We start from the raw sequence: 57,671 nt of genomic DNA on the forward strand, positions 1-57,671 counted from the left end.
GAAGGCCCCTGCTCGAGTTGGTGGAAGAGGAGGACCTAGAGGAGCCCTCCCCCCTTCCCCCCCCGCGCCCCCCCGCCGCCTTCGCGGGGGGGCCGCCCTCCGCCAACCACCGGGGCCCCCCCCCCGGCCCTGTGCCGTCACTCACCGGGCAGGAGCCTGCGAGGGAGAGTGGTGGCAACACCGCGGGGCAGCACTCCCCGGTGTGCGGGCGGGGCCCCGCGCCAGTGACATCCCGGCGACGACCGGTGTCACAGGCGCGGGGCCCCGCCCGTCGGTGGTTCCTATTCCACGAAGTACGAGTCGTGCTTGTCGAAGAACGCGGCGCGCTCCTCCTCCGAAGCGTGTGCCAGCTGTGACACCTGCTCGAAGTACTCCTCGCGCGGGGCGCCCGGGGTGAACAGGAGCAGCATGTCGGCCGGGGCGTCGGAGTCGTTCCGGAAGGCGTGCAGCCCGCCCTGGGGCACGTGCAGGAAGTCCCCCTTGCGCGCGTCGACCCACCGCACGCCGTCGAACACGCGCACTGTGCCGTCCAGGATGTAGAACGACTCCGAGATCCGCTTGTGGAAATGCGTCTTGGGCCCGCCCGCCCTGGGCCGCATCTCCACCCGGTACAGCCCGAACTCACCCCGTGTGGTGCCGGTGGTCGCCAGATAGTGGGTGGCGTCCTTCCCGGTGCCGCTCTCGCCGATGGCCGGGGGTGTGGTGGCGGGCCGGAAGACGGCGCTGACCTCACCGTCCTCACCCCAGTACTTCTGCTCCGGATACGGGTACGACATGTCTGCATCCTTTCCTGCGGTCGGCGCGTTGTGCGCCGACGCGGACCACAGGACAGCGGTCCTCTCGACAACGAGACCGGTGGACTCCCACCGGTGTGACAGCCGGGGGTCCCCGGCCGGGTGTCATTCGACGGCCTGGTGTCGGCTGAAGCGGGACACCAGGGGCGGCTCCATCAGCCACCCGTGTGTCCGCCCGTGCGGCGGATGAGCAGCCGCCGCGGTCTGCCGCAGCGTGCCGAAGGCGACCGACGCACCGACGGCCAGCAGGCCCGCGCACAGCGGCATGGCCCGGCCGAACGACGCGTCGAAGGCCGTGGCCGACCGGTAGGCGTCCGGTCCCATCCCGACCAGCAGCGGCAGCGCCGCCACGGACACCAGCCCGGCCGCCCGCGCCGCGGCGTTGTTGATACCGCTGGCCAGCCCGGCGTTCGAGGCGTCCACCGAGGACAGCAGGGTCACGGTCAGCGGAGCGACCATGATGACCATGCCGGCACCCATCACCAGCTGGGCGGGGAGGACGTCCTGCACGTAGGAGGCGCCCGGACCGACCCGCAGCATCATGAGCATGCCCGCTCCGCACACCAGCGGGCCGACGGTGAGCGGAGTCCGCGGCCCCAGCCGCTGCGCGAGCATCCCGGAGTGGGATGAGAACAGCAGCATCAGCACGGTGTTGGGCAGCATGGCCGCACCGGCCGCCAGCGCTGAGTATCCGACGACGATCTGCAGTTGCAGAGCGGTCAGGAAGAAGTACCCGCCCGTGCCCGCGTAGACGCACAGGGTGATCAGGTTGACGGCGGTGAACTGCCGGGACGAGAAGATCGCCGGCGGCATCATCGGGTCACCGCTGCGCCGCTCCACGCGGAGGAACGCGGCACCCGCCACGACGGCGCCCACGGCCGCGGCCATGGCCACCGGGCCGTTGTCGCGTGCCTCCGTCAGCGCGTACGTGCCCAGGGCGAGCGCCAGAGCGCCCAGAACGGCGCCGGGTATGTCGAAGCCGAACCCTCGTCGGGCCCCCGCGCCGGCCGTGCCGACCGCATCCTCCGGGGGCGTGCCCACGGACTCCGGGACATGGCGCAGGGCGACGGGAACGCACAGCAGCGCCGGGAGGATGCTCAGCAGGAAGGTCCAACGCCAGCCGGGGCCGTCCACCAGCCACCCGCCGAGGAACGGTCCGAGGGCGGCGCCGATACCGCCGAAGCCCGACCACAGGCCGATCGCGCGCGGCCGGTCGTCCGGGTGGAAGGAGGCCTCGATGATCGCCAGTGAGCCGGGGGTGAGCAGAGCACCGCCGACACCCTGCAGTGCCCGGGCGGCGATCAGTGTGCCGGTGTCCGGGGCCAGCCCGCACAGGAGGGAGGCCAGCGCGAACCACACGGTGCCCAGGACGAAGACGCGGCGGCGCCCGAAACGGTCGCCCAGGGAGCCGCCCACCAGGATCAGGCCGGCCAGGGTCAGCATGTAGCCGTTCACCGTCCACTGGAGGACGGCGAGGTCGGCGTCGAAGTCGTCGCCGATCTGCGGCAGCGCGACGTTGGTGACGGTTGAGCCGAGCAGCACGACGCTGGATCCCAGGACGGTGGCCAGCAGGGTCCACCGTCCACGGGCACTGGCGAGGCGGAGGGAGGCGGGGCCCTCCGGAGCGGGGGAGAGATTCATGTCGTGTCCTGGCGTCGTCCGGCGAGGCGGTCGTGGTTCGCGTTCTCCTGCCGCAGGACGCGCACGTCGCGTACGGCCGCCGCGAACGCCTCGGGGCGCTCCTGCGGGAGGTTGTGGCCGGCGCCCGCCACCTTGCGGTGGAGCCGGGGACCGGTGAAGTGACGGGCGGTCGAGGAGCCGTCCGTGGCAGGGAAGTTGCCGTCGGCCGTGCCGTCGAGGGTGACGGCGGGAACCATGATCGCGGGCAGCTCGGCGAGTCGTGCCTCAAGGCCCGCGTACTCTTCGGCGCCCGGCGTGAAACCGAGCCGGTGCCGGTACGAATGGAGCACGACGTCGGTGTAGTCGGGATTGGCGAAGGCCTGCGCGGCCCGCTCCAGATCGTGCTCGCGGAACTGCCACTCGGGGGAGTTCCGCCGCCAGATCACCCGCGCGATCCCCTCGGGATCGTCGGCCAGACCGGCCCGGCCCCGCTCGGTGAGGAAGTAGAAGAAGTACCAGAAGCCCGCCTCCAGTTCGGGCGCGAGGGGCTGCGCCGCCGCACCGATGTCCTGGATGAGGTAGCTGTTGACCGAGACCAGGCCGAGGACGCGCTCGGGCCACAGGGCCGCGGCGACGTTGGCGGCGCGTCCGCCCCAGTCGTATCCAGCGAGATAGGCCCGTTCCACGCCCAGGGCGTCCATGAAGGCGACGGTGTCGGCGCCCAGGGCGGCCTGTTGACCCGAGCGCGGAGTCGATCCGGAAAGGAACCTGGTGGGCCCATGGCCGCGCAGATAGGGGACGACGACCCGGAACCCGCTGTCCGCGAGCAGCGGGGCCACGTCCACGTAGCTGTGGATGTCGTAGGGGAAACCGTGCAGGAGCAGCACGGTGTCGTTCTCCGCGGAGCCCGTCTCGTGGTAGGCGACTTCCAGTACGTCGGTGCTGACTCGTCGGAGAGGGGCGAGTACGTGGCGTTCTGACATGAGCGTCCTCTGGAATCCGTTGCCCGTGGGGGTGGCCACGCTTCGCCGGGACGTGGGGTCGCCCGGATGACGACGGCCGTCGTTTCGCGTGCGATGCGGCCGGGCGACACCGATCGACAGGCCGGGTTCGTCCGCCGCCCGGTCGAGGATCGGGGCGACCGGGCGACGGACGGCTCAGGTCCGGCCGGGCCGGACCGGCCGGCTCAGCCGAACATGCCCGGCTGGTAGTCGCCGGCGGGCTGCCGGTTGATGACGTTGATGCGGTTGTAGGCGTTGATGACGGCGATCAGGGAGATCAGCGCGGCGAGCTGGTCGTCGTCGTAGTGCTTCGCGGCGTTCGCCCATGCCTCGTCCGACACGCCGCCCGAGCCGTCCGCGATGCGGGTGCCCTGCTCGGTCAGCTCCAGCGCCGCGCGCTCCTGGTCGGTGAAGACCGTGGCCTCGCGCCACACGGCCACCAGGTTCAGACGCTGCTGTTCCTCACCCGCGGCGAGAGCGTCCTTGGTGTGCATGTCGGTGCAGAAACCGCAGCCGTTGATCTGGCTGGCACGGATCTTCACCAGCTCCTGAGTGGCGACCGGCAAGGCCCCGTGCACCGCCGCGCCGGCCGAGTTCAGGTGCTTCATGACCTTGCCGGCAAGGGCGTTGCCGAAGTAGTTGATACGCGCGTCCATGATGGATCTCCTCAGGGCGGAACAGTTACAGCCCACTGACCGGGAGCACCCTGGATCTGTGACATCGTGGGTCGCCGACGCCCCTCCGGTCGGACCGGGGCCGCCCTCTGGACCGGCGCGACGCGCCGAACCTGGAACACGGTGTGACGACAACTTGTGGTCACACCTCGCTTTCCGGGCCACCCCCGGAGACAGTCGATAACATCGAGCGAACGGGTGAGGGCCGTCGGCCCGAGCAAGCGCGGTCTTGCCGGGGTCCGAGGACACCGGACACGGCGAGCGCACCATCAGCGAACCCAAGGTGATCACCATGGCAACCGAAAGTGTTTTGCACCCAAGCCTCATCGTCCCGGTCGGGCACGTCGAACCCGTTCCCCGCCGCATCCGGGGAACGATCGGCGGACGAGTCGTCTTCGACACCCGCCGCGCTCTGTATGTGTGGGAGTGGCAGGCCTATCCCCAGTTCAGCATTCCGGTCGAGGACCTGGTGGACGGTGTGCTCCACGACGACAAGCACACGGAGCAACTCGGTGCCGGCCCCGCGCACCGTCACACCCTGCGGGTCGGGCCGGAGGTGCGCGCGGGCTCGGCGTGGGTCTGGGGGGACGGCGCCCCGAGGGCCCTGCAGGACACCGTGCGATTCGATTGGGAGGCGCTGGACTCCTGGTTCGAGGAGGACGAGCCGGTGTTCGTTCACCCCCGGAGCCCCTACTCCCGCGTGGACGCCCTGCGTTCCGGCAGCAGCGTCCGAGTCGAGCTGGACGGTGTCGTGCTGGCGGAGGCCCCCGATTGCGTGAAGCTGTTCGAGACCGGCCTGCCGACCCGTTACTACCTCGACCGCACGACCGTCGACTGGACCCGGTTGCGGCACTCGGACACGGTGACCCGATGCCCGTACAAGGGGACGACGAGCAGTTACTGGTCGTTCGACAGCGGCACCGCCTCCCACGAGGACATCGCCTGGACGTACGACTTCCCGACCATCCACGCCAACCGCATCGCCGGGCTGACCGCGTTCTACAACGAGCACGTCGACCTGTACGTCGACGGCTTCCTGTTGCCGAAGCCCGCCGACCCCGTCCAGGTGGTCTCTGACTGACGACGCCGGATCGGCGGCCCGGGCCGACGCGGACTCTGTTCGAGAAGGCCCTGCCGGTGAGCGATCACCGTGCCGTTTTCCCCGGCGCGTCACACATTCACTCCCGGCCCGGTCTCATGAGGTGGAAAGCCTTCCAAAACCCACCACCTCACAAGGAGCATCCCGTGAGCGAGATCATTCTCGAGCCCGCCGCACAGGAATTCGCCGACGCGACCGCCAAGCCGCCGCTGCTGTACGAACTCGGTGTCGAGGGTGCGCGCAAGCTGCTCGACGACGTTCAGTCCGGGCCCGTCGAGAAGCTCGACGTGGACGAGAAGTGGATCACTGTCCCGGCCCGGGTCGGCGACGTGCGGGTGCGCATCATCAAGCCCGTCGGCAGCACCGGTGTCCTGCCTGTGATCCTCTACGTACACGGCGGCGGCTGGATCCTCGGCAACGCCGGCACCCACGACCGTCTGGTGCGTGAACTGGCCGTGGGCGCGGAGGCGGCCCTGGTGTTCGTCGAGTACGACCGCTCCCCGGAGGCGAAGTACCCGGTCGCCATCGAGCAGGCGTACGCCACTGCCCAGTGGGTCACCACCAAGGGCGCCGAAGAAGGCCTGGACGGCTCCCGTATGGTCGTCGCCGGTGACTCCGTCGGCGGCAACATGAGCGCCGCCCTGACGCACCTGGCCAAGCAGCGCGGCGACGTGACCTTCCTGCACCAGTCGCTGTACTACCCCGTCACCGACGCGGGCCAGGACACCGAGAGTTACCGGACCTTCGCCCACGGGCCGCACCTGACCGCGAAGGCCATGGAGTGGTTCTGGAACGCCTACACCGCCGACCCGGCGGAGCGGAACCAGATCACGGCCTCCCCGCTGCGCGCCACCCTGGAAGAACTCCAGGGGCTGCCGCCGGCGTTCGTCGCGGTCGACGAGAACGACGTCCTGCGCGACGAGGGCGAAGCGTACGCCCGCAAGTTGGTCCAGGCCGGCGTGCCGACCACCAGCGTCCGCTACAACGCCAGCCTGCACGACTTCATGATGCTGAATCCGGTTCGCGGAACTCAGGCCTCCACCGCGGCGATCGAACAGGCCGTCCACGTCCTGCGCAAGGCTCTCGGCACCGACTGATCCCGCGCTCGGTGCAATTCCGCGAAGAATACAGGGTTTACCGGCGCTGATAACCGGCGGACGCGAAGCCGTGGGATCCGGTGGAATTCGGGACGCCGAATTCGGATCCGGAATCCGGTCTGTCCGCCGGTGCCGAGAGCCGGAACACCCCGCGATTTACAACGAAAGGCATCGTTCAGAACCCGGCGGCACAACAGCCGTTCACCAGCTGAGTTGATCACCACGCCGTGGTGATGTTCTGTGCCGATGTCCGCTCCGGCCCGTGTCCGGGGCGCGGTCGGCTCCGGGCGGCCAGGCCTCACCAGACGTCCCACGGTGCAGCCATGACAGCCGTACCCAGAGCCCCTGGGCCGGCTGATCTCAGGAACGACCACTTCGAACCCAACGAACGAGAAAGCAGGGCCACTCCCATGAGTGCGCAGAAGCCGACCATCGTCCTCGTCCACGGCGCGTTCGCGGACTCCTCCAGCTGGAACGGCGTCGTCGACGAGCTCCAGTCCCACGGCTACCCGGTGGTGGCCGCGAGCAATCCGCTGCGCGGACTGGCCGGAGACAGCGAGTACGTCAGACAACTCGTGGCCTCCGTCGACGGCCCCGTCGTCCTGGCCGGCCACTCCTACGGCGGCTCGGTCATCAGCAACGCCGCGAAGGGACTCGACCACGTCAAGGCACTCGTCTTCGTCGCGGGCTTCCTGCCGGACGAAGGCGAGAGCGCGGTCACCCTGTCCGGCAAGTTCCCGGGCAGCACCCTCGGCGAGACGCTCCACCCGGTGCCGATCACACTGCCCGACGGGAGCCAGGTCGCGGATCTCTACATCGAGAAGAGCAGGTTCCACCAGCAGTTCGCCGCCGACGTCCCCGAGGAGACCGCGGCGGTCATGGCCGCCACCCAGCGGCCCGTGGCCGATGCCGCCCTGGCGGAGGGCGCCTCCGCCCCGGCGTGGAAGGACGTCCCCTCCTGGGTTCTCGTGGCCACCGAGGACCGGAACATCCCCGCGCAGGCGCAGATCTTCATGGCCGAGCGCGCGAAGGCCACGGTGGTGACCGTGTCCGCCTCCCACGCGGTCAGCGTCTCGCGTCCCGGTGAGGTGGCGCGTGTGATCAACGATGCGGCGCAGGCGACCGGCTGAGCGACCCGTGCTCAGCGCGCCGGCCGTCGGCTCGCCGATCGGATGAGCGGCCGGCGACCCGACGGCGCGTCCGGGGAGAACACACCGAAAGCCGTTCTCCTCCGGGTGCCTGAGCGAGTGACATGCGGTCAGGTCCCGCTCTCCGTGGAGGGGACCGTACGCGTCGCCGCGACCGGGGGGTCGCGGCGACCCACCCGCGCGGCGACGCACGAGTCGTCGCGGGACCCACGCAATCGGTCCGGGTTCCGAGCGCCGGGCCGCCGACTCCGGGAGCACATCATGAACACGAACGAACAGGCCGCTCGTGGGCTGGTCGACATAGAGGCCTATCTGTACCGGGCGGCTCATCTCGGTGCCGCTCGCCAGCGCGTGGCCGCCTTCACCGCGCGGACGGACGGGCTGACCCATGAGCAGCGGAGGGCCATCGAGATGTGGTACCTCGACGAGCAGCAGTGGGTGGCCCGCATGGTGACGAACCACATCGCCGACAGCGTCGGCGCGGCAGAGGCGGCGAACCGAGTCCGGTTCAGGCGATGGTTGCGCGGGACACTGATCGCCATGGTCGTGATCACGATGGTGACGTTCGTGTGCACGGCAGTGGTCATGGGATCGGTGACCTGATCCACCGACGCCGCGCCGGTCGCCGCGCCGGTCTCCGGCAGAGACTTTCGGCCACGGGTGCCCGAGTCCGGCCACGGGTGCCCAACGGAGTCACCATGGCTCGTCCCACGCGGTCGCCGCGCCGCTCGGCGAGCGCTGCCGAGGTCAGGACGAGGAGGCGGGTGATACGGATGGCGGCGGGCCGGAGGAAACGCGACCGGATCACGTGGTCCCGGACGGCGTCGTGGAACGGGGAGCCACGAGTTCAGGACAACCCCGCGGACGTCGAACGCCGGGGTATCGTGGCGGCGGGGAGGCTGCCATGACGAGTGACGGAGCACGGACCGGGCTCATCGGTCGGCGGCATGAGTGCCTGGTTCTCGATGACCTCCTCGCGCAGGCCAGGGCCGGGCGGAGCGGCGTCCTGGTGGTGCGCGGCGAGGCGGGGATCGGGAAGACCGAGCTGCTGGGATACCTTCTCGACCGGGCTGCCGGCTGCCGCGTCGTCAGGGCGGCCGGCGTGCAGTCCGAGATGGAGCTCTCCTACGCAGGGCTGCACCAGCTCTGCGCTCCGCTGCTCTCCCATCTCGATGATCTTCCCGTGCCGCAGCGGAACGCACTGCGCACAGCGTTCGGGATGCAGGTCGGTGATGCGCCGGACCGGTTTCTGGTCAGCCTGGCCACCCTGAGTCTGCTCGCCGGAGCCGTCGGCGACGAGCCGTTGCTCTGCCTGGTCGACGACGCGCAGTGGCTGGACCGGGTGTCGGCCCAGACCTTGGAATTCGTCGCCCGCCGACTGCTCGCCGAATCCGTTCTGCTCGTCCTGGCCGTCCGCGAGTCGGGCTCCCGCGAGATCCTCGCCGACCTGCCGGAGCTTCCCGTTCGTGGATTGAACGAGCGCGAGTCCCGGGAACTCCTCGACTCCGTCGTCACCGGCCCGCTCGACCAGCGTGTGCGGGACCGCGTCGTCGCCGAGACGCGCGGCAATCCGCTGGCCCTGCTGGAGCTGCCGCGCAGCCTGACCGCAGTCGAGATGGCCGGAGGTCCCGGAGGACACGAGGAGCGGCCCCTGTCCAGCCAGATCGAAGCGGGCTTCCTCCGCCGGATCCGGTCGCTTCCGGTGGAGACGCGACACCTGCTGCTCATCGCCGCCGTCGAGCCGGTCGGTGACGTGGCCCTGCTGCGGCACGCCGCCGAGCGCCTGGGAATCTCCGTGGACACCGCCGTGACCCACGCCGAGGCATCGGGTCTGATGACGCTCGGCACGTGGGTGCGCTTCCGCCACCCGCTGGTGCGCTCCGCGGTGTACCGCGCCATGGGCTTCGAGGAACGTCGGCGCGTGCACAGGGCTCTGGCCGAATCGATCGACGCCGGACTCCATCCCGAACGCCGCGTATGGCACCTGGCGAGCGCGACGGTGGGACCGGACGAGGCTGTCGCGGCCGAACTGGTGGGGTCCGCCGGGCGGGCGCACGCGCGCGGCGGAATCGCGGCGGCGGCGGCCTTCCTGCATCGAGCCACCGAACTGACCGCGGATCCCGGACTCCGCGGAGCCCGGGCATTGGCCGCGGCGCGGGCCGAGTACCAGTCGGGCGCCTTCGACGCTGCCCGGGAACTGGTCGACGCGGCGGAACTGAGCCACCTCGACGAGGTCGGAGCCGGACAGGCGACCCTGCTCCGGGGACAGATCATGTCCGCGGCCAAGAGCGCCAGCGCCGGACTGCCGCTGTTGCTGGAAGCGGCCAAGCGGCTCCAGCCGTACGACCCCGCACTCGCCGGCCAGACCTACCGGGACGCGATCTACGCAGCCCTGACCGCGGGCCGGCTGGCCACCGGCGGCGTCCGCGACGTCGCCGAGGCGGTGCTGAGTGGCCCGGGGCCCCTCGACACAGCGAGCCGCGAGAGTCTCCTGCTGACCGGCCTCGCGCGGGTGGTCACCGAGGATTACACGGTGGGTGTGCCGCTCCTGCTGAAGGCCGTGGCGGCGTTCCGGACGGAGGAGCTCTCGCGGGAGGACGGTCTGGGGTGGCTTCCGCTCGTGTGCCGCATGGCTCACAGCATTTGGGACTTCGCCGCCTGGTCCGAGCTCTCGGCGCGGCTGGTCGACCTCGCCCGCGGCAACGGAGCGCTCGCTGTGCTGCCCTCGGCCCTCCTGCTGCGTCTGTCGAACCGGGTGTTCGCCGGCGACCTCCGCGGCGCCGACTCCCTCGCCGTGGAAGCGAACGCGATAGGCGAAGCCACGGGCAGCAGCTTCTTCGCGCATTACGGAGCGCTCGTCGTGGAGCCCTTCAAGGGACGGGAGTCCACGACCCGGCAGGCGATCGAAGCCGTCACGCACGACCACGTGCTGCAGGGCGAGGGCAAGGTGACGACGGCCACCCAGTGGGCGGCGGCGGTCCTCTACAACGGCCTCGGCCGGTATGAGGAGGCCTATGCCTCCGCCCGACGTGGATGTGAGAATCCGCAGGAACTCGGACTGTCCATCCAGTCTCGGGTGGAACTCGTCGAAGCGGCCGTACGACTGGGGCGGACCGCGCATGCGACCGAGGCCGCGCGGGCGATCGAGGAGATGGCCCAGGTCAGCGGGACCGCTTGGGCGCTCGGCATCTCCGCCGCCACTCGTGCCCTGGTGAGCGAGGGGCAGGCCGCCGACAGCCTGCACCAGGAAGCGATCGGGCAGCTCGACACGACGGAGGCCCGCATGGACAGCGCCCGAGCACGGCTTCGCTACGGTGAGTGGCTGCGCCTGGAACAGCGACGGGCGGAGGCCCGCGCTCAACTGAGCGCGGCACACGAGATGCTGGGCGAAGCCGGGGCCGAGGCGTTCGCGGAGCGCGCGCGACGGGAGCTGCAGGCCGCGGGGGTGAAGCTGCGTAAGCGCGCCTCGGCCTCGCCGGCGGTTCTCACCGCGAAAGAGGCCGAGATCGCGCGACTCGCCCAGGGCGGCTTCACGAACCCGGAGATCGCCGCCCGACTGTTTCTCAGCCCCCACACGGTCGAATGGCATCTGCGCAAGGTCTTCGCGAAGCTGGGGATCTCCTCCCGCAAGGAAATCGGCTCGATGCCACTCGAAGGCGTGGTGTCGACGACCTGACCCGCTCGAGTCACGGACGGGCCGGGCACCGGTGGGGCACCTAGGCGCCGGACCCGTCCGGTTCCGCCAGCAACGTGGGTACGGTGACGATCGTGACCTCCCTGGTCAGCAGGCGGTGCACGGGACAGCGCCCGGCGGCTGCCAGCAGCTGCTCCCGCTGATCCGGCTCCAGGCCACCGGTCAGCCCGACGTTCTTGACGATGTGTCCTCGGTCCCCGAACCGCACGGCCACGTCGATGCGTTCGAGCGGCCATTGGTGCCGGTCCGCGAAGGCCCGCACGGCCATGGAGGTGCAGGACCCCAGCGCGGCCAGCAGCAGCTCTCCCGGGGTGGGACCCGCATCGGCGCCGATGGGTTCGGGTTCGTCGGCCGTCAGTGTGTGCGTGCCGATCGCGATCGAGCGGGTGAGCCGTCTGCCTTCGGCGATGGACACGAGGCGCGTGGTCATGGGTCTTCCTCTCGGCCAAGGGGCGGGGACCGTGGTGTCGCTCATCCCTCTTCTGCAGAGACCGAGCGGCCTACGCGCGTGTGACAGTTCGGCTCGGGAAAGTGCGGCCGTCGGGGCCTCGTCACAGTCGGAGCAGCTGTCCTGTCTGTAGCACGGAGCCGGAAACCACGTCGGAAGGAGAGGAGCATCACATGCAGGTGGCCGTGGCCGGAGGAACCGGTCTGGTGGGGAAGTACGTCGTCGCGGAGCTGCAGGACATCGGTTCGTGATCCGCCGGACGTTCGACGAGCACCTCGCGTCCCTGGAGCGGCCTACGCCGACCAGCCGGTGACGGCCGTCCCAGGGCGCGCTCCCGTGCTCCGGAGGCGGTGCTCTGCCACGTGGCTGACGCGCGGGGGAAAACCGCCCGGCCACGATGAGGAGCCGGTCACAGCGCTGTGCGCAGGAGCCGCCGGGAGGCGATGCCGAGCTTGGCGTACACCTTGCGCAGGTGCCATTCGACGGTGTGCGGGCTGAGGAACAACTGGGCACCGATCTCGGAGTTGGTGAGCCCGTCCCGGGCCAGATGCGCGATCTGGGTCTCCTGGGCGGTGAGCGTCACCGCGGCGGCACCGTCGCGCCGGGCCACCGTCTCGCCGTTGGCGCGCAACTCGCGGACGGCGCGCTCGGCGAACGCACTGGCGCCGAACCGTGTGAACAGGGCGTGCGCCTCGCGCAACTGGTCCCGGGCGTCATTGCGACGGTTCTCCCGCCGCAACCACTCTCCGTACAGCAGATGCGCCCGTGCCAGTTCCGCCGCGACCCGGGTACGTCCGAGTCGCTCGATCGCCTCGCGGTACAGCTCCTCGGCCGCGTCCCCCCGGCTCAGCAGCGCCCGGGAGCGGGCCTGGACGCCCAACGCCCAGTCCGTCGCCGCCGCCTGCGTGGTCCGGGTCAGCCGGGCCAGAGCGGCCTCGGCCGCGTCGGGGCGACCGCTGCGCACCGCGGCCTCCACCAGCTCGACCAGTCCCCAGTTGGCCGCGACCAGGTCCTGCGGATGCTCGCTCGCCGGACGGGCCGCGTCGAACGCCTTCTCATATCTGGCCAGACCGTTGTGGAGCACGGCCTCGGCCCGTCGTGCGACGGCCACACCGATGCCCTCACCGCTTTCGAGGGCATCTTCCATGCCGGCCTCGATCAGCGGAGCGGCTTCGTGTGCGTGTCCCTGCCAGGCGGCGAGGGTCATCGTGCCGTACGGCGCGAAGCCGCTGCCGGTCGCCTCCTGGAGCCGGTCGATCTCCGCGATGAGCAGCGCCGCCGCGTCCAGTTCGCCGGCGCAGGTGTGGACGACGACCCGCGAGTTGAGCGCGAGCGGCAACTCGGCCAGCGCGCCGACGGCGCGGGCGGTCCGCACATGGCGCGTCACCAGCTCCGTCCAGCCCTCGTCGTCCCACGTCTCGGCCGCCAGCGCCGAGGCCAGCCACGACCAGCGCAGGATCTCCTCCGGGGCGGTCTCCCGGCGGAAGGCGCGTACCGCGTCGCGCGACGCGGCGACCGCATCGCGGTAGCCGCCGGTGAACCGGGTGGCCAAAGCGTGCAGGAGCAGATCGACGTTGCCGGGCGGCCTCGTGACGGGTGGCGAGGTCTGCTGCGCCACGACCGCCACCTCGTGTGCGTCTGCGCCGGTGGCGAGGCGCCCCGCGAACATGGCGGCCGACAGGGTGTCCAGGAAGGTCTCGCGGGCCAGGCCGGCATCCAACGGCACCAGGCGTCGCGCGGTGGCCAGCAGCAGGGGGAGCGCCTCGTCGAGGCGACTGGAGGCGAAGGCGATCTGGGCCTGGACGAGATCTGCGCGGGCGTGACCGGACTCGTCCAGGACTCCGTTCCGGGCCAGCGCCAGCAGATCGCGCGCCGCGGCGGGCGCACCGGCGCGGAGTTTCGCCCGGGCCGCGGCGAGGGCACGCGTCGCCTTGCGCTGAGGGTTGGGCGTCAGCACGGCCGCATGGGCGAGGAACGCCGCCGCCGCGGTGGTGCCGCCGCGCGCGAACGCACGCGCGGCCGACGACTCCAGCTCGGCGGCGATCTCCTCGTCCGGCCGCACGGTCGCTCGCGCCAGGTGCCAGGCGCGGCGGTCGGGGTCGAGGACGGGGTCGGTCACCTCCGCCAGGACACGGTGGGTCTCCCGCAGCTCCGCGAGCCCGGCCGACCGGTAGATCGCGGAGCGCAGCAGCGGATGCCTGAAGCGCACCAGATTCCGGACGTCGAGCAGCCCCGCCGTCACCGCCGGGCCGGCCTCGGCCGGGCTGATGTCCAGTCGCTCGGCGGCACGTCTGAGCAGCGCCACGTCACCGATCGGCTCGGCGGCGGCGGTCAGCAGCAGTCGTTGCGTCGCCGCCGGCAGCGAGCGGACCCGCGCGAGGTAGCTCCGCTCGATACGGCTGGTCACCGGTCCGGGATCGGGCAGGTCGAGCCCATCGGCCGGATCCGCCTTGACCAGGTCGTGGGGGAGTTCCAGCAGTGCGAGGGGATTGCCGCGCGCTTCGGCGAGGACGCGGTCGCGGATGTGCTCGTCCACCGGGCCGTTTGCCGCCGCGTCCAGCAGGGCGCGGGCATCGGTGTCGTCGAGGCCGTCCAGCGTCAGCTCGGGCAGACCGGCCAGATCGTCGCGTCCCCGCTGTTCACGGGAGGCGAAGACGAGTGCCAGCGGTTCGGCGAGCATCCGTCGCGCCACGAACGCCAGCGTCTGCGCGGAGACCCTGTCGAGCCACTGCGCGTCGTCCACGAGGCAGAACAACGGCTGCTCGGCGGCCACTTCGGTCAGCAGTCCGAGCACGGCCAGACCGACCAGGAACCTGTCCGGAGGCGGTCCCGTGCTCACCCCGAACGCTGTGGCCAGCGCCTCTCTCTGCGGAGGCGGAAGGTTGTCGGCGCGCCCGAGGAACGGGGCACACAACTGATGCAGTCCCGCGAACGGCAGCTCCATCTCCGACTCGGCACCCACCCCACGGGCGACGCGGTGCCCGGCGACCCGTGCCACCAGGCTCTCCAGCAGAGCGGACTTGCCGATTCCGGCATCACCGCGCAGGACCAGTACGGCACTGCGCCCGGCCTCCACCTCCGAGACCAGTTCCTCGAGCGCCTCGTACTCGCGGCGCCGACCACGCAGGCGCTCCCGACCGTCCCCACTCACCCTGACCCCCGCACGTGGGGAGCATAACAACAGCGCATGCGGCCGGAGCCCTTGCGGCGAGGGGGCCGGCCCATCGGACGGACGGCCGGGGCAACGCGTGCGAGTGACGTAGATCATGGGCATGGGAAGGCATGGATGCCTCGCGACGAGCGAGGTTCTCTTGGCGGCATGAACGACAACCCCAAGGTTCCTTTCCCTGCTCCGTCCCACTGGATCGACGGCCGCGCCGTTCGGGGTTCGGGGCCGCTGATCGACGTGGTGAACCCCGCCGACGAATCGGTCATCGCCGCAGTGCACGAGGGCACGGCCGAGGACGTGGACATGGCGGTGGACGCCGCGCTGGCCGCCTTCCCCGGATGGGCGTCGACTTCCCCGCAGGACCGTGCGGCCGTCATGCGGCGCCTGGCCGAGGGCCTGCAGAAGCACAGCGAAGAACTGGCGGCCACCATCACCCTCGAGATGGGCGCCCCGATCACCTTCTCCCGGCAGGCGCAGGTGGGTTTCCCGGTCGCGTCGACCTTGGCCGCCGTCACAGCGGTCGAGCAGTTCGAGTGGACGGCGGTGATCGAGAACTCGCTCGTCATCCGCGAGCCCATCGGCGTGGTGGGGGCCATCACCCCGTGGAACTTCCCGCTCCAGCAACTGGTGACCAAGGTCGTCCCCGCGATGCTGGCGGGCAACAGTGTCGTCCTCAAGCCCGCGGAGCTCTCTCCTCTCAGCGCCCGGATGTTCGCGGAGATCGCCACCGAGGCGGGGCTCCCGAACGGTGTGTTCAACGTGGTGCAAGGCACCGGCCCGGTCGTCGGCGAGGCCCTCTCCCGCCACCCGAAGATCGACATGATCTCCTTCACCGGGTCCACCCGAGCCGGCAGAAGCGTCTCCGTCGCCGCCTCCGGCACGGTCAAGCGGGTCGCACTCGAACTCGGGGGCAAGGCGGCCCACATCGTCCTGCCCGAGGCCGACCTGGACTTCGCCGTCAACCGCGGACTGGCTTTTGCCTGGGCCAACGGCGGTCAGGCCTGCGGCGCCTATGTGCGCATGCTCGTACCCGAGGGTCTTCAGGAGACCGTGGTCGAGAAGCTCCGGGTGGCGGCGGGGGATTACGTCGTCGGCGATCCCGCCGACGAGGGCACGCGGATCGGCCCGCTCGCCTCGGAAACCCAGCGCCGGCGCGTCGACGACTACATCCGGCGTGGCATCGCCGACGGCGCCACTCTCGTGGTCGGCGGCCCCGGCAGGCCGGAGGGGTTCGAGACCGGTGCCTACGTCAGGCCCACGATCTTCTCCGACGTCGACCCCGATGCGGTCATCGCCCAGGAGGAGATCTTCGGCCCGGTCCTCGTCGTCATCCCCTATGCCGACGACGACCATGCTGTCGAGATCGCCAACGGCACGATCTACGGACTCAACGGCGCCGTGACCGGTGACGAGGACCACGCCATTGCGATTGCCCGGCGCCTGCGGGTCGGCCAAGTCGAGATCAACGGTGCGCAGCACAACTTCCAGGCACCGTTCGGCGGTTACAAACAGTCCGGCAACGGCCGGGAGATGGGTCGTGCCGGTCTTGAGGAGTTCCTCGAGACCAAGGCGATCACCCGCTGACGCGTGGCGTCGACACACTCTTGCCGCGGCCGCGGCAAGAGTGTGTTTTGGGGAATGAGGGGCCCTGAGCCAATCGTTCACACCGTTGACGTAGTGAGTGAAGGCCGCGGAGGCCGCGGTCGTTGCGACTCGTCCCTCCCGTGAGCCCCTTCCCTCATCCGTCCCGGACATCCGCGGACCACCGCATCGTCCTCGGGGCCGGTGCGGTGGTGAGAGAGGACAACCATGGCAGACCGGGCAGCACTGGCAGCCTTTCTACGGGCGCGCCGCGAGGCCCTCCAGCCGGAGGACGTCGGGCTGCCCCGCGGCCGCCGCAGGCGTACCGGAGGGCTGCGCCGCGAGGAGGTCGCGGCGCTCTGCGACATGTCGGTGGACTACTACAGCCGACTCGAGCAGCCACGAGGTCCGCACCCCTCGGAACAGATGCTCGCCGCGATGGCCCGCGGACTGCGCCTGTCACTGGAGGAGCGTGATCTCCTCTTCCAACTCGCCGGTCACGCCCTGCCGCACCGGGCGCGGCGCGGCGACCACATCAGTCCAGGGATGATGCGCATCCTCGACCGGCTCGGGGACACCCCCGCCCAGGTGATGAACCACCTGGGCGAGACGCTGAAGCAGACGCGCCCGGCGGTGGCCCTGCTGGGTGACCAGACGGCCCACACCGGACTGGCGCGCAGTGCCCACTACCGCTGGTTCACCGACCCCGTCTCCCGCCTGGTCCACCCCGAGAGCGACCACGCCGAGCAGAGCCGTCTGCTGGTGGCGGACCTCCACGGTGCCTACACCCGCGACGGCGGCGACTCGCGCACCGCCGAACTCGTGGACGCGCTGAACAGGGCAAGCCCCGAGTTCGCCGGCATCTGGCGCGAGCGTCCCGTGCTGGGGCCGTACTGCGCCTCCAAACGCTTCCGGCACCCGCAGGTCGGGACGCTGGAACTGCACTGCCAGACACTGGTCGACCCCGACCAGTCCCAGCGGCTGGTGGTGTACACCGCGACACCGGGAACCGAGAGTCACACCAGCCTCCGGCTGCTGTCCATCCTGCCGATCACCCAGGGGACGCCTGTCTCGGGCAGACCGTGAGGAAGCCGTCGCCCCGCAGGCCGTCCCCGTTTCCCGCGAGCAGTCAAGAGCGCGGCGAAGAGCGACCCTGCTGTCCGAGGGTCCCGAGCCGTACCCGGGCGATCAGCCCCCGCGAGGTGCCCCCGTACCTGTCCTACGCCCTGTGGCTCCCTTGTCCGTTGCCGCTGAGTCGAAGCCGGCCATCGGTCCGGCGGCCGGGCCGAAGGCGCGGACGGTGAGGATGAAGTGCTGTCCGCCGCCGGTCTCACTCTCCGCGAGGTGGAGCCCGGGCCGCCCGTCACGGTCCGCCACCGTCTCTCAGCGGACGGGACGGCTCTGATGCCGATCCTCGGTGAGCCCGCCGGCTGGGCCTCCCGCCACCTGCCGGAAACGCCGGCGGCCGCGCCGCGCGGCGGCCCAGGCTGGACCGTTCCCGTCCAGATCACCGGATCGTCGTCGAGTCACGGGTTCCTGCGGTCCGGGCGTGGTATCGGCGGACGCGGCCCGCGACGCGCCGATCCAGTCAGTCGCGCTCCGACAGCGGCGCCCGCCGGGCGGGCGCCCACTCCCGCGACCCGGCGTCGGCCGGGACGCCGTGCATCAACTCGGCGATCGCGGTGGGGATGGCGGGGACGGGCTCGCGTCGCACCCCGGTCGTGGGGGACCACACCAGGTTGACTGCCAGGTCCGAGTCGGCATCGGGGAAGTCGGACCGGTTGTGGCAGCCCCGCGTCTCCCGCCGCTCCAGCGCGCACTCGAGTGTCGCGCGAGCGGCGAGAACGGCGGACCTGAGGTCATAGGCGTACGCGAGGTCCTGGAAGCCGCCGATGTCGATGTGCACTCCCATGTCCCCCACGCGGTCCTCGATCTCGTCGAGTTCGACGAGCCCGGCGGCCAGACCCGTCTCGTCCCGCACGACACCGGCGCGCTCCGTCATCAGGTGGCGCACCGACCGCAGCAGCGCCCGGACGTTCTGGTCGCCGTCGGCGGCCAGGAGCCGGTCCACGTCCGCCTGCGCGGCACGAACCGCCGCCGGTGACCGTTGCAGGGCGCTGAGTCCGGCCGAGTACTCCGCGGCGGCCCGGCCGGCGATTCGGCCGTAGACGAGCAGTTCGATCAGCGAGTTCTCCTCCAACCGGCTCGCGCCGTGCAGACCACTGGCTGCCTCCCCGATCACGAAGAGCCCGTTGACATCGGTGCCGTGGTCCTCGGGACGGACCCAGACACCGCCCATGGCGTACTGGGCGGTCGGCGTCACCTCGATCGGATCGCGGGTGATGTCGAGCATCTGCAGGTCCCACAGGCTCTGGTGCAGCTGCGGCAGCCGCGACAGGACCGACTCAGGCGGCAGGTGGGACAGGTCGAGCCACACGCCGCCGGCCCGGGTGCCGCGGCCCTCCTTGATCTCCGTGTAGGACGCCGACGCGACCCTGTCCCGGCTGCAGAGTTCCATCCGCTCGGCGTCGTAGCGCGTCATGAACCGCTCACCGAGGTTGTTGAGCAGGACGCCACCCTCGCCGCGAGCCGCCTCGCTGACGAGCATGCCGGCCGCATGCTCCGGCCTGATCAGCCCGAAGGGGTGGAACTGCACCAGCTCGGGGTCGCGCAACCGGGCGCCCGCCTCGACGGCGAGGCGGAAGGCGTCGCCGGTGTTCTCGTCGCGGCGCGAGGAGGTACGTCGCCAGATGCGCGTGTGCCCTCCGGCCGCGAGGATCACGGAGTCGGCGTGCACGAGGTAGCGCGAGCCGTCGACGAGGTCGAAACCATAGGCACCGAACACCGTCCCGTCGTCGACCAGCAACCGGGTGACGTACAAGCTCGGCAGGACGGGAATGGCGAGCTGCCTCACGCGTTCGCGAAGCGCTCGCCGCACCTCCGTGCCGGTGTGCTCGTCGGCGAACACGCTGCGGTGGTACGTCTGGTCGCCGAACCGACGCTCGGCCGGCCCCCCATGACCCCGCCGGTCGAGGCGCGTGCCGTGGCGCCTCGCGTCGCGGAAAACCTGCGCGGCACAGCGGGCCACGATCTGCGCGGTGCGTGGGTCGGCCAGCAGGCGGCCCTCCCGCAACGTGTCGGCCGCATGTTGTTCCCACGTGTCACCCATGTCGGTGGCGGCCGGCGCCCGCTCGGAACCTCCGGATGCCATCACAGTGTGGACATCGTCGGCTGCGCCCTTGGCCACCGCGATGACCGCGACACCGGCCTCCGCGACTTCGATGGCCGCCTGGAGGCCTGCCCCACCGGCGCCGATCACGAGAACGGACGTGGCGAGCTGATGTCCGAGCGAAGACATGGGACCTCCAGCGACAGTGGACGGGCAAGATCATAGGTAGTGGTCGACCGGATCGCGGGCTCGTTTGTGACAGCCTCGTGGTTTTTTCCGCGTGGAGTCTGTCACAACAATTGGACACAAGGTGTGGGGGGTGGTCCGGGTATCGTTACAAGGATCGTTCCGACAATGTTGTGGGAGCCTTTCATCCCCTGATTCCACGAAGGAGCCGCGTCGCATGATCGCCAGCCCGCTCCCCGACCTGGTCGGCCGGCATCGCGAGTGTGCGGCGCTCGACGGCCTGCTGGCCGGCCTTCGCGCAGGTGAGTCCCGAGTAGTGGTGGTCCGTGGCGAAGCCGGCATCGGGAAGTCCGTGCTTCTGAAATACCTGGCCACGCAGGCGTCACGGGTGAAAGTGACCTGGGCGCACGGCATCGAGGCCGACATGGAGCTGCCCTACGCGAGCCTGCACCAACTGTGCGCGCCGTTCCTGCCCGAGCTCGACGAGTTGCCGGAACCCCAGCGCGACGCCCTCCGCGTGGCGTTCGGGATGGCGGCCGGAGATCCGCCCGACCGCTTCCTGGTCGGCCTCGCCGTGCTCACTCTGCTCACCCGGGCCTCGGAGTCCGGACCGGTGCTGATTCTGGTCGACGACGCACAGTGGCTGGACCAGGTGTCCCTGCAGACCCTGGAGTTCGTGGCGCGGCGACTGCTCGCCGAGGCGGTCGCCATGGCGTTTGCGGTGCGCGACCCCGAGGGACAGACCGTGCTCAACGGTCTGCCGGCGCTGCGGATCGGCGGTCTCGACACCGCCGCGGCCGGAGAGCTCCTCCAGGCCGCCGTCGGCGGGCGGCTGGAGAAGCGTGTCCGGGACCGGTTCGTGGCCGAGATGCACGGCAACCCGCTCGCGCTGCTCGAATTCTCCCGCGGTCGCAGCGCCGCCGAGTTGGCGTACGGCCTGGACTCGTCGAGTCAACCGAGCGTCCAGGGGCCGGTTGCGAGCCGTATCGAACGGGATTTCGCCAGCCGGCTCGGTTCGCTGCCGGCGGCGACCCGGACACTGCTCCTGATCGCCGCGGCGGAACCGGTCGGTGACGCGTGCCTGCTGGTCCGCGCAGCCGCCTCTCTCAAGATCACCCCCCAGGCGGGTCCGGCCAAGGCGGCCGGACTGATCGAGTTCGGTGAGTCGGTCCGGTTCCGGCATCCGCTGGCCCGTTCGGCGGTCTACCACGGAGCCGAGCCCGAAGAACGCCGAGCGGTACACCGGGCGCTGGCCGAGGCCACGGACCCGGTCCTGGACCCCGACCGGCGCGCCTGGCACGCTGCCGAGGCCGCCGACGGGCCGGACGAGGAGGTCGCCGCGGGGCTGGAGCAGGCCGCCGACCGCGCACGGCAGCGCGGTGGCATCGCGGCCGAGGCGGTACTGCTGGAACGCGCGGCCGAGGTGACACCGGACCCGCGGCCGCGGGGGCGCCGAGCCCTCGCGGCCGCCGAGGCGCACTTCTCGGCTGCCGCGCCCGACCGGGCCACGGAGCTGGCGACGGTGGCCGAACTGTGCCCCCTGAGCGCCCTGGACCGTGCCCGCCTGGCGCGGCTGCGGGCCAGGATCCTCTTCGCCCGCAGCCGCAGCGACGAGGCGGCACCTCTGCTCCTCGACGCCGCGGCGCAGTTCACCGCCGCCGGGTCGCCCCTGGCGCGGGAGACGTACCTGGAGGCGATCAGCGCGACCATCTTCGCGGACCGGGTCCACGGTCCCACCGGTGCCCGCGCCGCCGCGATCGCCGCCCGCGGGTCCGGGGCCCCGCCTTCGGGCTCCAAGGCCGCCGACCTCCTCCTGGACGGTGTGGCCGCACTCCTCGCGGACGGGTATGAGACCGGTGTCCCGGCCCTGCGCGGCGCGCTGGAGCTGCTCGCGCACGAGGAGCTCGACACCCGGGAGGCGACCATGCGCTGGCTCCTGCTGGCCCCGGTCGCCCTGGAGGCGTTCATCCACTACGCGTGGGACCTGCACGCGTGGGACACGCTGGCGAGCCGCGCGGTGCGCCTGGCCCGTGACATCGGAGCGCTCGGGGCGCTGCCACCGGCCCTCATCTACGCCGGCGGCGTGCACATCCACTACGGCGACTTCGCCGAGGCAGCCAGGATGATCGACGAAGCAGACGCGCTCGCCGCCGCGACCGGCCACGCCCCGCACAAGTACGCGACGCTTGTCCTGGCCGCGTGGCGAGGCGAGGCGGACGTCGCCGCCGGCATCATCGAAGAAGCCAGGGAGAGCGCCGAACAACGAGGTGAGGTGTCCCTGTTGGGCGCCATGGGCTACATCCAAGGCGTCCTGTTCAACGGCCTGGCACGCTACGAGGAGGCCCTGGAGGCCGCTCGCACGGGCGTCGAGCACGATGGATTCAACTTCACCGGCCTGTCGCTGGTCGAACACGTCGAGGCCGCCACCCGGTGCGGTCGACTCGACCAGGCCCGCGCCTCGCTGGCCCGGCTGGTGGAACTCACCCGTGCCGCCGACTCCGGATGGGCCCGTGGCGCCAGCGCCCGCAGCCAGGCTCTCCTCGCCGACGGCGACGAGGCCGATCGTCTCTACCGGACCGCGATCGAGGAGTTCGGCCGCGGCGGGGTGACCGTGGAGGTGGCACGCACCCACCTGCTGTACGGCGAGTGGCTGCGCCGCAGCCAGCGCCGATCGCTGGCCCGGGAGCATCTGCGCAGGGCGCACTCGATGTTCGACGGAATGCGGGCGCACGCGTTCGCCGAGCGGGCCCGCCGCGAGCTGCTGGCCACCGGCGAGCACGTCAGGGCGCGGGAGACCAAGCCGACGAGCGCTCTCACCCCCCAGGAGTCGCAGGTCGCGACGCTGGCAGCCGACGGCATGACGAACGCGAGGATCGGCGCGGAGCTGTTCATCAGCCCCCACACCGTGGAGTGGCACCTGCGGAAGGTGTACACAAAGCTCGGGATCAACTCACGTCGCGCGCTGCCGGGTGCCCTCGCGAGCACCCTGGCCACGGACACCAGGGACGAGGGCCCGGTGCCGACGGGCTGAGGGCCCGGGGCCGGGCCCCGGGATCCCCGGGGGACCCCACGGACTCGACCACGGGCAGCAAGGGCGCGGTGCGGGAGGCTTCGGACCGAGGGTGGACCCATCGCCCCGGAGGGGTGCCTGTCCACGAAGAGGAGCCCCGATGTCCGCGCCCAGCCCCGAGACGACGACGCCGGCCCAACCCCCGGTCGCCCGGTCGGACGAGGACGGCCTGTCCCACGCCCTCGAGATTTTCCTGGCCCAGCGGACACGGCTGTTCCGCATCGCCTACCGCATTCTCGGAGATGCATCGAGAGCGGAAGACGTGGTGCAGGAGGCGTGGCTGCGCTGGCAGCTCACCCACCGGGCCACGATCGAGAATCCGGCCGCGTTCCTGACCACGGCCACCACCCGTCTGGCGATCAACGTCATCCAGTCGGGGTGGCACCGCCACGAGACCCCGGCCGAGTGGCAGTCGGCCGACATCGGCGACCCTTCCGCCCAGGATCCCGTGCAGCGTGCCGAGCAGGCCGCGGCGCTCGATGCGGCCCTGGCCCTGCTCATGGCGAGACTGACGCCGGATCGAGTGGCCGCCTACGTGCTGCGCAAGGGTTTCGGCTACGCCTATGCCGAACTCGCGGAGTTGCTGCGGATCAGCGCCCCGCACGCTCGCGTGGTGGTCCACCGCGCGCAGGCCCGTCTCGAGTGTGACCGCGAGCGGCCAGTCGCCGCTGACGCGCACCGTCGCCTCGTCACCGCGTTCCGGACCGCGGTCGCAACGGGGGATCTGGAGGACCTCGTGCAGCTTCTCGTCTCCGAGGGCCGTGTTCACCGCTTGTTGCCGTCGGCCCACCGATCCCCTGGTCGGGCTCACCTGGCCGCCCGGCACGCCGCGTGAGAGCAGGCGGCACGCCGAACCGGCGCCTGCCGAAGATGCGGCACCGCGTGGGCGTCCGGGGCGAACCGGCCTTGAACAGGTCCGGTGGCTGCGCGCTGAACGCGCCGGCCCATCGCCGGACGCCGACGACCACAGGCGGAAGAATCCTGAGGAGATGTGGAGACCAGGATCGTCGAACAGGCGCCGCAGCGAGGCGGACCGCTCGGGAGCGGCGGTGGCCCTGTCGAGCGCGGTACTCGTGAGACAAGGGCGGCAAGGCTGTCACAACGATGAGCCCGGTCTTGTCTACATGATGCAGACAAGCGGCGGCCGCTCGCCCGCCGCGCTCTCCTGCCGGGGTGTCGTTCCGGCAGCAAGCCGTCGGACGCCGCGGACAGCAGGGAGGCCATCACCCATGGGTGACGATGCCACGTTGATCACGCAGTGGAACAGGCTGAGCCGTGTCCATCGTCGGATCGAGACCCAGATGGAGCGACGCCTTCATCAGCATCTGGGCCTGGGGGTGAGCGAGTTCTACGCCCTTCGGACCCTGCGGGAGGGCGTGCGGGCCGGTACAGGTCTGCTCTACCTCAACGACCTGGCCAACGGGATAGGGCTGAGCCAGTCCGCTACCAGCCGTCTTGTGACCCGCCTGCGCGACCGTGGCCTGATCACCACGCACACCTCGCCGCACGACCGCCGGAGCGTCGAGATCGAACTCAGCGCCCTGGCACACGACGTGCTGCGGTTGGGCTCACCGCTTCTCCAGCAGGCGGTCGAGGAGGTCGTGCGGCAACTCGGCGCCGAAAACAGCGACGAAGATCTGCTCCGCTACCTCAGGGGGAGCATGGACCACCCGACCCCTCAACAGGTCGACCGAGAGGTCCCCGCACATTGAGGGGCGGCGGCCCGGTTGTGCGTCGCGCCCGCAGGAGTCTCCCGAGCCGGTTCGCCTGCCGCGCGTGGCTCACCGCTCGGGCGCGGTGCCGGCCGTCACGCACCGGCGAGGTGGGACTCGGCGCGACACACACCGTTGTGCGACCCGGCGGTGCGCAAGACCCGCAGGTGACGGCCGGAGCCGTGACCCGGTCACCGTGGTGTCCGGGCGCGTTCGTACCGCGAAGTTCGACGCGTGCCGAACATTCGGTAGCATGGTCGACATGCCGGACCACTCGTCACCTGCAGACAGCGACATCACCCTGCCGCGCCTGCTGGGAGCGCTGGGTGATCCGACACGGCTGGGGATCGTCCGGATCCTGTCCGACGGCGTCGAACGAGGGTGGGGGCAGTTCAGCGCTCCCGTCGCCAAGTCCACGCTCAGTCATCATCTGAAGATGCTGCGCGAGGCGGGCGTCACGCAGACCCGGCAGGAGGGCACGCGCTGCTATGTGAGGCTGCGACGTGACGCTCTTGAGGCCCGTTTCCCCGGCCTCTTGCCGGCGCTGCTGTCCGCCGCTGCCACCGACGGCATCGGAGGACATGTCACCGAGCGTGACGAGACGGCGTAACCCGTCACTGCACGTCCCCGTGCGCGATGATGCGTGAGCCCCGGGCGCCGACCTGCCGCCGCGGAGCCCCCTTGACGCGTGCCGCTGCCGGAGCTGGGGCCCGTGCGCGGCGGGCGTGGGAGACCGCGCCCGGGCCATCGCGAGCGCGTCCGAATCCTGCGGCACGGGGCGGGACCCTTCCTACCGAACGCCGCGCCGTGAGCACAACATACGATTGAAACACACGTTGGTCTGTACGGATCGCGTTGCCGTATCTGCCAAGGATGTCATCTGCGGTACTTCCGCGTTTGACGCGACCACAGTGTCTGCCCATAGTGTTCTATGTACAACGAACATCGAACAAGGAGTCCTTGATGTCCGCGAACTCCCCCGCCCAGGCCTTCTCCGGCCATGTCGCGATCGTCACCGGCGCCGGGACCGGTATCGGCCGGGCCACGGCCGTCGCCTTCGCCGAGGCAGGCGCACACGTACTCGGGGTGGGCCGCCGGGAGGAACTGCTGAAGGAGACCGCTGCGGCCCATGCCGACATAGAGGTCCTGGCGATCGACGTGTGTGCCGACGGGGCACCCGCCAAGGTCGTCAGCGCTGCCGTGGAGCGGTGGGGACGGCTCGACCATCTGATCAACAACGCCGGCGCGACGGCGGTCATGCCGCTGGCGGAGACCGACAAGCAGACGATCGTCGATCTGCTCGCGCTCAACGTCGTCGCGCCCAGCCTCCTGGCCCATGAGGCACTGCCGCACCTGCGGAGGACCTCCGGCACCATCATCAACCTCTCCAGCACCTACGGGCACCGTCCCATGGCGGGTGGCGCGCACTACTCGGCCACCAAGGCCGCCGTCGAACAGATGACGCGGAGCTGGGCCCTGGAGCTCGCCGGTGACGGTGTTCGCGTCAACGCCGTGGCTCCCGGCCCGACCCGCACCGACGTCATGCTGCACGCGGGTCTCACCCCCGAGGCCGCCGACGACATGTACGCCTATGAGCGCGAGCGCATCCCCACCCGCCGCATCGCGAACGCGGAAGAGATGGCTCACTGGATCCTCCGGATGGCCGACCCGGCCGGGCGCCATGCGACCGGTCAGGTGATCACCGTCGACGGCGGGCTGGAACTCATCTGAGCCCGCTCGAGGACGGCCCGGTCCGAGAGCATCCGCGAGCACCTGGTAGACGGGACCGGCGAGGCGCACGCACGTCGTGCTTCCAGCCTGGCTGGGGCCGGTCCCGCATCCGGGGAAGACCTGATCCCGGTGGTCTTCCGTCCGGGCAAACAGTGTTTTGGGTGACACCGCATGGCATTCGTCGAGCCGCCCGACGCGATCCGACTCGGTGAGCGCCGGTGCCTCTGCGGCGGATTCGCGAGGATGTCGCGGCCCTCGAGAGAGACGGCCGCACCGACAGGAGCCATGGCGTCGGGATCCGCGGAGCGGACAGCGGACGGGGCGTCAGCGTACCGAGACAACAGTCAGGGACTGGACGGAGCCGGCGTCACGCAGGGTGAGGCCGAACAGCAGGTGGCCCTGCCCAGGGCGCAGGACGGCCGTTTGACCGGGAGCGATCTCTCGTTCCGGGCTCTGCTGACGCTCGCCCTGACGCGCACCGTGGACCCCCGTGACGTACACGGTGGACGGTCCTGCTCGCCCGCCCTGACCATGCACCGAGTGGATCTGTGACACGGATGCGTTGCCCTGGTTCGGCCCGAAGCCCCGGGCCCTCGGCGCCACGTCTATTGGACCTGGCGGGCGGCAGCTCAGGCCGGGAAGGCGAAAAGGTGGTACTCGGCCATCTTCGTGAAGCCGAAGCGCCGGTACAGTGGCTCCCCCGCGGGGCTCGCGACGAGTGCGGCGCAGCGCATTCCCCTCTTCTGCCCGACCCGGAGCGCGGCGGTCGTCAGCGTGGCACCGATGCCTCGCCGACGATGCGCTTCGGCCACGTGCACTAGGAAGATGCCGGCCACCCCGTGGGCGGTGATCACCACCGTCGACCCGACCACCCGGCCGTCCAGCACCGCGGCCAGCCGGATGATGTCCGCGTTGTCCGCGCGTTGCGACTCGATGCGCACCATCTCGGCCTCCAGGCCAGAGGCGATACCCATCGACGTCCGGTACGTCCGGACCAGCTCCTCCAGGCGTTGCCCGTCCCGGACCGTCTCCACCCGCAGGCCGGCGCGCGCATCGTCCGAACCGGCCGGAGCGAGCGTGTCCTGGGGACCGGCCGGGTGGCCGAGCGGCCTCACCATCACCGGGAGGACGGTGAGTTCCCGTCCTCCGTGGCGTTCCAGGGCGGCGGCGGTGCCCTCGGGGCTGTCGGGGCCGACCCACCACCACCAGGGAAGACCCGCCAGGTCTGTGCGGGCGGTAGCCACAGCCTGTCCGACCGAGGGCGCGGACCGCACTCGCAGCACGCCGTTGAACTGCGGGGCGGCAAGCCCGCTGCGGAACTGGTCGAGGACGGATCCGGGACGGCCCTCCGCTTGCCAACCCATGAGGTACTGACGAAAATTGGCGAACACCGACGCTGTCAAGCCAGGGTCCTGGGCAGTGCTGGGGGCTTGCGTCCGGTCGTCGTGTGGCGTGCCGATCGCCCTTGCTGCATTCATCATGAACACGGCCTTCTTCATTACGCTGGTCTGCTGCCTGACGGGGGGCGGGTGAGTGGCGGGCGCGTCGCTGTTCCGGCGTGCGGCCCCTCGTCGGAACTCCTGCCGATCGCCGGGCGGCCCAGGCCGGTTCGGCGAGTCGCTCGCCTGCCACTCCGGCCCGCTCCCACTGCCATTGTGGACCACCGTGTGGGTGGAACACGCTGTTCACCTTCGAAGAGTTCATGGACCTCTGTCGCTTCCATGACGCCTTGCTCGGCGCCGTCGGCACGTCGTGCACGACGTCGGGCAGGGCCGGTTCATGTCGATGTCAAGAAAAGCATCTCGTTCGGTTGGGAAATGGCACGCGATCATCCGCACGGTAATCACACGGTAAAGAAATCCGACGACCGGTCACACGGTCGGGGCGTACCCGGTCTCACTTGGTGTGAGTCACTCCCTGGAATCGAAGACCGGTGTCGACGGCCCGGTCACCGTCATCAAGAGCTACACCGTGCCTGCGGACGAAGCCGACCATTTCGCCGAGGTGTACCAGGAGAACGCCCGCATCATGTCGACCCAGCCCGGCTTCCTCCGCTCCCGCCTGCACCGCCCCCTCGCCGACGCTCCCGAGACGCGGTTCGTCCACGTCGCCGAGTGGTCCTCGGGGACGGCGCTCGACAAGGCCACCGGGAACCCCGAATGGCATGCCTCGTTGCAGCGCATGTTCGACGACCCAGGCCTTCACATCACGTCAGTACCCGCCAGTTACCGCGTCGTTGTCGAACTCCACCCGTCCTGACGCCGACGACTGCCGCCCGCAGCACCAGGCGGCCAAGGCCTCTGATCCATGCTCACGAGGAAAGAACATGACTTCCGAGTCCGCAGATACGGGCATTGACGACCGCCGCGCGTTCTCGAGGCGCGCGTCGGTTCTTGCGGACTACGCGCCGGTCCCTTCCGTATCCGTCGGGCCCGCTCTCAACGTCTTCAAGGCCTACCTCGAGGCCGTCGCCACGACAGCCTCCGCACCCGTCGCCGCCAAGTACACCGGCGTACTCGCCGCCGCCGACGTCTTCGGGAGAACGGGACAGTGAGCGAACGGGTCGGCAGTCCTGCGGACGGTGGGATCGTGCTGAGGCCGCTGTTGCGGATCATGGTCAGGCGCGACCCCGCGGAGGCGCACCGCGCCGCCACCCCGCTGGAGCTCTTGTTCGACCTGTGCTTCGTGGTCGCCGTCGCGCAGGCAGGCGGCAGGTTGGTTGACGCCGTGGCACAGGGGCACGCCGGACACGGGGTCGTCGGCTACGCCATGATCTTCTTCGCCATCTGGTGGGCCTGGATGAACTTCACCTGGTTCGCCACCGCCTACGACACCGACGACGTGCCCTACCGGCTCGTCACGCTGGTGCAGATCGCGGGCGTCCTCGTCCTGGCGGCCGGGGTGCCGCGGGCCTTCGAACACTCGGACTACTCCGTCATCGTGGCCGGCTATGTGGTGATGCGGCTGGCCCTGACCGTCCAGTGGCTCAGAGCGGCCGGCGGTGAGCGGGGCGGCTCCCGGACCACCGCCCTGCGGTACGCAGGCGGCATCGCCCTCCTGCCGGCCGGGTGGGTGGCCTTCGGGTTCCTGCCCCGCGGCGGTGTCCAGATGTTGGTGTTCGTCCTGCTCGTGGCCGCGGAGCTGGCCGTACCCGTGGTCGCCGAGCGCAGCGGCACCACCCCGTGGCACCCCCGGCACATCGCCGAACGCTACGGACTGTTCACCCTGATCGTCCTGGGCGAGACGGTCGTCGCCGCGACCGTGGCCGTGCAACGGGCCCTGGACAAGGGGAGTTTCGCGGACCTGCTGCCGATCGCGGCAGGTGGCCTGCTGATCGTCTTCGCCGCCTACTGGATCTACTTCATCGTTCCCATCCACGAACACCTGCGTGGCGGAGAAACCGCGTTTCTGTGGGGATACGGCCACTACCTCGTCTTCGGCAGCGCCGCGGCCATCGGCGCAGGACTCCACACAGCGATCGAGCGGGTCACCGGCGAGGCCCCCATCAGCACTCTGAGGGCCGCCGCCGCGGTCACCATTCCCATGGCGGGATTCGTCTTCTTCACCTGGCTCCTGCACGCGCGCCATTACAAGCCGTCCCTGCGGCAGCAGGTCGTCCTGCCGATGACCGCCGCGGCGATCCTGGCCTGTACGTTCGCGGGTACGTGGGCGGTTCTGTGCGCCGGTGGGGTGGCGGCGGCGAGCGTGGCGGTGTCCCTGACCGTACGTCACCGCATGTACGTGTCGATCAGGACTGAGGACCCGCCGTACCGATCCGCTCGTGCGGTCGAGGGACGGCGACTCCGGGCCGTCCGACCCGGCGGCGACCGGCCAAGGTCACCCTGAGCCGGCGGCTTCTCGCATGCGGAGCCCCGGAGGCCGTCTGCCCCTGAGGCTGTCGTACGCCCGGGAGATGACCTGGTCATCGCCGCAGCGACCGGCGGGCGGGGGCACGACCGGAGCCGCGGGCACTCGCCTGTGCGCATCCGGTGGTCCTCGGGCGCCCCTGTCACGACGACCGCCGGTGTCACAGATCGGCTGCCTGTTCGGTCAAACCCTCAGCTGCATGCGGGTGTCATCGCCGCACCTGCGTGAGCGTGGGGGAGCAGGAACATCTGGCCTGGCCCCCGGCACTTTGGGCTCATGAAGGGATGACGGACGATGACAGCTCACGGGGAACTGCCCACACCGCGACACGGCCTCCTCCTCACGCATTTCCTGACGGTGCGTGATGTGGCCGTGTCCCGGCGCTTCTACGCCGACGTCTTCGGCGGCGAGGTCGTGATGGAGGAGAACCCGGCGATGGTCAAGGTCGCCAACAGCTGGATCATCATGAATCCCGGAGGCGGGCCCACGCCTGACAAGCCGGGGGTCACACTGGAGGCACCCCGGAGTGGCGAGCGTGTGTCCAGTTTCCTCAATGTGCGGGTGGCCGACATGGCCGCTTTCCACGCCCACGCCGTCGCACAGGGGGCCGACTTCCTCACCGAGCCCGTCGACCGAGGGTCCGAGCTGCGTTGCTATCTGCTCGACCCCGACGGTTACCTCATCGAGGTGGGCCAGTCCACCGGTCTGCTCGCGGGGATCCATGCGGAAACACCCGCAGAGTCCGGTTGAGCACCAGGACCGCGCGTCCGCGGAGGCGAAACCGCATGACGACGGTGCTCCGCTGACGTCCGCGCGGTCCCCTTGGCATGGGAGATTCTCAGAATGAAGGTCGTTGTGTTTGACGACGGCGGACTTGTGGGCGTCGAGACCGCGCTCTGGGTCCGGGACCACGGACACGAAGTCGACTTGATATCGGCACCCGAGGGTCTTCACGCGCTCAGCAGAGAAGAGATCGCTGGGGCCCTGCACAACTGCGCAGTGGTGATTGACCTTTCGTGTCAGCCGTCCCTGGCCGCCGGAACCCTCACCGAGGATCAGGGCCTTGTCGTGGACGAGGAGAGTCTCGCCAGATCATGGCTGTGTTCCACCAGCGACCTCCTCCAGGCCGAGAAGGCTGCCGGTGTCAAGCACCATGTGTCCTTGTCCGTCGTAGGCGTGGACCGGATCGGAAGTGAGGGCGTTTTCCGCGTTCTCCAGGCTCAGGAATCGCTTGTTCAGCGGTCAGGAACGCCCTATTCCATACTTCGCGCCACGCAGATGTTCGAGTCGGCCGAGGACATAGCGACTGCGGGCACCGAGGACTGGATCGTCTGGGTTCCGCCGGTCGAAGTGCGGCCGGTGGCCCTGACGGACGTGGCCATGTTGCTTGCGCATACCGCAGTGTCCCGCCCCCTGATCGGCGTCCATGAGATCGCCGGCCCGGAGACGTTCAGGCTGGACGCGTTCGTACGTGCCGCACTCCCGGCGCATCTCGAGTACCGCCGGGTCTTCACGGGCGTCCGCAGCCCGTTCTTCGGGGCCCGCCTTCGGCCCTCGGACCTTCTTCCTGGTGCCGACGCCTTCATCGCGCAGACGACCTACCGGGAGTGGTTCACCAGTCGCCCCGCTCCCGACATCCCTTCTTAGGGCATGGAATCGGTCGCCGACGAGGGCGCCGCCGCATCGGCGGCTCTTCCTCTCGTCCTGGCCATCCGTCCCTGACTCGACCGCGATCCCGAGGCCATTGACGCCTTCGGAGGAGAGCGAGCTCTCCCGCACCGACCGTCCAGGCGACTACTGAAGCCACCTGCCGCTGCTGCGGCCGAAGACAGCTGAAGACAAAGGGGATGATTCATGTCCGGAGAAGTCACAGAACCGGTGCCTCAGACGGTTCTGTCTCCACTGACCAGCGCAGCGGTCTTCCTGGTCGTCACGATCGACAGCGGCGGCGAGGCCACCGTTCGCGAGCTGTTGTCCGACCTCGGCTCACTGGAACGGGCTGTGGGGTTTCGCGCCCAGCCCGACGGCAGGCTGAGCTGCGTCACCGGCATCGGTTCGCACGCCTGGGACCGCCTGTTCGCCGGACCGCGCCCGGCCCGGCTGCATCCTTTCAGGGCTCTGCACGGTCCGGTGCACCGAGCTGTCGCCACCCCTGGCGACCTGCTGTTCCACCTCCGCGCCTCACGGCTGGACCTGTGCTTCGCGCTCGCCGCGGAAATCATGGGCCGACTGCGCGGAGCGGTCACGGTCCAGGACGAAGTGCACGGCTTCAAGTACTTCGACGGACGCGACCTGCTCGGCTTCGTCGACGGTACGGAGAATCCGACGGGCCCGGCGGCGCGTGCGGCGGTTCTCGTCGGCGGGGAGGACCCCTGCTTCGCAGGCGGGAGTTATGTCGTCGTGCAGAAGTACCTGCACGATCTCGAAGCCTGGGAAGCCCTGCCTGTCGAAGCGCAGGAGAAGGTGATCGGTCGGCGGAAGCTGTCCGACGTGGAACTCACGGACGACGTGAAACCGGCGAACTCACACAGTGCTCTCACCTCGATCACCGATGCGGACGGCAACGAGCGCGAGATCCTCCGTGACAACATGCCGTTCGGATCCGTGGGCCGCGGGGAGTTCGGCACCTATTTCATCGGCTACGCGCGGAGCCCCGAAGTCACGGAGACGATGCTGGAGCGAATGTTCCTGGGCACGGCGACAGCGCGGTACGACCGCATTCTGGATTTCTCCACTCCGGTCACGGGCTCCCTGTTCTTCACGCCCTCTGCGGACTTCCTGGAAGACCTGCCCGAAGCGCCGGCCGCCGAGGTCTCCGTCGCCGCTCAAACCGGCATACCCGACTGATCAGGGGAGGAGAGCCGAGTCCCCGCTGCCCCCGACCGTGCTGCCGCCGCGCGTGCGGCGGGGCCCGTGTTCCGACGCTTGGCACGGACCGCGCCGGCTGCTTCCTCGACCGCCGCCGGGGCGAGAGGTCACGCCTCCTCGTCGACCCAGCTCATCAGCTTGCGCAGCTGCTTGCCGGTGGTCTCCAGCAGGTGCTCGGAGTCCTGCTTCTTGTACTCGTTGTACTTCTTCAGACCGCCGTGGTACTCGTCCATCCAGTTCTGGGCGAAGGTGCCGTCCTGGATCTCGGCGAGGACCTTCTTCATCTCGGCCTTGGTGGCGTCGGTGATGATCCGCGGGCCGGTGACGTAGTCGCCCCACTCGGCGGTCTCGGAGACCGACCAGCGCATCTTCTCCAGGCCGCCCTCGTACATCAGGTCGACGATGAGCTTCAGCTCGTGGAGGCACTCGAAGTAGGCGATCTCCGGCTGGTAGCCCGCCTCGGTCAGGGTCTCGAAGCCCGCCTTCACCAACGCGGTGACACCCCCGGCGAGGACGGCCTGCTCGCCGAACAGGTCGGTCTCGGTCTCCTCGGTGAACGTCGTCCTGATGACGCCGGCCCGGGTGCCGCCGATGCCCTTCGCGTACGACAGGGCCAGCGCGAAGGCGCCACCGGTGGAGTCCTGCTCGACGGCCACGAGGCAGGGAACGCCGCGGCCTTCCTCGTACTGACGGCGCACCAGGTGGCCCGGGCCCTTCGGGGCGACCATGCACACGTCGACCCCGGCCGGGGGGTTGATGAAGCCGTAGCGGATGTTGAAGCCGTGGCCGAAGAACAGCGCGTCGCCGTCCTTGAGGTTCGGGGCGATGGACTCCTCGTAGACCTGGGCCTGGATCGGGTCCGGGACGAGGATCATGATGACGTCGGCCTCGGCGGCGGCCTCGGCCGGGGTCACCACGCGCAGGCCCTGTTCCTCGGCCTTCGCCTTGGACTTGGAGCCCTCGTGCAGACCGACCCGCACGTCGACACCCGAGTCGCGCAGCGACAGGGCGTGGGCGTGACCCTGGCTGCCGTAGCCGATGACCGCGACCTTGCGGCCCTGGATGACGGACAGGTCGGCGTCGGCGTCGTAGAACAGCTCAGCCATGAGACACACCTTTCAGGGACAACTCCCCGGGCAACATGATCGCCGAGGCGGGGCCACAAGTGAGCACTGCGCCTCCGGAGAGAGTGGAACGTGGAACATGAGGCCGGAAGGCCGGCAACGGCCCTGCCCGGGGCCCGATTCTGGCAAGTGGGAGCTGCCCCGGCCGGCCAGCGGTCGGCACACTATCTCACATCTGCCGTGCACCGATGCCTTCGTGTGGAAACCACCATTGGTGTGTGAAAGGGGTTCCCGGTCGGTGTCACAGATGTTGGACCTGCCCTGTCAGTGAGGTGAATCAAGGGCGGCGTCTGCCTTTTCGGCGGTGGACCAACAGTTCCGTCGTGGACGTGACGGCATCGGCGTTCTGCCGTTGGCTGCAGCAAGCCGGCCGCCCTTGCGCTACGACACCGGAAGTGAGCCTCCCATCCATGCTTCAGGACAAGTTCGACCATTCCGATGACCTCTCGACGACGGGCATCGCGACGCTGGAAGATCTGCGCAGGCACCTGCAGTGGGCCATCGAAGTGGAACACTCCACGCTGCCGCCCTACCTGACGGCCCTGTACTCCCTCGACCCCGAGCGGAACGCGGACGCCGCGCAGCTCATCGGCGGAGTGTTCGTCGAGGAGATGATTCACCTCGCTCTGGCCGCGAACCTGCTCAACGCGGTCGGCGGACAACCCCGCCTGGACGCGCCCCATCTGCTGCCTCCTCACCCGCGAACCATGCCGCACGCCGACCGGTCCATCGAGCTGGCCCTGCTGCCGTTCGGACAGGAGGCCCTCGGAATGTTCCTCCGCCTCGAACAGCCGGCGCATCCGGGAGACCCGGCCGAGGGCGACAACTACGAGACCATCGGGCAGTTCTACGACGCCATCGAGAAGGGTCTGCGGCGCCTGTGCGCCGAACTGGGTGAGGAGCAGGTCTTCACCGGGGACCCCACCCGTCAGGTCGCCGGCGGCCCGTTCGCCCACACGGCCGGGCACCTCAGTCCGGTCACCGACCTCGACTCGGCGCTTGCGGCGCTGGAGGAGATCGTCGAGCAGGGCGAGGGCGCGGCCCGTGCCGACGTCTGGGACGAGGACATCGACCTGATCCACCCCGAGACCAAGGCGGTTTCCCACTACTACCGGTTCCAGGAACTCGCGTTGGGCCGGCGCTACCAGCCCGGGGACACGCCCGAGTCCGGCCCCACCGGGGAGGCGGTGACCGTGGACCCTGCCGGTGTCCGTCCCTTGCGCCCCAACCCACGGCTGGAGGATCACCCCGAGGGCAGCGCGATCCGCACCGCGCAGGAAGCGTTCAACCAGACGTACTGCAAGATGTTGCAACAGCTGGAGCAGGCCTTCAACGGCAACCCGGCGATGCTGGGAATGTCGGTGGGCACGATGTACGCGATCAAGGGACAGGCGCAGAGCCTGATGGCCCTCCAGGACGACGACGGTCTCGCCGTAGGCCCGACCTTCGACTACGTCGCACCCGAGGATCGGGTCTGAGTCACGGCCCCCCTCGCACGTCAGTGCCGGTAGCGGTGCGAGCCTCGGCTCGGTGCGCCTTGGCGCGCCCGTTCCGTGTGCCGGCGCTTTCCTCCCTCTACGACACCGGGAGCATCGACTGCGACACAGGGGCGGGGCGGCCGCTCAACGCCTCTCGCGGCTCCCGGCCGTCCTGAGGGCCGCGTGGGCGAAGAACGCGGTTCGAGTGCTGTCACAGATCAGCGCACCACACGGTCAATGACCGCAAAAGGTGCAAATGAGCACGGCTCACCGCACCTCGCGTACTTCTCGCTACCTGAGGACGCAGCCTGATGACCAGCGAAGACAAGGTGAACGTCAGCCGGCCGCCGGACACGCGCGAGCTGTCCGACCCGGTGATCGCGATGTGCGACGAGGAGGGAACGGTGGTCGCATGGACGCAGGCCGCCGAGCGGCTTGTCGGACATCCCGCGGGCGATGTGGTCGGTCACCCCTTCACACGGGTGGTTCCGTTCCGCGAGCACGCACCCACGACAGCGGCCTTCCTCGAACTGTGCCGTGCCCGCAACGGCTGGTCGGGTACGACGGCGGTGCGCCATCGCGACGGTCGCATGTTCGACCTCGGTCTGCGGATCTCGATGGTGCGGGGACGGGACGCCAGGGTGCAGTGGCTGGTGACCCTGTCCGGCGTCGGCACGCTGCCCGGCGAAGCGGTGAACGGATCGGTGGGGGAGTTCCTTCTCGCTTCCGCGCAGATCGGCGTCGTGGTTCGTGACCTCCGGCTCATGTGCACCTGGGTGAACGACACCATGGAGAGCCACGACGGTGTTTCCGGTGACCGACGGCTGGGACGCCGATTCACCGACGTACTGCCCGGGGCCAAGGCCGAGGCGCTCGAGGCGGTGATGCGGCAGGTGCTCCAGAGCGGCACCACCAGGGTGCACGAGTACCGGTCGTGGCTGGCGACGGGCCCGCGTCGGGAACACTCGTTCGCGGCCTCGTTCGTCTGCCTTCAGGGCGCCGACGGCAAGGCGCTCGGGGTGTGCGTCATCAGCGTCGACGTCACCGAGAGCCGACGTACACGCGACCGCCTCGCCGTCCTCGGCAAGGCCGGTGCGCGACTCGGCAGCAACCTGGACGTGATGCAGACCAGCCAGGAACTGGCCGACCTCGCCGTGCCCCTGTTCGCCGACTACGTCGCCGTCGACCTGGAGCAGTCGGTGCCGGGCGGTGACGGGCCCCCGCTCCGCATCGGCCCCGTGGGCGAACGCCTCCCCACCTTCAGACGGGCCGGCCTGGCTTCCATCCACGAAGGCGTCCCGGAATCACCATGGGGCCGCGGCGAGCCGGTCCCCTGGCCGCTCACCCCACCCCTCACCGACGTCCTGCGCACCGGCAGGCCCCACCTGGAGCCGATCCTGGACACCGCCGCGGGCGCGTGGGCCGACCAGGATCCGGTGCGGGCCCAGAAGATCCACGAGAACGGCATGCACTCCCTCATGGTCGTACCCATCCGCGCGCGGCGTGTCCTGCTGGGTGTGGCCTTGTTCATCCGCACCGCGGACCCGACACCCTTCCAGGAGGCCGATCTGCTCCTTGCCGAAGCGCTCGTCAGTTACGCAGCGCAGTCCTTGGACAACGCGCGCCAGTACGCCCGTGGGCACACCTCCGCCCTGACACTCCAACGCCAGCTGCTCCCACACCACTTGAAAGGTGGCACGGCGGTCGAGGTCGCCTCGCGCTACCGCCCCGCCGACATGGACGACGGCGTCGGCGGCGACTGGTTCGATGTGATCCCGCTGCCCGGCGCCCGGGTGGCCCTCGTCGTGGGCGACGTGGTCGGACACGGCCTCCAGGCCGCGGCGACCATGGGCAGACTCCGCACCGCCGTCCACACGCTCGCCGACATGGATCTCCCTCCGGACGAACTGCTGGCGCACCTGGACGACACGGTCCAGCGACTGGCCGAGGCGGACACCGATGCCACGGACCAGCCACCGGCGGTGGTCGGTGCGACCTGCCTCTACGCCGTCTACGAACCGGTCTCCCGGACGTGCTCCATGGCACGGGCCGGGCATCCCCCACCCGCGATCATTGATCCGCAGGGTCAGGTCACCTTCCCCGACCTCCCCTCAGGAGCCCCCCTCGGCATCGGGCTGGGCGTCCCTTTCGAGGCCGTGGAACTCGAACTCCCCGAGGGAAGTCTCCTCGCTCTCTACACCGACGGTCTGATCGCGACCGGCGATCACGACATCGACGTGGGAATGCGCCGGCTGGGCAGCGCCCTGGCGCAACCGGGTCGCTCTCTCGAAGAACTCTGCGCCAGTGCGACGGAACCCGCGCCGGGGCGGGCACCGTCCGACGACGCCACACTGCTCCTCGTCCGGACCCGCTCGCTCAGCCCCGCCCAGGTCGCCTCCTGGACGCTCCCCAACGATCAGAACGCTGTCCGTCACGCCCGGCACGTGGCGACCCGTCAGCTGACCGAATGGGGGCTGGAGGCTCTGGGAGACTCCACGGAACTGATCGTCAGTGAACTGGTGACCAACGCCGTCCGGTACAGCGCCGGTCCGATCGTGCTGCGCCTGATCCAGCATCAGGTCCTCACCTGCGAGGTGTCCGATACCGAGCTGTGCTCTCCGCGTCTTCGACGCGCTCGCACGATCGACGAGAACGGCCGCGGCCTGTTCCTGGTGGCCCAGCTGTCCCGGAGATGGGGTTCCCGCTCCATACCGGGCGGCAAGGTCGTCTGGGCCGAAGAGGCATTCGCGATGGGCTGATGACCGCGTGCGACCAGGCTGTGTCCCCGTCCCGGGTGCCGACCGTCGAAAGCCGCGCACCGTCATGTGCGCAACCGCACGGATCGGCGCGGCCCTTCGCGGGCCATGTCAGCGGCTTCGTGACGGCGGCGGGTGCCCCGGCTGTCACTGGATCCGGTCGAAGTGGGGGCCACCGTGTGGGTGGGGTTCGTTCCAGGACCGTAGCTTGTCCGGGTTGAGCACGACCCAGACCTGGGCGACGTGCTCGTCGGTGACGTCGAGGCCGATGACGCCGACGACCTGGTGGCCGTAGCGGGCGACGAGTCCGGTGCGGCCGTTGACGGAATGGGTGGTCAGGGCGGTGCGCGGGCGGCGGGCCAAGAGCGTGAGCAGGCTGTCCGCGACCTGCCGGCTGCCGTGGACCCGCCCGGTCAGGGCCCGCACCTTGCCGCCACCGTCGAAGAACGCGGTGACGTCCGGGCACAGCAGTGAGGCAAGCCGTTCGGCGTCCTCGGTGAGGCAGGCCTCGCGGACGGCGCGAGCCAGCGCTTCCTGCTGCTGCGGCGTCGTGGGCCGGGAGCGTTGCACCGTCAGCCAGCGCCGGGCACGATCGGCGAGTTCCGCGGCCGCGGGCTCCGTGCGGCCCACGATGTCGGCGACCGTTCCCTCGGCCATGCCGAAGACGCGGAGCACGAACGTCGACCGTTCTGCCGAGGACAACGACTCCAGCACGTTCAGCACGACCCGGCCGGCCTCGTCCTCCGCACTCGCGGGCTGCCGACCGGCGTCATCCTTGTGGCCCGTCGCACCCGCGTCGGCCGGCGCGAGCCGGTCCAGACAGATCCCGCCCGCGGTCCTGGCCAGCCACGACCGGGGAACAGCGATCCGATGACGCTCCGCGTCGGACAACCCGTACCACCGGCGGTAGGTCTGATCGACAACGCTCTCCGCCGCAGCCGGGCTGCCCAGCATCCAGTACGCGACATCCAGCAGGAACCGACGCTCGTCCAAGAGCTCCGTGATCGGCACCGTCTCACCTGGGTCCATGCGGCATCTCCCTCCTGGACGACCCTGTACGCATCAGCGCCGTCGGCTCAACCCATAGACCGGGGACTCGCGGATCTTGTGACACGGGCCCGGCACCCCGTTCGCTGGCGCCACAGGGTTTTGCCGCCCGTGCCCGCTCACGTGCCAGGGCGGCTGACCTCTCTCGCGAAGTGGGGGCCCTCGAAGCTGTTCCGCTGCGGGACGGCACCACTCACCACAGACGAGGGACCCGGCCGGGGTCGTAGCACCCGGCCGGGTCCCTCACGGAGTGGGCGGGGCCGTCAGTTCCCGCCGTCCTCCCAGTGATGGATCGCGGTGGTCGCGGTGACGTCGTTCGCGTACACCAGCGCCACACGGTGGTTGTACTGGACGGTGTACATCTTCTTGCCGCCGATGACGACGGCTCCGGAGGTGAAGTAGTCGTCAGTGGCGGCCGGCGGCTGGGTGGCGACGTAGGCCTGGCCTGCCGGCACGGAGTACGTGCTCAACGGCGCCTGCGTAGAGGCACCCAGCCCGGCCGGGTACTCCGACTTGTCCGGGTAGCTCGAGCCGTACACGGCCACCGGTGTGCTGCCCGCAGGTTTGATGATCTTCACGCCGTAGGTGGTCTTGGTGTTCTTGCCGTCAGGGTTGTGGAACCACACCTTCGCGCCGCTGTACCAGATCGCGGTCCAGTCGCCCTGGACCTCGGCAACGACGAACTGCTGGCCGGCCTGTGCGGTGCTGCCCCAGTCGCTGATCCGGTCCGTGCCCGCGCCGGTCTGGTGGATCGCCTGGTCGCCGAAGAGCGGCGCGGTCGCGTCCGGTGCAGTGCGCAGGTAGACGAAGTTCGACGCCTGCTGTATGTCGGTGCAGGCGGGCGTGTCGCCGGTCGGGTCGTCTGCGGGACAGACCTGGACGGTCTGCACGTTGTCGGCGAAGGGCGGGTCGAGTGTCACGACCGAGCCGACCGCAGGAACCCCGCGCAGCCCGCTGACGGGATGGCCGAGCAGGTCCATGAAGTGGTCCCAGTCCCAGCCGTTGCCCGGGTCCCAGTGCATGCTGGACACGAGCGTCGAGTTCGGCCCGGCAACGTTGTCATGCCCGAGTATGTGCTGGCGGTCCAGGGGTATGCCGAACCGGTCCGACAGGTACTTCACGAGGTCGGCCGTGGCTTCGTACTGGGCCTCGGTGTACCAGGTGGCGCCGTGCGCGGCGTAGCCCTCGTGCTCGATGCCGATGGAGTGCAGGTTGGTGGAGTAGTTTCCCGCGTGGAAGGCGACGTCCTTTGTGGGCACCATCTGGGTGACCGCGCCGTCCGAGGAACGCATCACATAGTGCGTCGAGACGGAGTTCTTCGGGTCGGCGAGGCCGTTGACCCCGGAGTCGTAGGAGCTCTCCAGGTCGTGGATGACGATGGTGTCGATCCTGATGCCGTTGGCGGGCCGGTTCGACACCTGACCGCCGACCGGGGAGCCCGGGACGAGCGTGCAGTCCACGGCCGGCGGGCACTCGGTGCCGACGGTGACCGACGCCTTCAGGTGCAGCCGGTCCACCTGAGCGTCCGCGGGCCGCACGGACGGGCTGGCATCCAGGCGGACTCGCTGGCCGTCGTGCGTCACGCCGGTGGCGCCGCCGCGGATCGTGCCGAACACACGGTTCGCGAAGCGAACCGCCCCCTGCTTCTGCGCCGACTGGCTGTACCGGGCCACGGCGCCGTACCACTGGGACGCGTCGGCCGGCGTGCCGCCGGTCAACTGCTTCTGGTAGGAGGCGAGCAGGGCCGCACCGCCGCGGATGTTCGCGGCGGGATCCGTCCGCAGCGTGTCCGCGGAGAGGCCGGTCAGCTTCGCGGCGGCCTGCAGAGTGTGCAGGGCCGGCTGCGCGGCGAGAGAAGCAAGGTCGCTGCGTCCCGCAGCCCCCGCTCCGTCGCCGGCCATCATGGCGGGGGTGACGTCCGTGAGGTGCATGGGACCGAATCCGCCTTCGGAGCTGGGCATCGCGCCGTGCGCGTCCCATCCCGACTCCTGGTAAGCCACGCCGAGCAGGACGTTGACGGGAATGTGGTACTCCGAAGCGGCCGAGACGAAGTCCTGTTGCCGGGAAGCGGTGGCGGAGTCGTCCGCGTTGTCGGCCAGTGCCATGAACGGCAGGGTGGCCAGGCCGCCTGCCAGCGCGATCGCGGCCGAGAGCCGCAGTCGCTTCTTTCTCTTGTGCAAGATCATGATCCTTACGAAAAATCCGGATGAAGGGTCATCAAGTCCGCCCGGACGAGCGGTCGAACGGGGCGACCGGTGTCGCCGCCTCGAAGCGCCGACGCCCATCTGACATGCCAGCCAGGCCAGTTGTGACAACGGGACTCACCGACGGCCGTAGCCGTCCTGACGGCCGCGACCCTCGCCCGCGGGATCGCGTCCCGTGAAGCGTTCTGGTCGGCCGTGTGGCCCTACGTCGCCGGGGGTTGTGGTCCTCGGCGGTGTGGGAGTGGTGGGCTTAGGGTGGCGCACTGATCGGAGGGTGCGTGTGGGTAGAACAGCCCCTTGCCGACGCGCACCCGCTCGAACTGGAAGATATTGGGCTTCACCAGCTGGGCGACCAGCAGATCCGCCAGCTGCGCGTTGACCTGCTCGAAGGCTCCCGCGATAGCGCGCGCGATCCCGTGCACCTGCGTGGAGAGGAGGCAGAGCGACGGCATCAGGGTCTGGAGTAGGTCCCCGCCGCGCAGGCCGCAGCCACTCCCCCGAAGGCGGCACCGTCCTCGACCCGGTCACCGGCAGCGGCTCCACGGGCGTCGCCGCCCTGCGCGAGGGCCGTAAGTTCGTGGGGGTCGAGCTGTCGTCGCACTACGCCGACGTCGCCGAATGGCGGCTCCAGGCGGAGCTCACCCAGGACGACTTCGTCCTGGCCGGACCGGAGGAGTGATCATGAGAACAAGAGAGCCCAGGGCCTATGGACGGCGGACCACCAAAGGGCGGCTGGCGCATCGAGTAACCGACGCGCCAGTCGCCCTTTCGTTTGCGTCAGGCCGCCTCGAACGCTCGCCGCATCAGCGGTGCCGCTTTCTCCAGGTCAGCTGCCGAGGCGAGGCGTACCTCCAGGTCGCCGGTCCCGAGATGCCCGATGCCGCGCATGTCCCGGGTGAAGCCCTCCTCCAGCATGACAGTGTCCGGGGCGAGTCTGAGGTAGACCAGGATCGCCTCGTGCTTCGGGCGGAAGATCACCGATGCCACGTTCACCAGCCGCCTGTAGGCGATGTAGTGCCGAAGGGGCGCCACCTCGACCTCGCCCCACGCCGTGAGAGCGTCGTCCAGCTCCGCGTACAAGTCCCGCAGGCTGTCCGGGACGAGGCTGGGGCCCGCCGACGCGGGAACCACCGGAGCGGTCGGCACGCTGGCGGCCGCCGCGTCCCGCTCCCAGTGCCGCCGAGACGAAGCGGCGTTAGGCGAACCGGGTGAGGAGTCCACGAGCAGCAGGCTCAGCAGGTCGCCCTCGAAAACGCAATAGCGCACCAAGTCGATCCGCTCGGGCAGCCGTTGCACGGCCACGCGGTCGTGATGGGAGAAACTGGCCGCGATACAAACCATCCGCGGACGACGCCACTCGAGGGACTCGGCGGCCTCCGCTCCCAACACCTTCCGGAGGCGCGAATGCCTTCCTCGCCCACATCCGAGCACTCCGTGAGCGGGGTATCCACACCTCCTTCTCCGTCGGACATCCCGTCACCGATCCGATCCGCCGCGCGATCCGAGCCGTGCCCGACCATCTGTGGCACCCCGCGCTGGAGCAGGACGGCACCCTGCGGACTGGCGCTGAAGTGGCAGAACTGACCGGCATGGTGGACCTGACGGACCACCCGGACGGCACCCGGATCATCGTCCGGCGCGAGCGCCCTCACCCCGGCGCCCAGTTGTCCTTGTTCGATGTCGACGAGGGCATGCGCCACCAGGTCTTCCTCACCGACACTCCTTATGGCGAAGGCTCCCTGCAGCAGCTTGAGGTCCGCCACCGCGCACACGCCCGCGTCGAGGACCGCATCCGCTGCGGCAAGACCACCGGCTTCGGCCGCTTCCCCTCCCGCCACTTCGCGCTCAACGCCGCCTGGCTGGAACTGTCCCTGACCGCCGTCGACCTGCTCGCCTGGGCCCAGGCCCTGTTGCTGGACGGCGAGTTGGTCTCCGCCGAGCCGAAGAAGCTCCGCTACCGGCTGCTGCACGCCGCCGCCCGCATCACCCGCGGAGGCCGCCGCCTCCACCTGCGGATTGCCGCCACCTGGCCCTGGCGACATGAACTGGCGAACGCATTCGCCCGCCTTGCGGCCCTGCCGAGGCCGGCCACCTGACCAACGGCGCTGCCTCTGCCCACCCACGACCCGAGGAACCCGGAGCACCCGACTCGAGCGCCGGGCCCCAGCCATGCCCACCCGCCGACAGCAACGGCCCCTCCACAGTCAACCCAGCACAGCCGACCCAACTGAAACGAGGAGGCTAGAAGAAGCCAAGTTTCTGAGGGCTGTAAGAACAAAGAATGTTCTTCGTCTGCTGGTGGTACCGCGACAACACGCCTCTGACCTGTACAGACGGCACCACTCTCGGCTTTGGTGGGGTCGTCGGCCCGGGAGTGGTCCGGATCTTGGAAAATGCGCTTCCCCGAAACGGGGGCCGCCTGCGGCACACAGGGATCGGATGCGTGATGCGAGCTGGCCGGCTGTCTCCGATCGCGGTCTGATGTGTTGTGGGCATCGGCCATACGTCCGGCAGCGCGGAAACCGAGTTGTACGGCGACAGTCCGCGCGGTATGACGGCGCGCGGGCGTGGTCGATGCGCCACGGACGGCCATGGTCCTACCTGGCACACGTAGGCAGAACCGTCTCAGGTCGTCCAGCCAGTCCGATGCGGACGCGTATGTCCAGTTCGGGACCGTTGGGTGGGAGGGAGTCTATGAGGTTGGTGACTCGCCGGTGACACGAAGAGGCCCCGCCGGTGATCCGGCGGGGCCTCTTCGTATGACTGGGCAAGAGGGGCTGCAGCATCCCTCGTGGGATCCGTTGTACTCGGACTCGCCGCTGTCGAGTACCCGAAACAGAGACGTGGTGACGACCCGCGTGCTGCGGCCGATGCGGAGCACACGGCACGGGAACTTCCCCTGGCGAACCAGGACGTGGCCCTTTGCTCGCGAGACTCCAAACGCCTTGGGCGCTTCCTCCACGCTCCCGGTCACGCCGCAGGTGGCACTGGGTTGACGCGGCGAAGGCCGTGTCCGACTTCCCTGGTGTCTCGGTCAGGGGCCGTTCCCAGATGTCGCGCCCTCCTCGTCGGCAGTCCCGACTGTCTCGGTTGTCCGACGTCAACGTCTCGGCCTGGAGTGCGTCCCCCGGAGTGACGTGGGGGCACCGTGATCAGCAGTGCGAGGGTCGGTACCCGACTGGGTCAGCGGTCGCGCGTCCGTACATGCAGGTGACCGGCAAGGGGGTAGGTGGGCGGTGCTGAGGGCAGGACCGTGGTTAGTGCGTACCGACTCTTCTGCGCGACGCGGCATGATGCTGTGTTGTCCACTTGATGCAGGAGTTCAAGGCGCGTTAGTCCGTTGCCGGGGAAGGCGGTAAAAGCCCAGTCCGTCAGTGCCTGTAGTGCTCGGGGTGCCACTCCCCGGCCGCGCGCATGTGCTGCGGTCCAGTAGCCGACCTCGGCGGACGAAGTGCCCGGTATGACGTTTTTGAGGACCACGTGCCCCGTCAACCTGCCGCCGGTGCCTGCCGTCTGGGATTCGACGACGGCGAATCCGAAGCGGTCTCCCGTATCCCATCCCATCCCCGTTGTTGTTCGTGAATCCAATGAGCCGCGCTCGCCTCGTCGTTCACAGTTGAGCTCGTCCACCGGCGCAGGGCGTCATCCCGATACAGTTCAACCAGGTCGGCAGCGTCCGCCGGGCCTCAGGGACGCAGTATGAGAGCAGGGGCCGACGGTGTGGCGTCTGCCTCGAGCAGTGCAATGACCTTCTCCATTGGCCGAGAATATGTGGCCGCAGCAGCTTTCAGCGCCGCGTGTAACTGTGGGGCGGGGCTGTGTGGTTGTGGCGTCATTGGGCTGCCCGTATCCGCAGAGCTGTGACGGACCAGTCGATCACCGGGGTGAGGCGTTCCGGTGTCGGCCAGTCGTTGATCAGCGCGAGCAGCCGGAGGTACTGGTCCCTGCGCGGATCGCTCGCGGCTTTCAGGCGGTGTAGCAGCCACCGGTGCAGCTCGGCGTCATCGGGGCGGCCGTGGGTGAGCGCGCAGTGGGCGGTGAGCGCCGCGACGACAGGATCGGCCTGGGGCGAGTCGGGGCTGATGCCGCGCGCCACGGCTGGCCCAACGAGATCTCGGACATTGGCGATCATGTCTGGGCGAGGTGGCGTGGGGGCGTCGTCAGGCAAAGCGGCCGCGTGGCCTTCGGCCAGGCGCCGTAGACTGGCGCGGAAATCCGGGTCCAGGGACAGTTCAGCCAGCTCCACCCATGCTCCGATCTGTTCGTCTGTGGGGCTGTCGGGGAGCTCGGGCGTCATGGAATGCCGAGCTGCGGCGTGGTAAGAGCCGCGGTGGAGGCCTTCGAAGACGCTGTTGAGGAAGTCGTCGATCAGGCGTCGGCGTTCGGCTTCGGACAGCGTGGCCAGCTGGTGCATGAGTTCCATCTCCTCGGGGGTGGGTTCGCGTTTGGCGGCGGCTGTCAGAACCACCCGTCGCAGACGCAGGATGCTGATCTGCGCGTCAAGTGCGGCAGCGTGTTCCGCGGCGACTTCGCTGAGTGTGAGTTCCTGGTCCACGACCTGCCGGATCATGACGAGGCCGAGTCCCAGTTCTCGCAGTGTTCGCACGAGGGCAAGGCGAGCGACGGTGTCCGGGGCGTAGAGCCGGTAGCCGGCGTGGGTGCGGCCGGCAGGCTCGACGATGCCCCGATCGGAGTAGAACCGGATGGTCTTGACCGTTAGCCCGGTGCGCTGGGCCAGTTCGCCGATCGAGTAGAGGGTGCCGCCGTCCATGAGCTCACCTTCCTGTCTCCCCCTGCAGGAGACTCAAGTCTGCGCTCCCCGTCTCCACCCCTGCCGCGGTTCCGAGACGGGCGCCGGAGACGTTCGGCTGAACGTCTCCACGCGAGCGTCTGACGTCGCAGGCGCCGCCGGGCGGGATCTGCCCGGCCAGCAGCCGGTCGATGGCCGCGCGGCGCCGCTCGATCTGGTCGCGCTGCTGGTGGCTCAGTGCCATGTCATCCGGTCTTTCCGGCTGCCGTGTCGATCTCTTCGAGAGCCCGCATGGACCGCTCGTGCTCGGCCCGCAGCTGGTCCTTCTCAGCGGGCGGGATCGAAGGGCTGGCCAGCAGGACGACGCCGGTGTCGGCTGTGGTCTGCCCAACGGAACGGTGAACGATGTGGTGGGTGGCCTGCGGGCAGCGGGAGCTGTCACATAGCCCGGTCAGCGGAGCTGCGGCGGACCTGGTGCCGGCGAGCTTGAGACACAGGGCCTTGGCCGGGTCCTCGAACCAGCAGTAGTTCGCCGCGGACAGGTGCAGGACCGACGCCTTCTTCTTCAGCAGCAGCTCGATCTGCCGGTCGGTGACCACCTTCGCCGGGCCCGGCTCGTGGTCGGCCAGTTCCATCTCGACGGCGCGGAAGGAGGCCAGCAGCGCGTCGGCTCCCGGGCCGGCGGGCATCTGGCCGTGTTCGAACTGCCGGTATGCCTCGACGGTCCGCTTGAGTTTCTCCTTCGCCTCCTCCTTCTTCCACTCGTGATGGAAGACAGCTTGGGCGCCGCCCGGCCGGCCGGCGTATCCCTCGCTGGTGGCCACCTGCAGGTGCTTGAAGTGGACCTTGGTGGCCAGCGGCCACCAGGGCGGGCAGCCATCTCGACAGACAGCGTCCGCCGCAGGCGACGGGGGTGCACCGGCTCGTCGGGGATCGGCTCCAGGCCCATGCGGCGCCCGGCGGGCGAGGCGACCGCACATCCGATCAACGGGAGTTGAGGAATGTGAGACACGCCAAGAAAGCAGCGACAAACGGTGTACAGAACCTTCTCGAGGCGCAGCTGGAGATGATGCTGGGCGTTACGTCCCTGGCGAGCGGGAACGTCATCGGTTGCGTCGACGGCGGTCGACGCCGCGCTGGTCGGCCTCGGCGAAGGTGTCACCCGATTCCAGCGCAAGCAGTGCGGCCTACCAGCGGATGCGGAACTTCGCCTGGCGATTTGTGCCGAGGGTCGATAGTTGTCACCGGATCAGATGGATGACGTAGTGAATGGGATTGCTCAAAGCAGTCTGGTTGATACCAGCGAGGCAAGCGGCTTTTCACACAACCTGGCCTGGGAGCACTTCTGTCACCGGCTACGGGAGGGTGTGTGACAGGCCCGACAGTTCATTGGATCAGGTCGGTGTGTGGATGATCGGGAGAGATCGGGCAAACGTAGAGCTGCATATTGTCCGTGCTGCCTACTTCGACCTTCGTCGGCTGCGACGGGTTCTGCCCAGCGCGATGACCGGCAGCGTAGGCGGCGGCTCGGTCTTCGTACGGCGCCCAGCCGCGTCGCGAACCACCGTCCCATTCGAAGGAGGCAATGGTCAGCAGCGGGATCATCTGAGCGTCGCAGACAGTGCAGTATCGGCGGTACGGGTCGGTGCGGCCCCATGGCGGCCAGCCCCCGACCTTCCAGCCCGGAGCGTCAGCCAGATGGCCATCATAAAACTCCGCCGGATAGTCCGCGTACGAGCTGTCCACGCCCACGCCGGCTGCCTGCCATCTGCTCCAGTCCCCCACCGTCAGCCGCATCTCCGGGCTCAAATCGAGGCTGTTGGGGTACTCGATGATTTCTTCTGGTGCCAGCAGACACGGCTCCGGCACATAGCCCGGGTGGTTCGCCTCATACGGTTCCGGTGGTGTGGCGAGGACATCGACGACCGTGGCGGCGGACCGCCAGAACAGCGCAGTCGCGGGCTTGTAATCCGGATCGTGGTCGTAGGGACACCAGAGGACTTGGAGCAGATCCGCCTGTCCGGGCGGCCGCAACAGGGGTATGTCGCGCAAATACAGCTGGGCCACGGGCAACATGGGGACCGGGCACTCCGCGGGCCAGGGAGGGCCGGCGCCGAGTCGCTTCGCGAGCCTCGCAGCATTCTGTTCCTTGGTGGCCTCCTCCTCGGGCGTGAACGCGGGACCATGGGGATCACGGTGTCGCCGGGCCAGCCTGCGCCTCTCCAGCCGTACATCTGCCGGCGACCGGCGGAACCGACTGTCCAGGTGGGCGCCACAGTGTGGCCACGGCTCCTCAGCTGGCCACAGCAACGGCCCCCCGACCGAGCTCTCCCCTGTCGAAGGCGACCCGGGACGAGGATGCAGCCGAATCGCAGGACGCGCCAACGGAGCCAGCTCAGGAAAGACCGCGGTCACCTCGACAGGCCGCGGCGGAGTCGTACGTACGAAAACCATGCCGGTGATCCTGCCACCGGCCACCGACAGTCACCTGCCACCTCAACCGGCGTCAGCGCTCAACTGGCTGTAACGACCAACCCAGCCACGGTGACAACAATCTGCCTATGTGGCAACTACCGTGCCTCGGCTCGCGATTGCCCGCTGCGGCAGACCACGCTCCTCGTCTACCTCAAGGTGAATCAGAAGGAGGTCGGCCTCGTTGCGGCGGCGGCCTCGCGGGCAGCTCACTGCGGGCCAGTGAGGCGGTGGGCGTCCTGCTGGGCGCCGGCGTGGGTCTCCTCCCAGCGGCGCACTGTCGTACGGCCCGCCTGCAGGCCGAACCAGACGCATCCGGCGGCGAAGAGCAGTGCGAGCAGCCCGATGAGGATGTCCCCGAAGGATGGCCTGGAGCTGTTCTGGCCCACGTAGTTCAGGAATGCGCTCAGGCCGCGGTCTCGGAGGAGATCGGAGTCGGCCTTGATGCTGCCCGAGCGGGATGAGGAGTCACCGCCGATCAGGCCGTAGACCAGCAGGAGAGCTGCGGCCGCGAGGGCTGTGCGCGTCGGTGGCAGCCAGGTTGATGGCGTGCGCAGCCGCGGCCGGAAGGCGCCGCCGAGCCGCACGGCGCAGGGAACCACCCGGTACAGGGCCGCGGCGCTGAAGATGCAGGCCAGATAGGACAGGACCTGTGCGGCCTCGAAGTCGTAACTGGTGAACCACCAGCTGAGCCAGGTGGCCACGATCGGGGTGAGGGCCCACAGGGCCCCGAGTACGAACGCGCGCAGTACGGCCAGGGCGCGGATGGCCGGACGCAGCCGGGCGGTCTCGGCAATCTGCCAATCCGTCTCGCGCTGCCGCAGCTGTTCCAGCTCCTGCTGCACCCTGAGCTGCCGCTCGCCTTCCTCCTGCGCGGCGCGCCGAAGCCGCTCCTGCCGCCGCCGTTCCTCTTCCTGCCGCCGCTGTTCCGCCTCCCGTTCCTGCCGGAGCCGCCGCTCGCGCTCCCTGGCCGCGGCGAGCGCCTGCTGCCGGGCCTGCTCGGACCACTCGGCCTCGGCCAGCCGGCCCAGCAGGGTGTCCCGTCCCCCTGCGGCGCGGAGCAGGCTGTCGTACCACCTTTTGGCCGGATCCGGCGGCTGTGCCCCGGCCGGCAGCCGGGGCCGGATCTTCGCCAGCGCCTCCGGCGGGAGAAGGGCGGCCAGCAGTGCCCCCGGCCCGACGTCCGCGGCCCAGTCCCGCACTTCGGGCGGCCACAGCGCCGTATCGGTGTCCCGCCACGCCTTCAGGGCTTTGTGCCACGTCCGCCGCACGCCCCGCAGCCGGTCGAGCGTGGAGAACTCGGCCAGGGTGTCGAGCAGCCACTCGTGCGGCCCGACCAGCTCGTTGAGCAGCTCGGTGTCGCGCTTGCCCCCGCCGGCGTAACGGCGCAGGCAGATGCGGGCCAGCGAGCCGTAGGTGATCGGCCGGCCGCGGTAGACGACCGGGCCGTCCGGGTCGAGCCAGTGCAGCAGGCGCAGCAGCTTGTGGTCGTGAGGGAGGCGGGGGTCGGTCAGATAGGTGTCGATGAGGACGACGCGGCCCTCGACGTCGTCGCTCCGGTGGTCGTTGAACTGCCTCAGCCAGGAGCGGAGTTCGGCCCAGCCTTCCGACGGGAACGACTCGGTGCCCATGCGCCGGAAGAAACGGTCGGCGGCGGTCGCCCAGTGCTTGCGGATCGTCGCCGCCAGGTCCTTCTTGGTGGCGTGCTCGGTGCCGGCGAACACGAGGGCGCGGGACACGAAGGCGTGCGCGACCGAGGGCCGGGGCGGGGGCGCGACCGGGGCGGCCGACGGTGGCGGGGCGTCGGCGGCGGGCGCGGCGGGGTTGCGGGTGAGGGCAATGTGCTGGGTGTTGCCGCGGAACTGCTGTTCCGGGAGGGGTAGTTCCCGTCGGCGGGCGTTGCGGCGCAGTTCCTCGCCGAGGGCGCCGAGGGTGAGGAGTGGTCCGGCGTCGGGCATGCCGGTGCGTAGCAGGTGGAGCAGTTCGCCGGTGAACGCGGTGTACGTCTCTCCCGGCAGGGCCAGGGCCTGTTCGTTCGCGGTGGTGGCGGTCAGCAGGCAGCTGCCCTCGATGTCGAACTCCTGCGCGAGGCCGGCGGTGCCGCCGCTCATGCCCGGGATGGCGCGCCCGCTGAAGCAGCTGTCGACGATCACGATCTTGTTGGTCGCCCGGGACGCGTTCACGTTCTCGCGCAGCAGGTCGTAGTCGAAGCCGCTGACCGCCACGTTGGCGTACTGCGTGTGGGGCAGGGCCAGGTACAGGCCGCCGCGCAGCTTGCGCAGGCCGTGCCCCGCGAAGTAGATCAGCAGGGTGTCCGTGGCCTCGGCGGCGTGGTGCCGCAGGGCGTCGTAGACGGGGATCGCGCCGGGCGGGTCGAGCATGACCGTGCAGCGCTCGTCGGTGAAGGCGCCCAGTGGTGAGGTCAGGGCTGCGCGCAGATCCGTCAGGTTGTTGCCGACGGACGGCAGGTCGGCCAACTCGTCGGCCTCGTAGGCGGCGGTGCCGAACAGGAACGCGCGGGAACGCTCCGGGTCAGGCAGCCGGGTCATCGCCGTCGCGGAGGTGCTCGTCGCCGTGGAGGTGCGTGGAGAGGACCTCGGTCAGGCGCGCCAGCTCCGCGGGATCCTGGTGCTTGAGCTCGAACTGCCTGCCGTCGGGCAGGGTGAGGGTGACGCTCCCGGTGGGCGCGGTGGCCTGGGTCGCGCGGTAGGACACCCATGCGCCCAGCGAGGACAGCAGGGTGCCGACGAAGGAGAGCCCCAGCTCCGATAGCTGGATGGCGATCTCCATCCCGGACCCCATGGTGCCGGCCGGCGCGGACGGGCTCTCCCACTGCAGACGCCCGCGTAGCTCACGCTCCGCGCCCAGCCACTCCCACAGGTCTTCCAGGGCCTCGTCGTCCCCCGCAACGTCGATCCGTACTGACATGTGGCCCCCCCAGCGCGTGTGTTCAGGATATGCGGTGGTCATTCCAGTAAACGGGTGATGGAGTGTCAAGGTAACTGTGTTGCCGGGAAGGGGCGTTGTTGCGGACCGGCGGGCCTCAACCGTCCAGATCCACTCGTACGGTCAGCGGATCGGCCACGAACAGTGCGGCGAGTCAGGCCAGGGCTTGGCCACGGAAGTCGCTGAGCTCAGGCACGTGTGCCGCAGGTCGTACATCCGTTTGCCGAGCGGTGAAGCAACGTCCTCGGGCGAAGAACCTGCTGTCGCGCAGTCCGCCAGGCCCGCCGGATGACGGAGCAACGGATCTAGCGGCTCGCTGTGCCGGCGGCGCCGAGCCACTGGGCGAGCACGGCGGCCTCACTGTGGCCGAGGTCCTTGGTGGCGGTGAGCAAGGTGACCTTGTCGTGGGCGGCGAGATCACGCAGGTGCTGCACGGCTGGCCGGTGATCGGCGTCCTCCAGTTCGCCGATGTAGCGAACCCGGAACTCCGCGAAGCGCTCCTGGTCGTGGTGGTGCCAGTGGCGCAGGTCCGCCGACGGCGCCACGTCGCGGAGCCATTCGTCCAGGTGGGCCCGTTGTTCTTTGCTCATCCCGCGGGGCCACAGGCGGTCCACGAGCAGTCGCTTGCCGTTCCGCGACGAGGTTCCCTCATAGATCCTCTGACACCTGGGAAAGCCGCGTGGGCGGGGCCGCCGGCTGCGGTCCCACCCACGCGGTGCTGTTTGGTGACCTCCCGGGGTGTGACGTCAGCGCAGGCCGAAGGCCCGGGTGATCGTCTGCGAGACCGTGTTGCCCGCGCTGTCCCGGGCGCCGACCCGGAGGGTGACGAAGTCGGCGGACCGCGGCGCGCGCAGGTTCGTCCGCCATCCGTCGTCGCACCGGCTCAGGTCGGTCCGCTGCCAGGTCGCACCGTCGTCGTACGACACCTCGACGGTCGGCTTCCCGATGGCGGCGGTGCTGCCCGGCAGGTGCGAGGCGGTCACCGTCAGGCCGGCGTGCCGGTCGGCACGGCCGGACTTGTCGGTGTCCACGCCGTAGTCGAGCTGGATGAGCGGCAGGGGCACCGCCGCATCGCTGCCGGTGACCGCGGAGGTGAAGTCCCACTCGGTCAGCGTGTGCGTCGAGTACGGGTTTGCCCAGGTGCCGCGGTCGTTGTCGAGGACCAGCCGGTAGGGCAGGCGCTCGGCGCCGAGGCCGGGAACCTGCAGGTACTCGGCGTTGCCCCAGTCGAGCTGCTGGTCGCCCTGGTAGAGCGACATCCAGTCCTTGACGTCGAAGTTCGCGCCGGCCTCGCCGACGTGGCCGGACCCCGAGTCACCCCAGCCGGGGGCGGTGATGTACATCGTGTCGAGGTAGCGCACCGGCTGGTAGTTGATCGGGCCCATGCGGGGCCGCTGGATCGGGCCGAACCAGCTGACCTTGCCGGTCTTGCGCGCCGGGTAGTTCAGCGGGTCGATCGAGTGCTGCCCGGTCTCGCCCTGGATGAAGGCGTCGTCAAGCCACGTGGTGCCGGCGGTGACCCAGTCGGTGCGCTCGCCCTGGGCGGGCGCGGTGAGCTGGTTGCCGACGGCCCAGCCGCGCCAGACGTCCGGACGGAACTCCATCGCCTTGCCCTGCCGGTAGTTCCGGAAGGAGACGTTCACCCGGCCGAGGTCCTTGGACTCCTCACGCCAGGTCGGGTCCGCCGGAACGGCGCCCGTCCAGTGGTGCACGACGTCGTAGACGTAGTCGGTCGTGGGGTGTGAGGTGACCTTCAGCGAGACCGCGCCGTGCCGGAGTTGGCCGAGCAGGTCGGCGCCCTGGTCGGCGTTGAGCGTCGCCACCGTCACCGGGGCCGGGCTCTCCGGGCTCCAGGGGTTCTCGTCCCAGGGCTGCAGGCGGCCGACGCCGTCGTTGACGACCAGCAGCAGCCGGGCGCCGGCGGCCGCGGCGGCCTCCGCCTGGGCCTTGATCCCTTCCGTGCCGGCGCCGCGCACCACGACGGCCTTGCCGCGCACGTTCTGCCGCGCGAGCTCCTCGGCCGTGCCGTCACCGGCGAAGACCGCCGTCAGGTTCCGGGTACCGGCGGGCAGCGGCGTGGCCGCGCGCTTGACCAGCGGGTCGTTGAAGGTCGTCGACTTCGTGCTCACGGTCAGCGCGGGCTGCTCGAGGCGGAAGCGGGCGCCGGTCTCGAACTCGCCGTCGGTGACCTTCTTGCCGGTCGGGAGCGCCCAGATGCTGTCGTACGACGGGTCCGGCAGCATCGACGTCTCCACCAGGCTGTCGGTGAAGGACCGGTGGGCGTCCAGGCGCGGCGCGACGGCGGTCGTCTGCTGCGGCACGCGCGCCAGGATCCGGCGTGCCTTGCGGCCGTCCAGGGTGACGGTGCGGTCCTGGTCCAGCTTCACGTCGTTGAAGGCGAGCAGCACCATGCCGCGCGAGTGCGGGCCTTCGGCGCCCTGCACGTCACCGGTGAGCCAGCCGCTGTAGCTGCCGACGGGCAGCCGCGCCGTGCCGGTACCGGACGCGTCGAGGTCCATCACCGTGAAGAGGTGTTCGGCGGCCAGGACGACCCGGCCCTCCAGCGGCTTGCCCGAACGGTCCTTGGCGACCACGGTCAGCTTCTGCCGCTGGCCCTCGCGGGCCGCGCCGATCAGGGTCCGGGCGCGGACCGCTCCGCTGCCGTCCGCACCGGTGATCATGGCGCTGACCGACTGGTCGCCGCCCAGCTTGTCCAGATCCGCCGTCAGGGTGACCGTGGCGGTGCCGTGGGCGGGCACGGTGACGTGGTCGGCGGAGAGGCTGAACAACCCTGCCGGGACGGTGCCGTTGACCGCCAGGTTGAGGTTGGCCGGTGCGTCGCCGACGTTGGTGTACGTCACCGTCTGGACGTCGGTCTGCCCCGGCTTCGGCGGCCACGTGTAGAAGCCGGAGTAGGCGCTCGTGGTGGCGAAGACCGTGGTGTGCACGGCCGCCAGCGCGTCGAGCCGGCCGGCGCCCGCCTGGTACGGGGTGTACGCCGGGGTTGCCTTGGCGCTGCTGACCAGCGCCTCCTTGAGCTGGGTGCCCGTCCAGCCGGGGTGCTCCGAGGCGAGGAGCGCGGCGGCACCGGCGACGTGCGGCGTCGCCATCGACGTGCCGCTCATCGTGGTGTAGTAGCCGGAGCCGCGCTTGTAGTGCGAGCGCGCCGCGACGATGTCGACGCCGGGTGCGGTGATCTCCGGCTTCAGCCCTCCGTCGCCGTCACGCGGGCCCTGGCTGGAGAAGTCGGCGAGCGTGTCGGTGGAGTCGACGGCGCCGACGGTCAGCGCGGAGTCTGCGGCACCGGGGCTGCTGATGGAGTGCGGGCCGCCGTTGCCCGCCGCGATCACGAACAACGCGCCCGTGTCGTGGCTGAGTTCGTCGACGGCCTGGCTCATCGGGTCGGTCTTGTCACCGCTGCCGCCCAGGCTCATGCTGATGATCCTGGCCTTCTGGTCGCGGGCGGCCCACTCCATGCCCGCGATGATCCAGGATTCCTGGCCGCTGCCCTCGGAGTTGAGCACCTTTCCGACGGCCAGCCGGGCGCCGGAGGCGACACCCCGCTCCTTGCCGTCGGAGGCACTGCCCGTGCCGACGATGGTCGAGGCGACGTGCGTGCCGTGGCCGTTGTAGTCGGCGATGTCGTCCTCGCCGGGGACGAAGCTGGCGCTGTCGGACACCTGCCCGACCAGGTCCGGGTGTTCGGTATCCGCGCCGCTGTCGAGCATCGCGACCTTCACGCCCTGGCCGGTGTCGCCCTCCGCCCAGACCCTGTTCGCGCCGATCTGCGCGGTGGAGTCGGCCAGGTCGGCCTTCACCTTGCCGTCGAGCCACACCTTGGCGACGCCGCCCGCGAAGGACGGCTTCGCGGACCGGGCCGCCGCGCCGGAACCCCCGGTGAGCGAGGACCAGAACTCCGGTGCCTGCTTGTGGTTCTGCGCGAGGGCCGCGCCCTGGATGCTGTCCAGGCGGCGGACGTCGGTCGAGCCGGCCATCTTCGTCCGGGTGCGGGCCTTGGCGGCGGCTCCGGTGTAGCGCACGATCAGCGGCAGCCGGGAGCTGTGCGCGTCGTCGTAGCCCTCGGTGATCAGCCGCGTTACGTTGAAGAGCTGCTTGTCGAGTTCGCCGGCGCTCACGTACGGCAGGGCGGCGTCGGGGTAGACATAGGTGGCGCCGTCCACGACAGCGCGGTGGAAGCCGGTGGTGGCTCCGCTCGCGGCCTGGAAGGAGCGCACGACGGTGCCGTCGGCGGCGGTCCCGATGGTGACCTTGTCACCCGTGATCAGGGTGACGGTGTGCGTGCCGGCATCGCCGGGGGTTTGGTGTCCGGCGTCGTTGTGCGACACCTCACCGGCGGAGTACGCGGACACAGCGGCAGTCGCCGGCACGACGCCGAGTGTTAGCGCGGCCGCCACGGCGAGGGCGATCGGCCCGGGCCGGAGGATGGGAACCTTGGGCAAGGAAGACTCCTGAGACGCGGCGAAGAGCGAAAGATCACTGGATCCTCCGGTCTCCCCTGCCGTCGTTCAAGGGGTCGCACATGTCGCTCTTGTGCCATGGCACAGTTACGCCGAGAGCGGACCGGGTCGTCGGCCACCGCGCGTCCGGGGGGACGGCGGCGGACCGCCCCATGAATTCGGCGTAGCACGCCTCGATATCCGCGTCCAGCACCCAGCGGTAGCCGTGGGTGCCGTAGTAGTGGATCTCGGCGATCGCCGTGTGCTCGCCGCAGAGGCCTGAAACCGTAGGAGACCGGCTTGAAGTCGGCCTCCAAGATCGGCTCCAGCACCAGCTTGAGGGCCGCCTGGACCACCCGGTCGGTCACGGTGGGGATGCCGAGCCTGCGCACCTTCCCGCTCCCGCCGGGCTTGGGAAATGCACCCGTCTTCAGTAGGTGCCGCAGATCTTCCAGATAGCCCGGAACGCCGACCTCCTGCTCGACGTTGACAGCTGTCAGGCCGTCAACGCCAGGAGTTCGGGCTTCCCTGTTGCCCGCGACCCGCTCGAACGCCACCAGCAGCGTCGCCGGGTCGTGCACGAGGTTGAACAGATCGTCGAACCTGCGGCCGTCATCAGCCGCCGCCCAACGGTGAAGTTTGGCCTGCATCTCCGATACCCGCTGGCGGGGCCCGAGTTGGGCATCCAGTGGAGCGCCGCTGTTCAACGGCGCGTCTTTCGGCATTGCAGTCTCCTTCCCTTCTCGATACCGCTGCCGCCCTTCCCCATGTGCCGGGCTCTCCCCGGCTCGGTGTACTACGACGGCTCCGCCCCGTCCCGGCACGATCGGCCGACGGTGGGCCCAGCCCCCGGGCCGCACCGGCAGCACGGTCGGAGGCAGAACCGGGACGGTTCCCGTGTTCACTCGTTGTTCGATCGACGGAGGAGGAGCCCGGCTATGCCCCCGCGGCCTCGCCACAGCTACCCCGCAGCACTTCACCCCTGTGGCCTCCCGCGCGACCGAAATAGACCACGCCGGAAGTTCCCCGCCAGCCGAATATCCAGCAGGGACGCATCGCCCCCAGCCCGCATCCGCCAGGTTCGAGCTGGTGTGCCTTGAGGAGGCGTAAACGCCGGTTCCTCTCGTACTCCTTTCCGTCTCGCTCGCCGAACCCGCGCCATCTGGCAGTACTGACACGTCCTGGCTTTGTCGGGGCCGCTTCCCGCCCTCCCCGGCACCTCCCGGATCGGGCTGCCCCCAGCTTCAACCGCCCTGCTGCGACAGCGCGGCGGTGGTGGCCTTTCACCTCCACTCAAACAACAAGCGCCTCACGGCGCACACTCCGGAAAACACAAGAAGCACGGCATGAACGTCCAGGTCATCACAGACCCCTTCGGCCGACTGCTGTGGGCTTCCGCGGGCCCTGCCCGGCTCCACCCACGCCTGACCGCCGCGCGCGAATACGGCATCATCGACGCGCTCGCAACGGCAGGGCTGAAGTGCTGGGCGGACAAGGCGTACCAGGGGG

General features: G+C 69.9%; 41 protein-coding genes and 4 pseudogenes (1 of these 45 cut by a window edge). 24 read left to right on the forward strand and 21 right to left on the reverse strand.

All coding sequences use genetic code 11. The features are described 5' to 3' along the window. Positions 1 to 281: 281 nt before the first annotated feature. The 4 genes from ACZ7OO_RS24190 to ACZ7OO_RS24205 all read right to left on the reverse strand — a co-directional run bounded on the left by ACZ7OO_RS24190 (position 282) and on the right by ACZ7OO_RS24205 (position 4,071). Positions 282 to 776, reverse strand: coding sequence for a cupin domain-containing protein (locus tag ACZ7OO_RS24190; protein WP_398726606.1), 495 nt, complete (start codon positions 774 to 776; stop codon positions 282 to 284). A 123-nt stretch (positions 777 to 899) separates the two neighbouring features. Beyond that, positions 900 to 2,435: an MFS transporter gene (locus tag ACZ7OO_RS24195; protein ID WP_471507513.1), complete on the reverse strand. Its 1,536-nt coding sequence runs from the start codon at positions 2,433 to 2,435 to the stop codon at positions 900 to 902. After that, complete coding sequence (locus ACZ7OO_RS24200) at positions 2,432 to 3,397, reverse strand: alpha/beta fold hydrolase (protein ID WP_471507515.1); 966 nt, start codon at positions 3,395 to 3,397, stop codon at positions 2,432 to 2,434. Before ACZ7OO_RS24200 ends, ACZ7OO_RS24195 begins: the two co-directional genes overlap by 4 nt. A 203-nt stretch (positions 3,398 to 3,600) precedes the next feature. Next, positions 3,601 to 4,071 (reverse strand): carboxymuconolactone decarboxylase family protein, encoded by a 471-nt coding sequence (locus tag ACZ7OO_RS24205; protein WP_471507517.1) that lies wholly within the window; start codon positions 4,069 to 4,071, stop codon positions 3,601 to 3,603. A 310-nt stretch (positions 4,072 to 4,381) separates the two neighbouring features. On the opposite strand from ACZ7OO_RS24205, the gene ACZ7OO_RS24210 reads away from it, so the two are divergent. From ACZ7OO_RS24210 to ACZ7OO_RS24230, 5 genes are all read left to right on the forward strand, one after another. Then, positions 4,382 to 5,170 (forward strand): DUF427 domain-containing protein, encoded by a 789-nt coding sequence (locus ACZ7OO_RS24210; RefSeq protein ID WP_471507519.1) that lies wholly within the window; start codon positions 4,382 to 4,384, stop codon positions 5,168 to 5,170. Between the two features lie 164 nt (positions 5,171 to 5,334). Continuing rightward, positions 5,335 to 6,285 carry an alpha/beta hydrolase gene (locus ACZ7OO_RS24215; protein WP_471507521.1) on the forward strand — a complete coding sequence of 317 codons (951 nt, stop codon included), beginning with the start codon at positions 5,335 to 5,337 and terminating at the stop codon, positions 6,283 to 6,285. A gap of 410 nt (positions 6,286 to 6,695) precedes the next feature. Next, positions 6,696 to 7,415: an alpha/beta fold hydrolase gene (locus ACZ7OO_RS24220; RefSeq protein ID WP_471507523.1), complete on the forward strand. Its 720-nt coding sequence runs from the start codon at positions 6,696 to 6,698 to the stop codon at positions 7,413 to 7,415. A gap of 279 nt (positions 7,416 to 7,694) precedes the next feature. After that, positions 7,695 to 8,036 (forward strand): hypothetical protein, encoded by a 342-nt coding sequence (locus ACZ7OO_RS24225; RefSeq protein ID WP_471507525.1) that lies wholly within the window; start codon positions 7,695 to 7,697, stop codon positions 8,034 to 8,036. Between the two features lie 301 nt (positions 8,037 to 8,337). Then, on the forward strand, positions 8,338 to 11,109 hold the full coding sequence (locus tag ACZ7OO_RS24230) for a helix-turn-helix transcriptional regulator (protein ID WP_471507527.1): 2,772 nt from the start codon (positions 8,338 to 8,340) through the stop codon (positions 11,107 to 11,109). A 40-nt stretch (positions 11,110 to 11,149) separates the two neighbouring features. Here the strand turns inward: ACZ7OO_RS24230 and ACZ7OO_RS24235 are convergent, their stop codons facing one another. Beyond that, positions 11,150 to 11,557, reverse strand: coding sequence for an OsmC family protein (locus ACZ7OO_RS24235; protein WP_471507529.1), 408 nt, complete (start codon positions 11,555 to 11,557; stop codon positions 11,150 to 11,152). A gap of 427 nt (positions 11,558 to 11,984) precedes the next feature. Next, complete coding sequence (locus ACZ7OO_RS24240) at positions 11,985 to 14,726, reverse strand: AAA family ATPase (RefSeq protein ID WP_471507531.1); 2,742 nt, start codon at positions 14,724 to 14,726, stop codon at positions 11,985 to 11,987. Between the two features lie 135 nt (positions 14,727 to 14,861). Between ACZ7OO_RS24240 and ACZ7OO_RS24245 the strand changes: the two genes are divergently transcribed. Both ACZ7OO_RS24245 and ACZ7OO_RS24250 read left to right on the forward strand, forming a co-directional pair. Continuing rightward, a complete protein-coding gene (locus ACZ7OO_RS24245; protein WP_471507533.1) occupies positions 14,862 to 16,328 on the forward strand; it encodes an aldehyde dehydrogenase family protein in 1,467 nt (488 codons plus the stop codon). Positions 16,329 to 16,553: 225 nt separating this feature from the next. Further along, positions 16,554 to 17,411, forward strand: a complete 858-nt coding sequence (locus ACZ7OO_RS24250) for a helix-turn-helix transcriptional regulator (protein WP_471507535.1) — start codon at positions 16,554 to 16,556, stop codon at positions 17,409 to 17,411. 502 nt (positions 17,412 to 17,913) lie between these two features. Here ACZ7OO_RS24250 and ACZ7OO_RS24255 read toward each other — a convergent pair. Then, positions 17,914 to 19,683, reverse strand: coding sequence for an FAD-binding protein (locus ACZ7OO_RS24255; protein ID WP_471507537.1), 1,770 nt, complete (start codon positions 19,681 to 19,683; stop codon positions 17,914 to 17,916). 214 nt (positions 19,684 to 19,897) lie between these two features. Here ACZ7OO_RS24255 and ACZ7OO_RS24260 point away from each other — a divergent pair, with 214 nt between their 5' ends. From ACZ7OO_RS24260 to ACZ7OO_RS24280, 5 genes are all read left to right on the forward strand, one after another. Next, complete coding sequence (locus tag ACZ7OO_RS24260) at positions 19,898 to 22,711, forward strand: helix-turn-helix transcriptional regulator (protein WP_471507539.1); 2,814 nt, start codon at positions 19,898 to 19,900, stop codon at positions 22,709 to 22,711. Positions 22,712 to 22,850: 139 nt separating this feature from the next. After that, positions 22,851 to 23,585 carry a sigma factor gene (locus ACZ7OO_RS24265; RefSeq protein ID WP_471507541.1) on the forward strand — a complete coding sequence of 245 codons (735 nt, stop codon included), beginning with the start codon at positions 22,851 to 22,853 and terminating at the stop codon, positions 23,583 to 23,585. 394 nt (positions 23,586 to 23,979) lie between these two features. Beyond that, positions 23,980 to 24,462 (forward strand): MarR family winged helix-turn-helix transcriptional regulator, encoded by a 483-nt coding sequence (locus ACZ7OO_RS24270; RefSeq protein ID WP_471507543.1) that lies wholly within the window; start codon positions 23,980 to 23,982, stop codon positions 24,460 to 24,462. Between the two features lie 262 nt (positions 24,463 to 24,724). Then, positions 24,725 to 25,072, forward strand: coding sequence for an ArsR/SmtB family transcription factor (locus ACZ7OO_RS24275; RefSeq protein ID WP_471507545.1), 348 nt, complete (start codon positions 24,725 to 24,727; stop codon positions 25,070 to 25,072). Positions 25,073 to 25,425: 353 nt separating this feature from the next. Then, a complete protein-coding gene (locus tag ACZ7OO_RS24280; RefSeq protein ID WP_471507547.1) occupies positions 25,426 to 26,193 on the forward strand; it encodes an SDR family NAD(P)-dependent oxidoreductase in 768 nt (255 codons plus the stop codon). 629 nt (positions 26,194 to 26,822) lie between these two features. On the opposite strand, the gene ACZ7OO_RS24285 is transcribed toward ACZ7OO_RS24280, so the two are convergent. Continuing rightward, the gene (locus tag ACZ7OO_RS24285; protein WP_471507549.1) at positions 26,823 to 27,557 is read right to left on the reverse strand and encodes a GNAT family N-acetyltransferase; all 735 of its coding nucleotides are present in this window, start codon (positions 27,555 to 27,557) and stop codon (positions 26,823 to 26,825) included. A gap of 541 nt (positions 27,558 to 28,098) precedes the next feature. Here ACZ7OO_RS24285 and ACZ7OO_RS24290 point away from each other — a divergent pair. From ACZ7OO_RS24290 to ACZ7OO_RS24315, 6 genes are all read left to right on the forward strand, one after another. Continuing rightward, a complete protein-coding gene (locus ACZ7OO_RS24290; RefSeq protein ID WP_471507551.1) occupies positions 28,099 to 28,452 on the forward strand; it encodes an antibiotic biosynthesis monooxygenase family protein in 354 nt (117 codons plus the stop codon). 67 nt (positions 28,453 to 28,519) lie between these two features. After that, complete coding sequence (locus tag ACZ7OO_RS24295) at positions 28,520 to 28,747, forward strand: hypothetical protein (protein ID WP_471507553.1); 228 nt, start codon at positions 28,520 to 28,522, stop codon at positions 28,745 to 28,747. Between the two features lie 59 nt (positions 28,748 to 28,806). Further along, positions 28,807 to 30,039 (forward strand): low temperature requirement protein A, encoded by a 1,233-nt coding sequence (locus ACZ7OO_RS24300; RefSeq protein WP_471507870.1) that lies wholly within the window; start codon positions 28,807 to 28,809, stop codon positions 30,037 to 30,039. Positions 30,040 to 30,354: 315 nt separating this feature from the next. Next, positions 30,355 to 30,810: a VOC family protein gene (locus ACZ7OO_RS24305; RefSeq protein WP_471507555.1), complete on the forward strand. Its 456-nt coding sequence runs from the start codon at positions 30,355 to 30,357 to the stop codon at positions 30,808 to 30,810. 93 nt (positions 30,811 to 30,903) lie between these two features. Next, a complete protein-coding gene (locus ACZ7OO_RS24310) occupies positions 30,904 to 31,707 on the forward strand; it encodes an SDR family oxidoreductase (protein WP_471507557.1) in 804 nt (267 codons plus the stop codon). Positions 31,708 to 31,914: 207 nt separating this feature from the next. Then, entirely contained in the window at positions 31,915 to 32,907 is a 993-nt protein-coding gene (locus tag ACZ7OO_RS24315) for a Dyp-type peroxidase (RefSeq protein ID WP_471507559.1), read from the forward strand. 128 nt (positions 32,908 to 33,035) lie between these two features. Here ACZ7OO_RS24315 and ilvC read toward each other — a convergent pair whose 3' ends face one another. After that, positions 33,036 to 34,034, reverse strand: coding sequence for a ketol-acid reductoisomerase (ilvC, locus tag ACZ7OO_RS24320; RefSeq protein ID WP_471507561.1), 999 nt, complete (start codon positions 34,032 to 34,034; stop codon positions 33,036 to 33,038). Positions 34,035 to 34,462: 428 nt separating this feature from the next. Between ilvC and ACZ7OO_RS24325 the strand changes: the two genes are divergently transcribed. Further along, positions 34,463 to 35,530: a ferritin-like domain-containing protein gene (locus tag ACZ7OO_RS24325; RefSeq protein ID WP_471507563.1), complete on the forward strand. Its 1,068-nt coding sequence runs from the start codon at positions 34,463 to 34,465 to the stop codon at positions 35,528 to 35,530. A 311-nt stretch (positions 35,531 to 35,841) separates the two neighbouring features. Next, on the forward strand, positions 35,842 to 38,289 hold the full coding sequence (locus ACZ7OO_RS24330; RefSeq protein WP_471507565.1) for a SpoIIE family protein phosphatase: 2,448 nt from the start codon (positions 35,842 to 35,844) through the stop codon (positions 38,287 to 38,289). A 144-nt stretch (positions 38,290 to 38,433) separates the two neighbouring features. On the opposite strand, the gene ACZ7OO_RS24335 is transcribed toward ACZ7OO_RS24330, so the two are convergent. After that, on the reverse strand, positions 38,434 to 39,315 hold the full coding sequence (locus ACZ7OO_RS24335) for a sigma-70 family RNA polymerase sigma factor family protein (RefSeq protein ID WP_471507567.1): 882 nt from the start codon (positions 39,313 to 39,315) through the stop codon (positions 38,434 to 38,436). A 281-nt stretch (positions 39,316 to 39,596) separates the two neighbouring features. After that, positions 39,597 to 41,513: an N-acetylmuramoyl-L-alanine amidase gene (locus tag ACZ7OO_RS24340; RefSeq protein WP_471507569.1), complete on the reverse strand. Its 1,917-nt coding sequence runs from the start codon at positions 41,511 to 41,513 to the stop codon at positions 39,597 to 39,599. 302 nt (positions 41,514 to 41,815) lie between these two features. Here ACZ7OO_RS24340 and ACZ7OO_RS24345 point away from each other — a divergent pair, with 302 nt between their 5' ends. Together ACZ7OO_RS24345 and ACZ7OO_RS24350 are read left to right on the forward strand one after the other, a co-directional pair. Next, positions 41,816 to 42,004 (forward strand): hypothetical protein, encoded by a 189-nt coding sequence (locus ACZ7OO_RS24345; protein ID WP_471507571.1) that lies wholly within the window; start codon positions 41,816 to 41,818, stop codon positions 42,002 to 42,004. Between the two features lie 29 nt (positions 42,005 to 42,033). Next, positions 42,034 to 42,216 (forward strand): annotated as a pseudogene (locus ACZ7OO_RS24350) (DNA methyltransferase); the annotation flags it as partial. A gap of 98 nt (positions 42,217 to 42,314) precedes the next feature. Here ACZ7OO_RS24350 and ACZ7OO_RS24355 read toward each other — a convergent pair. After that, entirely contained in the window at positions 42,315 to 42,839 is a 525-nt protein-coding gene (locus tag ACZ7OO_RS24355) for a DUF5655 domain-containing protein (RefSeq protein ID WP_471507573.1), read from the reverse strand. 89 nt (positions 42,840 to 42,928) lie between these two features. Between ACZ7OO_RS24355 and ACZ7OO_RS24360 the strand changes: the two are divergent. After that, positions 42,929 to 43,633, forward strand: a pseudogene (locus tag ACZ7OO_RS24360) (transposase); the annotation flags it as partial. Between the two features lie 1,087 nt (positions 43,634 to 44,720). Here the strand turns inward: ACZ7OO_RS24360 and ACZ7OO_RS24365 are convergent. From ACZ7OO_RS24365 to ACZ7OO_RS24405, 9 genes and pseudogenes are all read right to left on the reverse strand, one after another. Continuing rightward, a pseudogene (locus tag ACZ7OO_RS24365) lies at positions 44,721 to 45,202 on the reverse strand (GNAT family N-acetyltransferase). Between the two features lie 167 nt (positions 45,203 to 45,369). Continuing rightward, complete coding sequence (locus ACZ7OO_RS24370) at positions 45,370 to 46,308, reverse strand: MerR family transcriptional regulator (protein ID WP_471507575.1); 939 nt, start codon at positions 46,306 to 46,308, stop codon at positions 45,370 to 45,372. Between the two features lie 4 nt (positions 46,309 to 46,312). Then, complete coding sequence (locus tag ACZ7OO_RS24375; protein WP_471507577.1) at positions 46,313 to 46,531, reverse strand: hypothetical protein; 219 nt, start codon at positions 46,529 to 46,531, stop codon at positions 46,313 to 46,315. A 1-nt stretch (position 46,532) separates the two neighbouring features. Continuing rightward, on the reverse strand, positions 46,533 to 47,111 hold the full coding sequence (locus tag ACZ7OO_RS24380; protein WP_471507579.1) for a hypothetical protein: 579 nt from the start codon (positions 47,109 to 47,111) through the stop codon (positions 46,533 to 46,535). Between the two features lie 562 nt (positions 47,112 to 47,673). Then, positions 47,674 to 48,741, reverse strand: a complete 1,068-nt coding sequence (locus ACZ7OO_RS24385; RefSeq protein WP_471507581.1) for a hypothetical protein — start codon at positions 48,739 to 48,741, stop codon at positions 47,674 to 47,676. Between the two features lie 227 nt (positions 48,742 to 48,968). Further along, positions 48,969 to 51,308, reverse strand: coding sequence for a caspase, EACC1-associated type (locus tag ACZ7OO_RS24390; RefSeq protein WP_471507583.1), 2,340 nt, complete (start codon positions 51,306 to 51,308; stop codon positions 48,969 to 48,971). Continuing rightward, entirely contained in the window at positions 51,292 to 51,687 is a 396-nt protein-coding gene (locus tag ACZ7OO_RS24395; RefSeq protein WP_471507585.1) for an effector-associated constant component EACC1, read from the reverse strand. Before ACZ7OO_RS24395 ends, ACZ7OO_RS24390 begins: the two co-directional genes overlap by 17 nt. A gap of 323 nt (positions 51,688 to 52,010) precedes the next feature. After that, positions 52,011 to 52,361 carry a DUF488 domain-containing protein gene (locus ACZ7OO_RS24400; protein ID WP_471507872.1) on the reverse strand — a complete coding sequence of 117 codons (351 nt, stop codon included), beginning with the start codon at positions 52,359 to 52,361 and terminating at the stop codon, positions 52,011 to 52,013. Between the two features lie 90 nt (positions 52,362 to 52,451). Then, complete coding sequence (locus ACZ7OO_RS24405) at positions 52,452 to 56,165, reverse strand: S8 family peptidase (protein ID WP_471507587.1); 3,714 nt, start codon at positions 56,163 to 56,165, stop codon at positions 52,452 to 52,454. 1,271 nt (positions 56,166 to 57,436) lie between these two features. On the opposite strand from ACZ7OO_RS24405, the pseudogene ACZ7OO_RS24410 reads away from it, so the two are divergent. Continuing rightward, positions 57,437 to 57,671: pseudogene (locus tag ACZ7OO_RS24410) on the forward strand (transposase family protein); its annotated part runs 245 nt beyond the window's last position; the annotation flags it as partial.

The organism is Streptomyces sp. NPDC111744, assembly GCF_055634995.1.

Bases quoted from the DNA above. Each gene is read 5' to 3' on its own strand.
- ACZ7OO_RS24190 (WP_398726606.1), bottom strand. From the start codon at position 776: ATGTCGTACCCGTATCCGGAGCAGAAGTACTGGGGTGAGGACGGTGAG.
- ACZ7OO_RS24195 (WP_471507513.1), bottom strand. From the start codon at position 2,435: ATGAATCTCTCCCCCGCTCCGGAGGGCCCCGCCTCCCTCCGCCTCGCC.
- ACZ7OO_RS24200 (WP_471507515.1), bottom strand. From the start codon at position 3,397: ATGTCAGAACGCCACGTACTCGCCCCTCTCCGACGAGTCAGCACCGAC.
- ACZ7OO_RS24205 (WP_471507517.1), bottom strand. From the start codon at position 4,071: ATGGACGCGCGTATCAACTACTTCGGCAACGCCCTTGCCGGCAAGGTC.
- ACZ7OO_RS24210 (WP_471507519.1), top strand. From the start codon at position 4,382: ATGGCAACCGAAAGTGTTTTGCACCCAAGCCTCATCGTCCCGGTCGGG.
- ACZ7OO_RS24220 (WP_471507523.1), top strand. From the start codon at position 6,696: ATGAGTGCGCAGAAGCCGACCATCGTCCTCGTCCACGGCGCGTTCGCG.
- ACZ7OO_RS24225 (WP_471507525.1), top strand. From the start codon at position 7,695: ATGAACACGAACGAACAGGCCGCTCGTGGGCTGGTCGACATAGAGGCC.
- ACZ7OO_RS24230 (WP_471507527.1), top strand. From the start codon at position 8,338: ATGACGAGTGACGGAGCACGGACCGGGCTCATCGGTCGGCGGCATGAG.
- ACZ7OO_RS24235 (WP_471507529.1), bottom strand. From the start codon at position 11,557: ATGACCACGCGCCTCGTGTCCATCGCCGAAGGCAGACGGCTCACCCGC.
- ACZ7OO_RS24245 (WP_471507533.1), top strand. From the start codon at position 14,862: ATGCCTCGCGACGAGCGAGGTTCTCTTGGCGGCATGAACGACAACCCC.
- ACZ7OO_RS24250 (WP_471507535.1), top strand. From the start codon at position 16,554: ATGGCAGACCGGGCAGCACTGGCAGCCTTTCTACGGGCGCGCCGCGAG.
- ACZ7OO_RS24255 (WP_471507537.1), bottom strand. From the start codon at position 19,683: ATGTCTTCGCTCGGACATCAGCTCGCCACGTCCGTTCTCGTGATCGGC.
- ACZ7OO_RS24260 (WP_471507539.1), top strand. From the start codon at position 19,898: ATGATCGCCAGCCCGCTCCCCGACCTGGTCGGCCGGCATCGCGAGTGT.
- ACZ7OO_RS24265 (WP_471507541.1), top strand. From the start codon at position 22,851: ATGTCCGCGCCCAGCCCCGAGACGACGACGCCGGCCCAACCCCCGGTC.
- ACZ7OO_RS24270 (WP_471507543.1), top strand. From the start codon at position 23,980: ATGGGTGACGATGCCACGTTGATCACGCAGTGGAACAGGCTGAGCCGT.
- ACZ7OO_RS24275 (WP_471507545.1), top strand. From the start codon at position 24,725: ATGCCGGACCACTCGTCACCTGCAGACAGCGACATCACCCTGCCGCGC.
- ACZ7OO_RS24280 (WP_471507547.1), top strand. From the start codon at position 25,426: ATGTCCGCGAACTCCCCCGCCCAGGCCTTCTCCGGCCATGTCGCGATC.
- ACZ7OO_RS24285 (WP_471507549.1), bottom strand. From the start codon at position 27,557: ATGGGTTGGCAAGCGGAGGGCCGTCCCGGATCCGTCCTCGACCAGTTC.
- ACZ7OO_RS24295 (WP_471507553.1), top strand. From the start codon at position 28,520: ATGACTTCCGAGTCCGCAGATACGGGCATTGACGACCGCCGCGCGTTC.
- ACZ7OO_RS24300 (WP_471507870.1), top strand. From the start codon at position 28,807: ATGGTCAGGCGCGACCCCGCGGAGGCGCACCGCGCCGCCACCCCGCTG.
- ACZ7OO_RS24305 (WP_471507555.1), top strand. From the start codon at position 30,355: ATGACAGCTCACGGGGAACTGCCCACACCGCGACACGGCCTCCTCCTC.
- ACZ7OO_RS24310 (WP_471507557.1), top strand. From the start codon at position 30,904: ATGAAGGTCGTTGTGTTTGACGACGGCGGACTTGTGGGCGTCGAGACC.
- ACZ7OO_RS24315 (WP_471507559.1), top strand. From the start codon at position 31,915: ATGTCCGGAGAAGTCACAGAACCGGTGCCTCAGACGGTTCTGTCTCCA.
- ilvC (WP_471507561.1), bottom strand. From the start codon at position 34,034: ATGGCTGAGCTGTTCTACGACGCCGACGCCGACCTGTCCGTCATCCAG.
- ACZ7OO_RS24325 (WP_471507563.1), top strand. From the start codon at position 34,463: ATGCTTCAGGACAAGTTCGACCATTCCGATGACCTCTCGACGACGGGC.
- ACZ7OO_RS24330 (WP_471507565.1), top strand. From the start codon at position 35,842: ATGACCAGCGAAGACAAGGTGAACGTCAGCCGGCCGCCGGACACGCGC.
- ACZ7OO_RS24335 (WP_471507567.1), bottom strand. From the start codon at position 39,315: ATGGACCCAGGTGAGACGGTGCCGATCACGGAGCTCTTGGACGAGCGT.
- ACZ7OO_RS24370 (WP_471507575.1), bottom strand. From the start codon at position 46,308: ATGGACGGCGGCACCCTCTACTCGATCGGCGAACTGGCCCAGCGCACC.
- ACZ7OO_RS24375 (WP_471507577.1), bottom strand. From the start codon at position 46,531: ATGGCACTGAGCCACCAGCAGCGCGACCAGATCGAGCGGCGCCGCGCG.
- ACZ7OO_RS24385 (WP_471507581.1), bottom strand. From the start codon at position 48,741: ATGGTTTTCGTACGTACGACTCCGCCGCGGCCTGTCGAGGTGACCGCG.
- ACZ7OO_RS24390 (WP_471507583.1), bottom strand. From the start codon at position 51,308: ATGACCCGGCTGCCTGACCCGGAGCGTTCCCGCGCGTTCCTGTTCGGC.
- ACZ7OO_RS24395 (WP_471507585.1), bottom strand. From the start codon at position 51,687: ATGTCAGTACGGATCGACGTTGCGGGGGACGACGAGGCCCTGGAAGAC.